Origin of the sequence: Streptomyces sp. NPDC079167, from assembly GCF_040686735.1 — a bacterium.
Lineage (GTDB): Bacteria > Actinomycetota > Actinomycetes > Streptomycetales > Streptomycetaceae > Streptomyces.
Genome location: NZ_JBFBLO010000016.1, coordinates 55,962 through 113,632, shown reverse-complemented (window position 1 = coordinate 113,632; position 57,671 = coordinate 55,962). Strand labels below are relative to the sequence as shown.

Here is a 57,671-nt window from a genome sequence, read left to right as displayed (position 1 = left end):
CATGCTGTCGATCTCAGGGACGGCCGGGGCGTTGAAATCGACCGGCAGCGCCGAACCGACGGTCTCCTCCAGGGACTTGCCCGTGGAGCCCTTCTCCGGGGCGACCTGCAGCACCGCGAAGTCGTACGGAGCTCCCTGGCCGCCGGTCGCGGCGCCCTGGTTGATCCACTGGTCGGAGGTCTGCGCCCACTGGCCCCACCACACGCCGTACGGAGCGATCTCCTCCTTCGACGCGTTCTGCAGCTCGGCCGTCGACATGCCGCTGTCGTTGTACGAGGGAACGAAGGCGATGTTGCGGTACCAGCCGCCGTTCTTGCCCGCGTGCACGCAATGCCCGGCCGTCCAGACCATGTTGGACTTGCCCGGGTGGGCCGGGTCCTGGACCACGGTCGCGGAGCAGACCATCGAACCCTCGGGGCCGTCGAACAGGAGCTTGCCGGACTCGGGCGCGCTCCCGTGGTACGGCGTCTGCAGGTTCGCGGCCTCGACCGGCGCGGGGGTCGGGTCCGTCACGCCCTCGTCGCCGGAGATGTCGTTGTCGACGGGGTTCTCCGGGGCCTTGTCCGCGTCCCGCATCCGCTCCGGGTCCCAGAGGTCCTCGATGACGGGGTTGACGTAATCCTTGGCCTCACGCAGCCACTTGTCCCTGTCCCAGTTCTTCCACTCGCCGCCCCGCCACTTGTCGAGGTCGATCCCGTGCTCCTTGAGCCGGTCCTTGAGGTCGTCCGGGATGACGACCTTTCCGTCGGAGGACTGGCCGGTGGAACTGCTCGGCTCGCTGATCGCGCCGTCCTCCTCCGGCCCGCAGGCCGTGGCGGAGAGCGTCAGGAGCGCGGCGAGGGCGGCTGCGGCGAACACCCGGGGGGTGCGGCGGGCGCTCCCCCCGCGGTGTGCGGTATCGGTCGGGCGCATGGGTCGCATCTGGTGATCCCCCTGGGACTTCGTCACTGACTTCGGTACCGCACTGCGGACTTGGCGTGCGCGGCAGGGCCGTGAGGCCACATCGCGCACCCTCGGAGCGGCGGCTCCGTCCCGAGTGCGGCCCCTACTATGCCGGTGCCGTTGGGGACGGCGCGCGGCAGGGCCACGGTTCCGCCCGCGCAGGGTTCTTCCGATTCACCCGTGATCTCCCGCCTTCCGCGTCGTTGGTACGTACGGGGGACACCCGGACAGCGTTCATCCGCGCAGTCCGCCCCCGGGGACCGTACCGATGCGCAACGCAACTGTTACCGCAGGAGGACCGAACAGCCGTGGCCGTGACCGAACCAGCTCCGGTGGTGCTCTCCCCTGCGCACGAAGGGATTCTGCGGCGTCAGGCACTACGTGAATCTGCGGCCCGCACCTACGCGCGGTCCCTGCCGATCGTGCCGGTACGCGCGCGGGGCATGACGATCGAGGGCGCGGACGGACGGCGCTATCTCGACTGTCTGTCCGGGGCGGGCACACTGGCCCTCGGGCACAACCACCCGGTGGTGCTCGAGGCCATCAGAAAGGTCATCGACTCCGGCGCACCACTGCATGTGCTCGATCTCGCCACCCCCGTCAAGGACGCCTTCACGACCGAGCTGTTCGCCACCCTGCCCCGTGAACTGGCCGACAACGCCCGGATCCAGTTCTGCGGTCCGGCCGGGACGGACGCCGTCGAGGCGGCCTTCAAGCTGGCCAGGGCGGCGAGCGGGCGCAGTGAACTCCTCGCCTTCACCGGCGCGTACCACGGAATGACCGCCGGTGCCCTGGCCGCCTCGGGCGGGGCCACGGACGTCCGGGTGACGCGGCTGCCCTTCCCGCAGGACTACCGCTGCCCCTTCGGAACCGGCGGGGAGCGGGGCGCGGACATCGCCGCGCGCTGGACGGAACACCTCCTGGACGACCCCAAGGGCGGGGTGCCCGCTCCGGCCGCCATGATCGTGGAGCCCGTGCAGGGCGAGGGCGGGGTGAACCCGGCCCCGGACGGCTGGATGCGCCGGATGCGGGAGATCACGCAGGAGCGTTCCATCGCCCTGATCGCGGACGAGGTGCAGACGGGAGTCGGCAGGACCGGCACCTTCTGGGCGGTCGAGCACAGCGGTATCGTGCCCGACGTGATGGTGCTCTCGAAAGCCATCGGCGGCTCGCTGCCCCTCGCGGTGATCGTCTACCGCTCCGAGCTCGACCTCTGGCAGCCGGGCGCCCACGCCGGCACCTTCCGGGGTAATCAGCTGGCCATGGCGGCCGGCTCCGCGACCCTCGCGTACGTACGGGAGAACCGGCTCGCCGAGCGCGCGGGGACACTCGGCGCGCGCATGCTCGCCCGGCTCCAGGCGCTCGGCGCGGACCATCCGAGCATCGGTGACGTCCGTGGCCGCGGTCTGATGATCGGCATCGAACTCGTCGACCCCGAGGCCGAGCCGCTCACCGTCACCGCCGAGAGCGGCTCCGCGCCACCGCCCGATCCGGCCCTCGCCGCAGTGGTGCAGCAGGAATGCCTGCGCCGCGGCCTCATCGTCGAACTCGGCGGACGTCACAGCGCCGTGGTCCGACTGCTCCCTCCCCTGACTCTCACCGACGAACAGGCGACGGCGGTCGTCGACCGCCTCGCCGACGCACTGAGTGCGGCCGAGCGCTCTCCGTACCGCCGGGCCGCTACCGGGCCGACCCGCTGATCCCGGACCCCTCACAAGGAAGACCGCCGTGAACCCCACCCCTGCGCCCGAGGCCGACGGCCCCCTCACCAGCCAGCAGCGAGGACATGACCTGCCGGAGGGCCCCCTCGCCGTCGAGTCGACGACCGTGCCCCGCCAGAAGGCCGGCCCGCACGGCACCCCGCGAGCCGGGTCGGACGCCCACGCCGGCGCCGTCCCGGCGGACCTCCCCGGCGGCACGGTGCGGGACCCGCTCGACCATCCGGACCCGCTCCGGGCCGCGGACTCGGCCGGTACGGAGAATCTGCTGCGCTGCTGGGCCAGGGAGAACGACCTGCCCCGGCCCCGGGGGAACACCCTGCGCGTGCCGCTCCCCGCGAGCGGCACCGCCCTGCTCGTCCCGGTCACCCACTGGTCCGCGACCGGCTGGCACCGCTTCGGGACGCCGTCGTTGGAGAACGCCCCCGACGGCGCCCCGGGCGTCGAAGCCGTCACCGTGGCCGCACTGCTCAGCAGGGAGAGCGAGCGGAACGCCGGCGTCGACCTGGTGGCCAGGGTGGCCGACTCCGTACGGCACACGGCGGTCTTCATCGCCGACCGGCGCCGGGCGCCCACCGCGCCGCCCGAGGCCGACCTCTTCCTCGCCGCCGAGCAGTCCCTCGTCCTCGGCCACCCCCTGCACCCCACGCCCAAGAGCCGCGAAGGGCTCTCCGAGTCGGAGACGCTGCTCTACTCACCCGAGCTGCGCGGCTCCTTCCCGCTCCACTGGATGGCTGTGGACCGTTCCGTGCTGGCCACTGAGTCGGCGTGGACGAAGGCCGGCAGGCCGGTCCCGGCGGAGGCGCTCCTCGCACCGCACGCAGAAGGGCTGGACCTCCCCGAAGGAACCACGGCCCTCCCGCTCCACCCCTGGCAGGCCGCCGAGGTCCTGCGCCGTCCCGAGGTCGTCGCCCTGCGCGAGAAGGGCCTCCTGCACGACCTCGGTCCGCACGGCGAACGCTGGCACCCCACCTCGTCCGTCCGCACCGTGCACCGCCCGGGCTCCGACCTCATGCTGAAGCTGTCCCTGGGCGTACGCATCACCAACTCCCGCCGGGAGAACCTCCGTAAGGAGCTCCACCGAGGAGCCGAGGTGCACCGGCTGCTGCGCACCGGCCTCGCGGACCGGTGGCAGGAGGCGCACCCGGGCTTCGACATCGTCCGGGACCCGGCCTGGCTCGCCGTCGACCAGCCGGACGGCAGCCCCGTCCCCGGCCTCGACGTGATGCTCCGCCACAATCCGTTCGGCCCCGCCGACGACGCCGTCTGCATCGCCGGACTCACCGCCCCCCGGCCGTGGCCCGGCCGTCCCGGGACGCACTCGCGGCTCGCCGACACGGTCCTCTCGCTGGCCGCGCGCACGGGCAGGACGACCGGGGCGGTGTGCGCCGAGTGGTTCCTGCGCTACCTCGACCGCGTGGTCCTCCCCGTCCTCTGGCTCGACGCCAACGCGGGCGTCGCCCTGGAGGCCCACCAGCAGAACACGCTCGTACTCCTCGACCCGGACGGCTGGCCCGTCGGCGGCAGGTACCGCGACAACCAGGGCTACTACTTCCGGGAGTCCCACCGGGCCGCGCTCGAGCGCCGGCTCCCGGGCATCGGCGCCGTCAGCGACACCTTCGTCACCGACGACGTCACGGACGAACGGCTCGCCTACTACCTCGGCATCAACAACGTGTTCGGGCTGATCGGAGCCTTCGGCGCCCAGCGGCTCGCCGACGAACAGCTGCTCCTCGCGGCGTTCCGCCGCTTCCTCGAAGGCACCGTCGCGCTGGGCTCCTCCCTGCCCGCCTATCTCCTGGAGACCGGCCAGCTCCGCTGCAAGGCCAACCTGCTGACCCGGATGCACGGCCTCGACGAACTCGTCGGCCCGGTCGACACCCAGTCCGTGTACGTCACCATCACCAACCCGCTCACCGGCGGCAAGGCATGACGGTCTGAACCAGCGAGAGGAGAGCGTCACGGTGCACCGAGCCGATGCCCACACCGGGACCGGTGCCGTCCCGCCCGACGGCACCGGCACCGAGGACACCCTGGAGCTGCGGCTCACCGAGGAGCTCCTCGCCCTGCTCGGCGCCGGATCCGCGGCGGCCACCGCGAGGGCCGACGCCTCCGCTCTCGTGGGGGACCCCGGCGCGTGGAGCCCGGTCAGCACCCCCGCGGGGGTGTTCCGGCTCGTCGCAGTGGAACCCGGACGCGATCTGGCGGTGATCGCCCGCTGGATGAACGATCCCGCGGTCGCCGCCTTCTGGGAGCTCGCGGGACCGGAGGCGGTCACCGCCGCGCACCTCGGCCGGCAGCTCGAAGGGGACGGCCGCAGCGTCCCCTGCCTCGGCGTCCTCGCAGGTACCCCCATGAGCTACTGGGAGATCTACCGCGCGGATCTGGACCCGCTCGCCCGCCACTACCCGGCACGGCCCCACGACATGGGGATCCACCTCCTCATCGGCGGCGTGGGCAACCGAGGACGGGGCATCGGCACCGTACTGCTCAGGGCCGTCGCCGATCTCGTACTCGACAACCGGCCGCTCTGCGGACGTGTCGTCGCCGAGCCGGATCTGCGCAACACCCCGTCCGTGTCCGCCTTCCTGACCGCCGGCTTCCGCTTCTGCGCGGAAGTGGACCTTCCCGACAAGCGAGCCGCCCTGATGGTCCGCGACCGAGCCCACCGTGACCGCCTGTGAACAACTCGCCGCACCGCACAGCCTGCTCGAACCCCATCGGTCCCACCCGGAGGAGTCACCGTGCCGACATATCCTGCGAGCCACCATCCGGCGAAGCCTCATACGCCGCTCGACACTCCGGAACTCAACCGGACCGTCTGGGACCGGGTCGCGGCGAGGCTCCTCGCCAAGACGCTCGGTGAGTTCGCCTACGAGGAAGTCATCGAACCCGTCCCCAGGACGGATGACGGAGCGGGGCGGACCGGCGACTACACCCTGACGCTCGACGACGGCGCGACCCTGAGCTTCCACGCCCGGCGCGGTGTCTACGGCAGCTGGCGTGTCGACCCGGCGACGATCACCGAGCTCCCCGCCGGGGACACGGGGGCCGGCAGCACCGACGGCACACCCTTCCGGGACCCCCTGCGATTCCTCGCCCGAGGCCGCCGCCTCCTCGGCCTCGACGGCGCCACGCTCGGCCACCTCATCCGCGAGCTCACCGCCACCCTCACCGCCGACGCCCGCCTCGACCACACCGCGCTCACCGCGGCGCAGCTCGCCGAGCTCCCGTACGCCGAGCTCGAAGGCCACCAGACAGGACACCCCTGGCTCGTGGCGAACAAGGGCCGTCTCGGATTCTCCGCCACCGACGCCGCCCGCTTCACCCCGGAAGCCCGGTCCGCGACCGCGCTGCCCTGGATCGCCGTCAGCACCCGGATAGCGGGCTACCGGGGAGTGGGCCGTGTCGCCGCCCCCGGAGACCTCTACGACCAGGAACTGGACCCGGCTGTAAGGGAATCCTTCGCCGCGATCCTGCGCGGGCGGGGGCTCGACCCCACGGACTACCTGTTCCTCCCCGTGCATCCATGGCAGTGGGACGAATGGATCGTCCCCCTCTTCGCCCCCGCGATCGCGGACGCCGAGATCGTCCCCCTGCACACCGACGACGACCTCCGGCTGCCCCAGCAGTCCATCCGCACCTTCACCAATGTGCGGCGGCCCGACCGGCACACGGTCAAGCTGCCCCTGTCGATCCTCAACACCCTCGTCTGGCGGGGCCTGCCGACCGAACGCACGCTCGCCGCCCCGGCCGTCACCGCGTGGGTCCAGGGGCTGTGCGACGGTGACCCGTTCCTCCGGGACACCTGCGGCGTCATCCTGCTCGGCGAGGTCGCGTCGGTGGCGGTCGAGCACCCGCTCTACGACCACCTCCCCGAGTCTCCGTACCAGTTCAAGGAGATTCTCGGGGCGATCTGGCGGGAGCCCCTCCAGCCGCGGCTGGCGCCCGGCGAACGCGCCCGTACGCTCGCCTCGCTGCTGCACACGGACCCCGACGGCCGTTCCTTCACCGCCGAGCTCGTCGCCCGCTCGGGGCTGGCCCCGGCCGTCTGGCTGACCCGGCTCTTCACCGCGCTGCTGCCACCGCTGCTGCACTTCCTGTACCGCTACGGCACGGTCTTCTCCCCGCACGGCGAGAACGCCATCGTCGTCTTCGACGAGCACGACGTACCCGTGCGGCTCGCGATCAAGGACTTCGTCGACGACGTGAACGTCAGCGCCCGGCCGCTGCCGGAACACGACACGATGCCCGCGGACGTCCGGGAGATCCTGCTCACGGAGGAACCGTCCTTCCTCACCCAGTTCATCCACTCCGGGCTCTTCGTGGGCGTCTTCCGCTATCTGTCCCCACTGTGCGAGGAGCAGCTGAACGTCCCCGAGGGTGAATTCTGGTCACTCGTCCGTGCCGAGATCCTGAGGCACCACGCCCGGTTCCCCGGCCTCAAGGAGCGGTTCGAGATCTTCGACATGCTGACACCGACGATCGAGCGCCTGTGTCTCAACCGCAACCGTCTGCATCTGGACGGTTACCGCGACCGCCCGCAGCGCCCGCACGCCGCCGTCCACGGCTCCGTCCCCAACCCGCTCCACCCCTCAGCGTGAGTCCGGGAGCGACCGATGGTGTCAGTGGGGCGCCGTAGGGTGGACGCGCTATGACGAAGCCATCTCTCCCCGAGCTCCTCCACGCCGCCGTCACCGCCGTCGGCGGTACGGAGCGCCCCGGCCAGGTCTCCATGGCCGAGGCCGTCGCCGAGGCTGTCGACGACAACGCCCACCTGCTCGTCCAGGCCGGCACCGGCACGGGCAAGTCCCTCGGCTATCTGGTGCCGGCGCTGGCCCACGGCGAGCGGGTCGTGGTGGCCACGGCCACCCTGGCCCTCCAGCGCCAGCTGGTGGAGCGGGACCTTCCGCGTACGGTCGACGCGCTGCACCCGCTGCTGCGCCGCCGGCCGCAGTTCGCGATGCTCAAGGGCCGGTCGAACTACCTCTGTCTGCACCGCCTCCACGAGGGGGCGCCGCAGGACGAGGAGGAGGGGCTCTTCGACCAGTTCGAAGCGGCGGCGCCGTCGAGCAAGCTGGGCCAGGACCTGCTGCGTCTGCGGGACTGGTCGGACGAGACGGAGACCGGCGACCGGGACGACCTGACGCCGGGTGTCTCGGACCGGGCCTGGTCCCAGATCTCCGTCTCCTCGCGTGAGTGTCTCGGCGCCACCAAGTGCGCGTACGGGGCCGAGTGCTTCGCGGAGGCGGCCAGGGAGAGGGCCAAGCTCGCCGACGTCGTCGTCACGAACCACGCCCTGCTCGCGATCGACGCGATCGAAGGCGCGCCGGTGCTCCCCAAGCACGAGGTGCTCATCGTCGACGAGGCCCATGAGCTGGTCTCCCGGGTCACCGGGGTGGCCACCGGTGAGCTCACCCCCGGCCAGGTCAACAGGGCGGTGCGCCGTGCGGCGAAGCTGGTCAACGAGAAGGCGGCCGACGCCCTGCTGACCGCGTCCGAGGGGTTCGAGCGGGTCATGGAGCTGGCGCTCCCGGGGCGCCTCGAAGAGGTGCCCGAAGACCTCGGCTACGCGCTGATGGCCCTGCGCGACGCCGCCCGTGCGGTGATCTCCGCACTCGGAGGCACCCGCGACAAGAACGTCCAGGACGAGGACGCGGTGCGCAAGCAGGCGATGGCGTCGGTCGAGTCCATCCACAGTGTCGCGGAGCGCATCACCCAGGGCTCGGAGTACGACGTCGTCTGGTACGAGCGCCATGACCGCTTCGGGGCGTCGGTCCGGGTCGCCCCGTTGTCCGTGTCCGGGCTGCTGCGGGAGAAGCTGTTCGCCGATCGCTCGGTGGTGCTCACCTCGGCCACCCTCAAGCTCGGCGGCGATTTCAACGGGGTGGGGGCCTCGCTCGGTCTCGCGCCGGAGGGCACGGCGGGTGACGGCATCCCCCAGTGGAAGGGGCTCGACGTCGGCTCGCCCTTCGACTACCCGCGGCAGGGCATTCTGTACGTCGCCCGGCATCTGGCCACGCCCGGCCGGGAAGGCTCCCGCTCCGACATGCTCGACGAGCTCGCGGAGCTGGTGGAGGCGGCGGGCGGTCGCACCCTGGGCCTGTTCTCGTCCATGCGGGCGGCCCAGGCGGCTGCCGAGGAACTGCGGGGCAGGCAGGACAAGCCGATCCTGCTGCAGGGCGAGGAGACGCTCGGCGAGCTGATCAAGAATTTCGCGGCGGACCCCGAGACATGCCTGTTCGGGACGCTGTCCCTCTGGCAGGGCGTCGACGTCCCCGGCCCGAGCTGCCAGCTCGTGATCATGGACCGGATTCCGTTTCCCCGGCCGGACGACCCGCTGATGAGCGCCCGGCAGAAGGCGGTCGAGGAGGCGGGCGGCAACGGCTTCATGGCCGTGGCGGCGACCCACGCGGCGCTGCTGATGGCCCAGGGCGCGGGCCGGCTCGTCCGGGCCATGGGCGACAAGGGCGTGGTCGCGGTCCTGGACCCCCGGCTGGCCAACGCGCGGTACGGAAGCTATCTCCGCGCCTCGCTGCCCGACTTCTGGTACACCACGGACCGCAACCAGGCGCGGCGCTCGCTCGCGGCCATCGACGCGGCGGCCAAGACCGCTCAATGAGCACCGCGGAAGCGCCAGGGCCCCGGGATCGGCGCAGGGATCCCGGGGCCCGGTCCGAACCGGCGGAACTCACACCCGCCGCAGCACCGCCACGACCTTGCCCAGGATCGTCGCCTCGTCACCGGGGATCGGCTGGTAGGCGGAGTTGTGCGGGAGCAGCCATACATGGCCGTCCTCGCGCTTGAACCGTTTGACCGTGGCCTCGCCGTCCAGCATGGCTGCCACGATGTCGCCGTTCTCCGCGACCGGCTGGCGCCGGACCGTGACCCAGTCCCCGTCCATGATCGCCGCCTCGATCATCGAGTCACCGACGACCTTCAGCACGAAGAGCTCGCCGTCACCGACGAGCTGGCGGGGGAGCGGGAAGACGTCCTCGACGGACTCCTCGGCGAGGATCGGACCGCCGGCGGCGATCCGGCCGACCAGCGGCACGTACGACGCGGCGGGCTTGCCGGTGGTGTCGGTCGGCTGGGTACTGGGCTGGTCCGAGCCCCGGACCTCGTAGGCGCGCGGCCGGTGAGGGTCGCGGCGCAGGAAGCCCTTGCGCTCCAGAGCCATCAGCTGGTGGGCGACGGACGAGGTGCTGGACAGCCCCACCGCCTGGCCGATCTCACGCATCGACGGGGGATAGCCCCGCCGCTGCACGGAATCCCGGATCACCTCGATCACGCGCCGCTGCCGGTCCGTGAGCCCTGAGCTGTCCGCCCGGATGCCAGGAGGTCGGCCGGGCAAGGAGCGTGCGGGGCGTGTGGGCTCTGGCCCCTCCGCGTTCATGACTGAGTCATTCATGGCATGCACCGGCTCAAGTCGGCTCTGGGAGCGGTGGTCCTGGGCAGTGATGGTGGCACTGTCTGCGGTGGTGGTCACGTCGGCCCCTCTCGAATGGTCTCCCTAGTTAGGCAACGGTAGTAGCTTTCGAAAGGTTGCGCCAAACACACGTTCGAGTGAAAAACAAATAAAGGGCTGTCGCGCGCTTGCCGAGAGGTGTATGAGCTGAATGCGACGTACCGGAATCGAGCGCGGTTCCGGGGGTCCACGCTAGCGTTCCGCCGGTCTCTTTCCGTGCGCGGGGGTGCGTCCCCGGCGTGCCGTGGTGTGCCCTTCGTGGCCCCCCTGGGGCTGCCCGCCGGGCAGCACCCGCAGTCCGGACGCGCGTGCGTTTCCCGTACCCTCGTGCGGGGTCGTAGGCTGCCACCCGGCCCCCGGGGGAGCGCGACACGCGCGAGGGTGAAAGTGGAGCGAAACCCTAGATGTAGTGGTCGCCTTGCTTGCATCGCCCATAAGTAGTGGTCCCCGGTCCGTCAGGGCCGAGTTCATCGCCTATGCTGGTGACCGTCCTCAGGGGCCCTGAACAGGGCACGGAGGGCTATTCAGTCGTGCTGTGAGGGAGGGTTCGGAGACATGCACTGCCCCTTCTGCAGGCACCCCGACAGTCGGGTCGTGGACAGTCGCACGACGGACGACGGGACGTCGATCCGACGGCGCCGTCAGTGCCCCGACTGCTCCCGTCGCTTCACGACGGTGGAGACCTGTTCGCTGATGGTGGTCAAGCGCAGCGGCGTGACCGAGCCCTTCAGTCGCACCAAGGTCATCTCGGGGGTCCGCAAGGCATGCCAGGGACGGCCCGTCACCGAGGACGCACTGGCGAAGCTCGGACAACGGGTCGAGGAAGCCGTGCGGGCCACGGGGAGCGCCGAGCTGACGACGCACGACGTGGGTCTGGCCATACTCGGCCCCTTGCAGGAGCTCGACCTCGTCGCGTACCTGCGTTTCGCATCGGTGTACCGGGCGTTCAACTCCCTCGAAGACTTCGAGACCGCGATCGCGGAGCTCCGTGAGGAGCGGCCCCGCGCAGAGCAATGCGGGAGCGGCGGGACCGTGGAGGTCCCCGCGCCCGCCGCAGTCGCCGCTGATTGATCCACCGAGCCGGCCCCAGGGGCGGCGGAGCCGGCGACAGGCGGCACCAGACCTGTTCCGAGACGTTCTGCGTGACGTCCGGAGCATCAGACACACACTGTGCCCTGGGAAGAACTGGGCACTTCAGGGCGTTTTTGCCCACATATGGGAGGCGGCATGACAGAGACGGCGAGCGGCCCGGCACGAGGTTCCCGAACCAAGGGAGCCAAGTCGACTGCGACCAAGCAGGGCCTGCGCATCGAGCGCATCCACACGACTCCCGGCGTGCATCCGTACGACGAGGTCGCGTGGGAGCGCCGTGACGTCGTCATGACCAACTGGCGCGACGGCTCGATCAACTTCGAGCAGCGTGGCGTCGAGTTCCCCGACTTCTGGTCGGTGAACGCGGTCAACATCGTCACCAGCAAGTATTTCCGGGGAGCTGTCGGCACGCCGCAGCGCGAGACCGGTCTGCGACAGCTCATCGACCGGATCGTGAAGACGTACCGGAAGGCCGGCGAGGACTACAACTACTTCGCTTCCCCCGCCGACGCCGAGATCTTCGAGCACGAGCTGGCGTACGCCCTCCTGCACCAGATCTTCAGCTTCAACTCGCCGGTCTGGTTCAACGTCGGGACGCCCCAGCCGCAGCAGGTCTCGGCCTGCTTCATCCTGGCCGTCGACGACTCCATGGAGTCGATCCTCGACTGGTACAAGGAAGAGGGGATGATCTTCAAGGGCGGCTCCGGCGCCGGCCTGAACCTGTCCCGCATCCGCTCCTCCAAGGAGCTGCTCTCCTCCGGCGGCAACGCCTCCGGCCCGGTCTCCTTCATGCGGGGCGCCGACGCCTCCGCGGGAACCATCAAGTCGGGTGGCGCCACGCGCCGCGCGGCCAAGATGGTCATCCTCGATGTCGACCACCCGGACATCGAGAACTTCATCGAGACCAAGGTGAAGGAGGAGGAGAAGATCCGCGCCCTGCGCGACGCGGGCTTCGACATGGACCTGGGCGGCGACGACATCACGTCCGTCCAGTACCAGAACGCCAACAACTCGGTCCGCGTGAACGACGAGTTCATGAAGGCCGTCGAGGCCGGCGGGAAGTTCGGTCTGCGGGCGCGCATGACCGGTGACGTCATCGAAGAGGTCGAGGCCAAGTCCCTCTTCCGCAAGATGGCGGAGGCCGCCTGGGCCTGCGCGGACCCCGGCATCCAGTACGACGACACGATCAACCACTGGCACACCTGCCCGGAGTCCGGCCGCATCAACGGCTCGAACCCCTGCAGCGAGTACATGCACCTGGACAACACCTCGTGCAACCTGGCCTCGCTGAACCTGATGAAGTTCCTCAAGGACGACGGCGAGGGCCACCAGTCCTTCCAGGCCGAGCGCTTCGCCAAGGTCGTCGAGCTGGTCATCACCGCGATGGACATCTCGATCTGCTTCGCGGACTTCCCGACCCAGAAGATCGGCGAGAACACCCGCGCCTACCGCCAGCTGGGCATCGGCTACGCCAACCTGGGCGCCCTGCTGATGGCCACCGGGCACGCGTACGACAGCGACGGCGGCCGTGCGCTCGCCGGCGCGATCACCTCGCTGATGACCGGTACGTCCTACCGGCGCTCCGCCGAGCTCGCCGCGGTCGTCGGCCCGTACGACGGCTACGCCCGCAACGCCGAGCCGCACCAGCGCGTCATGAAGCAGCACTCGGACGCCAACGCCGTGGCCGTCCACGTCGACGACCTGGACTCGCCGGTCTGGGCCGCCGCCACGGAGGCATGGCAGGACGTGCTCCGCCTCGGCGCGAAGAACGGCTTCCGCAACGCCCAGGCGTCGGTCATCGCCCCGACCGGCACCATCGGTCTCGCGATGTCCTGCGACACCACCGGCCTCGAGCCCGACCTCGCCCTGGTCAAGTTCAAGAAGCTCGTCGGCGGCGGCTCGATGCAGATCGTCAACGGCACGGTCCCGCAGGCCCTGCGCCGTCTCGGCTACCAGCCGGAGCAGATCGAGGCGATCGTCGCCCACATCGCCGACAACGGCAACGTGATCGACGCCCCCGGCCTGAAGACCGAGCACTACGAGGTCTTCGACTGCGCCATGGGTGAGCGCTCCATCTCGGCCATGGGTCACGTCCGGATGATGGCGGCCATCCAGCCGTGGATCTCCGGCGCGCTCTCCAAGACGGTGAACCTGCCGGAGACGGCCACCGTCGAGGACGTCGAGGAGGTCTACTTCGAGGCGTGGAAGATGGGCGTCAAGGCGCTCGCGATCTACCGCGACAACTGCAAGGTCGGCCAGCCCCTCTCCACCAAGAAGTGGGAGGAGAAGAAGGACGAGGTGACCGCGAAGACCGAGGACACCATCCGTGCCGCGGTCGAGAAGGTCGTCGAGTACCGTCCGGTCCGCAAGCGTCTGCCCAAGGGCCGTCCCGGCATCACCACCTCCTTCACGGTGGGCGGCGCCGAGGGCTACATGACCGCGAACTCCTACCCGGACGACGGTCTCGGTGAGGTCTTCCTGAAGATGTCCAAGCAGGGTTCCACCCTCGCGGGCATGATGGACGCCTTCTCGATCGCGGTCTCGGTCGGTCTGCAGTACGGCGTACCGCTGGAGACCTACGTCTCCAAGTTCACCAACATGCGTTTCGAGCCGGCCGGTATGACGGACGACCCGGACGTGCGGATGGCGCAGTCGATCGTCGACTACATCTTCCGCCGCCTGGCGCTCGACTTCCTGCCCTTCGAGACGCGCTCCGCGCTCGGCATCCACTCGGCCGAGGAGCGTCAGCGTCACCTCGACACCGGTTCGTACGAGCCCGCTTTCGGGGACGACGACCTCGGCTCCGAGAGCCTGGCCCAGTCCGCTCCCGCGCACGTGGAGCCGCTGAAGGCCGTCGCGTCCCCGGAGGAGAGCGCCGCGGAGAAGCCGGCTCCCAAGACCGCGCACACCTCGGCCGAACTGGTCGAGATGCAGCTCGGCATCAGCGCGGACGCGCCGCTGTGCTTCTCGTGCGGCACGAAGATGCAGCGCGCCGGGTCCTGCTACATCTGCGAGGGCTGCGGATCGACCAGCGGCTGCAGCTGAGAACGAGCGGAGCCGTACCGGACGGAATGTCCGGTACGGCCCGCCCGGGCAGCTGACCAGCAGCTCACGAAGGGGACCGGCCGGTGGCCGGTCCCCTTCGGGCTGCCGGTCAGCCGGCCGTGGCGAGCGGAACCCCGTCACGCTCCCGGGCGGCTCCCCATCTCCGCGGCGAACGCGTCGGGGTCGCCGTCGAACCCGCGCACCGAGCCGTGGAAACCCCAGGCCCCGGACGTGTCCCGGACGAATTCCGCGACGACCGCGGCGGTGGCCGCCGGCACTGCGGCGAAGTCGTCCTCCGCGAGGCTGGTGTAGCCCTCGCGGATCTGTACGGCCGTGTGCTCTATCTGACCGAAGGTCTTGTGGCCGTCACGCTGCTGGATGGCCACGCCGACCACCACCCTGGAGTACGCGTCCGACAGCCGGTCCAGTTCGAGGGTCATGACCTCGTCGAAGCCGAAGCCCTGTCCCGTCCGGCTGTCCCGGTTCAGCGTGATCGTCCCGTCCGGTGACCTGCTGTCGAAGTGCACGAGATAGACGGGACTGCCGTAGGGCGCTTCCGTCCCGTAGGTGGCCGCGATGATGTCGAGGTCGTTGGCGGGCTCACCGACGTCGCTGGGGTCCCATTTGACCCTCACCTCGACCTTCTCGATGTCCTTGTTGGGAGTGCTCATCGGACGTGCCTCCTCGCTGCTGGACCGACGGACCGCTTGCCTCCTCAGATCATGTCCGTAACTGTCCGTGGATCCAACCGCGTTGGAAACGGACGTCGTTTTCGGGCCATCGTGTGGCCGGAGTTGTGTGTCGCGGGATGCCGGCGGGCCCCGGCCGCCCGGAGCGTGACCCGCGCCACGCCGGGCGCCGTACGATGGCGCGGTGCTGGTCAAGTGGATTCGCTGCACCGTGGTGGACCGCCGCGGTTTCGAGCGGGGGCAGCGGAAGTGGGCGGCGCTGCTCGGTGAGCCGGGATTCCGGAGTCAGAGCGGCGGGTGGAGCCGAGGGCAGCCCGAAGTCGCCCACGTATTCGCGTTCTGGGAGAACCGGGTCTTCTACGACTCCTTCATGGCCCGCGGACACGACCGGCTGGCCGCCGCACAGTCCGGCATGTACAAGGACATGCAGGTCAAGCTCTTCGAGTACCGCTTCGACGTGAAGACCGGATTCGAGCCGGACTTCACCGACGCGGATGTGGTCAGGGTCGCGCACAGCCAGGTGCGCGAGGACCGCGTCGACCACTTCGCGCTCATGCAGCAGCGGGTGTGGAACCCGGCCATGGCGGGCTCTCCCGGGATGCTGCGCGGAGTCTTCGGCCAGGCCCCGGGGCATGAGTTCCTGGTGCTGTCCATGTGGCAGTCCAGCGCCGAACGCGGCAAGTACCGGCCGGAGGGCGCCGCCCGCCTCTCGGCACGGGCGGAGACCGAGCGGGATGTCGAGTCACTGACGGGCGACGTGGTGCAGCTCGAACCGTCGTGGACGGTCTGACCCGGGCCTGGCCCGTACGCTCGAACCGTCGCGGACGGTCTGACCCGGGCCCGTACGCTCGAACCGTCGTGAACGGTCTGCTCCGGCCCCGTGCGGCCGTTTCCTTGGTCACATACGCCCGATGGAGCCCGTACAACTGCTCGATCGGGCCGGACGGCATCTAGGGTTCGGTACATGGCACGACCGAAACGCATCGTTCTCGTCCGGCACGGTGAGTCCGAGGGCAATGCCGACGACACGGTCTACGAACGTGAGCCCGACCACGCGCTCAGGCTCACGGCGAACGGGCTGCGTCAGGCGGAGGAGACGGGTTCCCGGCTACGTGAGACGTTCGGCGACGAGCGTGTCAGCGTCTACATCTCGCCCTACCGGCGCACCCACGAGACGTTCAGGGCCTTCGCCCTCGAACCGGAGCACGTCCGTGTAAGGGAGGAGCCCCGGCTGCGCGAGCAGGACTGGGGGAACTGGCAGGACCGTGAAGACGTCAGGCTGCAGAAGGCCTACCGGGACGCGTACGGGCACTTCTTCTACCGCTTCGCGCAGGGCGAGTCCGGTGCCGACGTCTACGACCGGGTCGACGCGTTCCTGGAGAGCCTCCACCGCAGCTTCGAGGACCCCGGCCACCCGCCGAACGTTCTGCTGGTCACCCATGGGCTGACCATGAGGCTCTTCTGCATGCGCTGGTTCCACTGGTCGGTGGCGGAATTCGAGTCGCTGTCCAACCCCGGGAACGGTGAATCCAGGACCCTGCTGCTGGGTGAGGACGGCCGCTATACGCTCGACCGGCCCTTTCGGCGGTGGCGCACCCCTGAGCCCTACGGCCGCACCGGATAGAGTGGCGGAGCGATGACCGCTGACTCCGCTTCCGACCGTTTCGAACGCGCTCTGGCCAGCCTGCGTGGACTGTCCGTGGGAGACGCCCTCGGCTCCCAGTTCTTCGTCCCGGCCCATTACCCCCTGCTCAAGAACCGCGGCCTGCCTCCCGGCGACTGGCAGTGGACCGACGACACCGAGATGGCCTGCTCCGTGCTCGCCGTGCTGGCCGCGCACGAGCGCGTCGACCAGGACGAACTCGCCCACTCCTTCGCCCGGCACCACGACTTCGACCGGGGTTACGGGCCCGCGGTGAACCGGCTGCTCAGGCTGGTTCGGGAAGGCGGCGCCTGGCGCGAGCTGGCATCGGCGCTCTTCCAGGGCCAGGGCTCCTGGGGGAACGGTTCGGCGATGCGCATCGCCCCGCTGGGCGCCTGGTACGCGGACGATCCGGAGCAGGCCATCCATCAGGCCGAGATCTCCTCGTACACCACCCATCAGCACCGCGAGGCCGTCGTGGGGGCGATGGCCGTCGCCGCGGCCGCCGCCCTCGTCGCCGCGCCGGGAGGGCCGCCGACGCCGGAGGACCTGATCGACGGCGTCGTCGGCCTCATCCCGCGCAGCGCTGTCGGGGCCGGGCTGCGCAGGGCGCGCGACATGCTCGACTACAGGGACGCCGGGACGGTCGCGGCGGTGCTCGGCAACGGCCGCCGTACGAGTGCGCACGACACCGTGCCCTTCGCCCTCTGGTCGGCCGCGCGGCACCTGGGTGACTTCGAACAGGCCTTCTGGGTGACGGCACAGGCGGGCGGCGACGTGGACACCACCTGCGCCATCGTCGGCGGGATCGTCGCCGCGGAGCCTGTCGGTGCCCCTCCGGCCGGCTGGCTGGCACGGACGGAAGAGCTGCCCGACTGGATGCCGTCCGCGCCGGCGCGCCGCTGACCGTCCGCGGAGTCCGCTTCCAGCGGGTGTGCGGCGACCTCGGTGACCCCTTCACGCCCGTGGCATGGCACTTTTACTGTCACGGTCCTGCCACAGCAGCGGCCCCGGCCGGCCGAACGGTCCAGGCGCGACTTACTCTTTCGGCCATGCCGCCCTCATTGATCTTGGTGGGTGTGCGCCTAGAGACGCCGGGGCCGACGCGCCGCGATGTGGCCGCGCGAGCGGACCCCGGTGGGGGAGGGGTCCCATGTCCGATCAGTCGTCCGACGCGTCCAGCCGGCCCGAGACGTCACCGGAGCCCGGCGACGCGGAGCAATCCGCGGCACGCCCCGTGACCGGGGCGGGGGGCGAGGTGCCCCGCACCGCACCCGGCAGTCCCGGCCGGGCGAAGGCGGCGGGCAAGCCCGCGAGCGCTTCCGCCCAGGTGCCGCCGCAGCAGGCCGGCCCCGATGTGCCGGAAGTGCCCTCCTATCTTCGGCCGCCGCCTCCGGGGGACGTCTGGCGGCGCCCTGGGAGGCATCAGCCGGTCGGCGTGCTGTCCCGGCTGATGCCTCCCTCTCCGCCCGCGATCGGGCCCGCCACGCTCTGGGCGGTCCTCGCCACGGCCCTGCTCAGCGCCCTGCTGCTCGGTGACGGCCTCGGGCCCAATCTGCTCATCGTGGCCGTGCCCGCAGCCCTGGGGGCGTTCTTCGCCGCACGCTCGGCGGGGCGCAGGCTGCGCCCCTGGACCGCGGTGTGGGCGGTGGGCGGCCTGGCGCTCCTGGTGATTCCGGCGCTCCGGGAAGCGGGGTGGCCGGTCTTCCTCGCAGTGGTGTCGGCGCTCGCCCTCGGCTCCCTCGTCCTGCACGGAAGCCGCAGCTGGCCGGGTGTGCTGCTCGGCTCGCTGGGGCTGTTCCCCGCCGTGGCGGCCGGTATGCGCTGGGGGTGGCGCGGGGTGCGTGACCGCGCGGACGACTCCCGGGGGCGTGTGCGCACCGTGGTGCGCAGCACTGCGGTGGCGGTGGTCCTGCTCATCGTGTTCGGCGCGCTCTTCGCCTCCGCGGACGCCGCCTTCGCCGACCTCCTGGGCAGCCTCACCCCCGACGTGACCGTCGGCGACAGCCCCTGGCGGCTGTTCCTCTTCGCGCTCGGCCTCGTCGGAGCACTCGCCGCCGCGTACAGCGCCGCCGCGCCGGTGCGCTGGGACGGGATCACCGTACGGCCGGGCAAAGCCAGGAACAGGGCGGAGTGGGCGCTTCCCCTGATCGTGCTCAACCTGCTCTTCGCCGCGTTCATCACGCTCCAGCTCGTCGTCCTGCTCGGCGGGTACGACAAGGTGCTCGACGAGACCGGTCTGCTGCCCGCCGAGTACGCCCGCCAGGGCTTCTGGCAGCTCCTCTGGGCCACGGTGCTGACCCTGCTCGTCATCGCCCTCGCCCTGCGCTGGGCCCCGCGCGGCGGGCCGCGCGACCGGGTCCTGGTCCGGAGCGTCCTCGGGGCGCTGTGCGTGCTGACCCTCGTTGTCGTGGCCTCGGCGCTGCGCCGCATGGACCTCTACGTGGACGCCTTCGGGCTGACCCGGCTGCGGATCTCCGTCGCCGCTGTGGAGCTCTGGCTCGGAGTGGTGCTGATCCTCATCCTCGCGGCCGGAGTCTTCGGCGCCAGGCTGCTGCCGCGCGCGGTCGCCGTGAGCGCGGCCGTCGGCGTGCTCGCCTTCGGGCTGCTCTCGCCCGACGGACTGATCGCCGAACAGAACGTCGAGCGGTACGGCAGCGACAGGACGATCGACCTCGAGTACCTCAAGGGGCTCTCCGCCGACGCCGTACCGGCCCTGGACGGGCTGCCTGAGCCTCTGAGGTCCTGTGTGCTGGAGAAGTACCGGAGTGATCTCGCCCTCCTGGACACTCCGTGGTACTCCTCCAGCTGGGGAGAGGTCAGGGCCCGGGACATCCTGGAGGAACACCCCGTACAGGACCGTGGGACCGACTGCCGCGGCCTCGGAACGGAGACGGACGGGCGGGACGCAGACGAGGATGACTCCTACGACCCGTACTGAGGTGGGCCACCCCGAACGTCTGGTCACCGCCGGGGCGTTCGGGGGCACACCCGTGCCAGGGCGAGGTCGGTGACGCTTCGGCGTACGGCTCGCAGCGCGGCCCGCAGTGCTCACCGCGGGTGTTTCCGGACACGGCCGGACACGTGCCGACGTGCTGCACGGTGCCCCGGGGTGTTCTTGCCGTGCCCATCGGCGTAACCTGGCAGGCGCCATGCCGTACGAACCACCCACGCACACCGTCGAGCGCTCACTGCGCGCTACCTCCGGTGCCAGGACCGTCGCCGGTGTCGACGAGGTCGGACGCGGAGCGTGGGCCGGCCCCGTCACCGTGTGCGCGGCCGTCACCGGTCTCCGTAGAGCCCCTGAGGGACTCACCGACTCCAAGCTGATCAGTCCCAGGCGCCGGGCCGAACTCGCCCCGTTGCTCGAGAAGTGGGTCACGGCCTACGGGCTGGGGCATGCGTCACCACTGGAGATCGACGACCTCGGCATGACCGCGGCGCTCCGTCTCGCGGCCGTCAGGGCGCTCGACGCTCTGCCCGTGCGGCCGGACGCCGTGATCCTCGACGGCAAGCACGACTACCTCGGAACGCCCTGGAACGTCCGTACCGTGATCAAGGGCGACCAGTCCTGCATCGCCGTGGCCGCGGCCTCGGTGATCGCCAAGGTCCACCGGGACACGATGATGGCCGAACTGGGCGCGGACACCGGGGAGTACGCAGACTTCGCCTTCGGCGCGAACGCCGGTTATCCGTCACCGGTGCACCGGGCCGCGCTGGAGGAGCGGGGGCCTACGCCTCACCATCGCCTCAGCTGGGCCTACCTCGACGCGCTGCCCAGGTGGCAGCACCTGAAGAAGGTCCGATTCTCCGCCGAGGCGGCGGCACTGGAAAGCGGGGGCCAGCTCGGCTTCGACTTCTGATCGCACAGGCGCACCCCACCGCCGACGTGTTCGCGTCGGCTGCGAAAGACAACCATTCATGCCTCTCATCCCCGAGGAGCCTCAGATTCCCGAGAGCGCCCAGGGTCCCCGCGTCACTCCGGCCGCCGGCCGCACCGCGCCGACCCCCCGTCCCGTACCCGGCCCGCGTTCCGCGGCCACACCGCGTCCCGGAAGCCCGGGCCGCGGCCCCGCGAGGCCCGCGCCCCCGGCGCAGCGCCCGCAGCCCGCATCCGTCACTCCCGCTGCTCCGGCCCCTGCCCGTGCCGGGCAGAAGCTGCCCGAAGAACGCCCGGCAGCACAGTTCCAGCTGATCCCCGCCCCGGCCGGCGGTGCGATCGACGCCGCCGACGAGGCAGTCGACCTGCTGCTCGACTCCGGGCGGGCACCTGGTGACATCCTGGTGCTCACCACGGGCGAACAGCACCCCTGGGCCGCTCACGAACTCTCCTTCGGGGAGGCCGCTTACTGGGCGCAGCACGACGCGGGTGACGACGTCTTCTTCGCCGGCACGGCCGACGCCGGCCGGTCCGCCGGCCGTCCCGTCGTCGTTGTCGCGGTCAACAGCGACCTCGACGACGCGGCTGCCCGTGCACTGTCCGGCGTGCGAGAGCGCGCCGGCGTTCTGCTGATCGTGTGCGGAGACCCGCAGCAGATCAACTCGGCGCTCGGCGCGGGAGTCTGAGCCGTAGGCCGTAGGCCGGTAGGTCCGTAGGCCCCCAGGTACGTGGGCCCTGCCGTCCGTGAGGACGGCAGGGCCCACGTACCGTTTCAACGGGCGGCGCCTCGCCGCAGTGCCTCGGCTGCGCCGCCCCCGGTGCGGAGCGGACCCGGGTCGTGGCCGGCCGAGGTGTCCGCCAGGGCCGACGGCGTGGAGAGCATCGTCGGCCTGCGGCCGCCCCGGCCCTCACCGAGGACCTGCCAGCCTTCCCGGGTCAGAGTGATGTAGGCCCCGCAACGGAGACCGTGCAGCGTGCAGGCGTCCCGAAGCCCCCACATCCACGCCCCGTCCTCCTCCGTCCAACGCTCGTCGCCCTCGCGGCAGTAGAGCAGTACGGCGGTACGCACGGGGGTGCGGCGGCGCAGATCGTGCGGGATCACCCGGCGCAGGTGTGCCAGCAGGGCGTTGCGGAACTCCCAGCCGTCCGTCGCCACGGTGGACCGCCGGGCGAACGAGGCGCTGGCCGTGAGCCGTTCCTCATGGTCGAGGACCGCGACGACCGCGGTGGCCGGAGTCGGCCTGTGCCGGGCGTGGAGGCCGCTGACGACCTCCCGCGGACTGCGCAGCAGAGGTATGCCCGCCGCGGCCCACTCGGCCGGTTCGAGCATCCTGGCGACGTGGTTGACGGAGCCTGCGGACGCCGACAGTGAAGTGGCTGCGGACGGAGCGAATCCGAAGGTCACGGTCCTCCCTTCGCTACGCGCCCACGGTGCGGGCAGGGTCGAGTGAGGGCGCGCCGCGGCACAGCCCTTCCGGGCCCGCGAAGAGACCGTGCGGGGAGCGACTCCAATTCTTCCTGTCGCACCGGCAGGCGGCAACGAGCAATTGGCGCGGCTGACTGGTATCTGACGGAATGACACGGATATCCCTGCCCGCTCGGCGACGGACGAAGCCAATTGTCAGGCCTGGACTGCGAGGACCAGCGGAAACACCCCCTCCGCTCCCGCACGCCGGAGCAGCCGTGCCGCGACGGCGAGTGTCCATCCGGTGTCGGAGAGATCATCCACGAGCAGGACGGGGCCCCCCGCGGACGCGAGTGACTCCGCCAGTGCGGGCTCCACCACCAGGGCCTCGTGCAGCGCCCTCACCCGTTGCGCGCTGTTGGTCTGGGAGATGCGCAGGTCCTCGCTGCCAGGGGCGTAGGCGACCGTGCCCAGCAGGGGCATCCGACCGACCTCGGCGATACGGCTGCCGAGCGAGTGGACCAGCCGGGGCCTGCGGCGTGAGGCGACCGTGACGACTCCGACCGGCCGGGGTGCCGCGTCCGGGGCCCCGGAGGCCCAGCCGCCGGGGCCCTTCGCCCAGTCGGTGATCACGGTGACGACCGCGCTCGACACGTCGTCGGGCACCGGGGCGTCCTGGGCCTGGGCCGCGAGCAGTGGGCGGAGCCTGTTGCCCCAGCCGATGTCCGAGAGCCGGCCGAGCGCGCGGCCGGGCAGGGCCAGTTCGCCGGCCGGGATGCGGCCCTTGAGATCGATGCCCACCGCGGAGAGCCCCGTGGGCCACATCTTGCGTGGCTCCACCTCCACACCCGGCCTGCCGAGCTCGCCGCGCGCCGCGTCGAGCGCGGCCGTGGAGACCTTGTCGTCGAACCGTGCGCCCGCGCAGTTGTCACAGCGTCCGCATGGCGCGGCCTCCTCGTCGTCGAGCTGGCGCCGGAGGAACTCCATGCGGCATCCGGTCCCCGACGCGTAGTCGCGCATCGCCTGCTGTTCGGCCGCCCGCTGCCGCGCGACCCAGGCGTAGCGCTCGGCGTCGTACACCCACGGTTCGCCCGTGGAGATCCAGCCGCCCTTCACCCGCTTCACCGCACCGTCGACGTCCAGCACCTTGAGCATCGTCTCGAGGCGGGTGCGTCGCAGGTCGACCAGAGGTTCCATGGCGGGCAGCGACAGGGGCCGGCCGGCCTGGGCGAGGACGTCGAGAGTCCGGCGGACCTGTTCCTCCGGCGGGAAGGCGACCGAGGCGAAGTACTGCCAGATGGCCTCGTCCTCCTTGCCCGGGAGCAGCAGGACCTCGGCGTGCTCGACTCCACGGCCCGCGCGCCCGACCTGCTGGTAGTAGGCGATGGGCGAGGACGGGGACCCCACGTGCACGACGAAGCCGAGGTCGGGTTTGTCGAACCCCATGCCGAGCGCGGACGTGGCCACCAGGGCCTTGACCCGGTTGGCCAGGAGATCGTCCTCGGCCTGCTGCCGGTCGGCGTTCTCCGTCCGGCCGGTGTACGACACGACCGTGTGTCCGCACTGGCGGAGGTAGGCCGTGATCTCCTCGGCGGCCGCGACCGTGAGCGTGTAGATGATGCCCGAGCCCGGCAGTTCTCCGAGGTGGTCGCCCAGCCAGGCCAGACGGTGCGCGGCGTTGGGCAGTTGGAGCACCCCGAGGCTGAGGCTCTCCCGGTCCAGGGGCCCCCGCAGCACCAACGCGTCCGTGCCCGCCCCCGTGCCGAGCTGCTCCGCGACGTCCGCGGTCACGCGTGCGTTGGCGGTGGCCGTCGTGGCGAGCACCGGAACGCCCGCCGGGAGATCGGCGAGCATGGTCCGCAGCCTTCGGTAGTCCGGCCGGAAGTCATGGCCCCAGTCGGAGATGCAGTGCGCCTCGTCGACCACCAGCAACCCCGTGGCCGCGGCTAGGCGCGGCAGCACCTGGTCCCGGAAATCGGGATTGTTGAGCCGCTCGGGACTGACCAGCAGCACGTCCACCTCGCCCGCCGCCACCTCGGCCTGGACGGTGTCCCACTCCTCGGTGTTGGAGGAGTTGATCGTGCGGGCGGTGATACCGGCCCGGGCCGCCGCCGCCACCTGGTTGCGCATGAGGGCGAGCAGGGGAGAAACGATCACCGTCGGCCCGCTGCCCTGGGCGCGCAGCAGCGAGGTCGCCACGAAATACACCGCGGACTTGCCCCACCCGGTCCGCTGGACGACCAGGGCCCTGCGCCGGTCGGCGACGAGGGCCTCGATGGCCCGCCACTGGTCCTCACGCAGCCGGGCGGTGCCGGTGGTGTCCCCGACCAGACGGGCGAGTACGGAATCGGCCGAGGCCCTGAGCGCTGCGCGGTCTGCGTTGGTCATGTCCCCATGCAACCCGATGCCTACGACAAACCGCGAACGGTGATCCATGCCTGTGGACAAAGTTATCCACAGGGGTCGCGGAAATCGGTGGCCCGCGGGACGGTCATGCCATGAACAAGCACGAGGAAACCACCGGACCGTCCGATGCCCAGCAGGTCACCCTGCGGGGCCCCGCCGAACTCGCCGACGCCCTTCCGTACCTGATGGGCTTCCATCCGAACGACAGTGTGGTCATGGTGGCCCTGCACGGTGGCCGGGGCCGCTTCGGCGGCCGGCTCAGGCTGGGCATCCCGCCGGAACCGGAGGAGTGGGCACCGGTCGCCGACCAGTTGGCGCGAAGCCTGATCGCGGGAAGCGAGAGGCACGAATCCCGCCCGGACGCGATCGTCGTCTTCCTCTGCCAGGATCCGGCGGAGGGCGAGACCGCCCCGCAGACCATGGAGCGGCTGAGGCCGCTCGCCCAGCGGCTGCGCACCGCCTGCGGGGCGCTCGACGTGCCCGTCCTCGAAGCGCTCTGCATCTCCGACGGCCGTTACTGGTCGTACTGCTGCCCCGACGACCGCTGCTGTCCGCCCGAGGGCAGCCCGCTGGCGCTCCCGGGCACCACGGTGATGGCGGCCGCAGCCGCTTACGCCGGTGTCCAGGTGCGTGGATCGCTTCGGGACATGGAGGCGCGGTTGGTGCCGTGGGACTCCGCGGCGGCGCAGGAGCAGGAGCGGGCCCTGGACTCGGCGGGTGCCGTCCTCGTCTCGCGCATCCTCGACGCCGACGGGCGCGGGGAGGTGGCGCGGGAGACACTCGCGCTCGCCCGGGACCTCATGGAACGCATGGGGAACGCACCGCCCTCCGGCTCGGCGTGGACGGACGGCGGTGACGACGTCCTGATCGCACCCGACGAGGCGGCGGCGGTGATCCTGGGCCTCCAGGACCGCGAGACCAGGGACCGGGCCGCCGAGTGGATGGAGGGCACCGAGGCCGAGACGGCGCTCCGGCTGTGGCGCGCTCTCGCCCGCCGGTGCGTCGGGCCGTACGTGGAACACGCCGCGGCGCCGCTCACGCTGGCCGGCTGGGTCTCGTGGTCCACCGGCGACGAGGCGGGCGCCAGGGTGGCACTGGGACTCGCTCTGCGGGCGGACCCCGACTACACCTTCGCCCAGCTGCTGCACCAGGCGTGCAATCAAGGACTGGATCCGGAGACGCTGCGCAGCTGTCTCCGCGGGGAGCGCACGCTGCGCGAGAGGGGAGGCGCCGCCGCCCCGCAGAAACGCGGCAGCGGGCACCGCCCGGAGCGACGGACCGGGGTCCGGGCCCCGCGCACCGCGGCCGCCAGGCGTGCACGGAGGACGACGGAACGGTCCGCACCGGGCGCCGTCGTCTCCCGTCCGGGCTCGTCCCTGAGCCGGGGCCGGGCCCGCGACACCGACCGACGGCTGGGTCAGCGCGGTGCCAGGAGCCGCGACTGACGGTTCTCCGCCCCGGGCGGACGTAAGTGCCGGCCGGGTCTTTCACGCGGGGGAGGCGACCGGGACCGGGCGTGCGAACCGGTGTGGCGAAGGGAGTGTTTATCGTCAGGAAGACGACTATGATTTCCGCATGCCGCCCTACGACCCGTCGACCTTCCCGCCCTTCGCAGTCACCGTCGACCTGGTTGTCCTCACGGTACGACGTCACGCCCTCTGCGCGTTGGTGGTGCGCCGTGGCGAATCGCCCTTCCAGGGGCGGTGGGCACTGCCCGGGGGATTCGTCAGGACCGATGAGGACCTCGGTGCTGCGGCAGCGCGTGAACTCGTCGAGGAGACCGGGCTCTGCGCGCACGATCCGTCCGCCCCCGCAGTCGGGAACGGTGCCCATCTCGAACAGCTCGCGACCTACGGGGACCCGGGGCGGGACCCCCGGATGAGAGTCGTCAGCGTCGCACACCTCGCGCTCGCGCCCGACCTCCCCGCTCCGCGCGCGGGCGGGGACGCGAACAGCGCGCGCTGGGCACCGGTGGAAGACCTGCTCGGGCCAGGGGGTGGCTTCGCCCGCGACGGCGAGAAGTCCGCGCCGCTGGCCTTTGATCACGCGAGGATCCTCGACGACGGGGTGGAGCGGGCCCGCTCGAAGATCGAGTACTCCTCGCTGGCCACGGCTTTCTGCCCGCCGGAGTTCACGGTGGGGGAGCTGCGCAGGGTGTACGAAGCGGTGTGGGGTGTGGTCCTCGACCCCCGGAACTTCCACCGCAAGGTCACGGGCACGCCCGGCTTCCTGGTGCCGTCCGGCGGGACGACCACACGGCAGGGGGGCAGGCCCGCACAGTTGTTCCGGGCGGGGGCGGCGACCGTACTCAACCCTCCGATGCTGAGGCCGGAAGTCTGAGGCGTACCCGCACCGGGGGCCCGCACTGCGGGTCCGGGCCGCGCGCACCGCGGGTCCGAGCCGCACGCGCCTGCGGAACGCCCATAGAAGCACCGATGCGCAAAAAGTCCGAAATGCCGCGTTATCTTGCTGAGGTAATCCACCCTGCCGCCGAGCGGTCTCACCCTCAGCGAGAGAAGCGATGCTCCAGGCCATCGGACTCACCAGCGCCCCCCACCGCGACCGTCCGCCCGTCGTGGACGACCTGACCTTCGAAGCCCCGCCCGGCAGCGTCACCGCGCTCCTCGGCGCTCCCGGCTCCGGCAAGACCACCGCCCTCCGGCTGATGCTCGAGCTCGAAGCGGGCAGAGGCGTCACCTACTTCAAGGGCCGGCCGCTGCATCGCATCGGTCATCCCGCCCGCGAGGTCGGGGTGCTGCTCGGGGACGTCCCGGGGCATCCCGCCCGCACCGCGCGTGGCCAGCTCCGCATGCTCTGTGCCGCGGCGGGAGTCCCCGCCTCCAGGGCGGACGAACTGCTCGAAGTGGTGGGCCTCGCAGGGCTGGGAGACCAGCGGATCGGTACCCTCTCGGCCGGCATGGACCGGCGGCTCGGCCTTGCCTCGGCGCTGCTCGGTGACCCTCATACGCTCGTGCTGGACGAGCCCACCGAGGGCCTTTCGCCGCGCGAGAGGAGCTGGCTCCACGGCCTGCTCCGCGCACACGCGGCCGAGGGCGGCACGGTCCTGCACACCACCGGCGATCCCAAGGAGGCCGCTCGTGCCGCCGACCGCGTGGTCACCATCGACGAGGGGCGCCTCGTCGCCGACCAGGCGGTCGCCGACTTCTCCCGCACCCGTCTGCGCCCCCGGGTCGCGGTGCGGACGCCGCACGCGGCCCGGCTGGCCGCGGTGATGAGCCGCGAAGCCCGTGCCGCCCAGCGCTCCGTCGAGGTGGTCGCCGAGGACGGCAGCCGGCTCTCGGTGTACGGCAGCAGCTGCGCGGAGGTCGGGGACACGGCGTACCGGCACGGCCTCCCCGTCCATCACCTCGCCGACGAGACCGGGGACGCGGGCCCGGTGGCCGTGCCGTCCGGGAGGCCGGGCGGTGCTCCGCCGAGGGTCGTCCTGCCGGGGCCCGCCTCGGCCGTGGCGATCTCGCGGCTGCCGCCTCCGATCCCCGTACGACCGGCCCGTGGCCCGCTCCGGCCTGTGCGGTACGAGCTGCGCCGCCTCTTCGGTGTCAGGACGACCGCCCTGATCATGGCGGCCGTTCTGGTCGTGTCGGCGGGCCTCTCCGTGCTGCTGGCCCGCTCAGGGAGGACTCCTCTGCCGGATCTGCTGGTGGCCTGGCCGGACCTGCTGCCGCTGCCGCCCGCCGCGTTCGCGGCCGGACTGCTGGGCGCCCTCTCCTTCGGCGACGAGTTCCGCTACCCGGCGCTCGCCGCCGGGCGGGGAACGGTCCCGCGCCGTCTCGGACTCCTGGTGGCGAAACTGGTGGTCTCGGCGGGCGTCGCGCTGCTGCTCGCTCTGCTCTCCGTACTGGCGGACGCCGAGGCCCTGCGCCTCGTCTACGGCGGCGACTTGGTGGCCGTACCGGCGAACGCTCCGCAGCTCGCAGCCAGTTGGGCGGGTCTGTCGGTCGGGTGTGCCTGGGCGGGCCTGCTGGGGGCCGGCGTGTTCCGGCTGACCGCTGCCGGAGTCGCCGCCGTGCTGGCTGTCCCCGTCCTCGTCGTGCCGCTGATGCAGAAGCTCCTCGCGGGACCGTCCGCGCGTTCGATCACAGGACTGCCGGGCCGGCTGCGTGAACTGGGATGGGCACAGTGGCCGTACGAGACGGACCGCTGGGCCATGGCCGCGGTGCGGGTCGTGGCTCAACCCGTGGGGCTGGCGCTTTCCCTGTCGTTGTCTGCCTTGATCTGCGCGTATGTGTTCACCAGCCTTCGAGGGAGAGCCCGTTGGTGATCGTTTGGCTCGGCCTCGACGGCCACCCACGGGCAACTCTCCTGAAAAGATGCGATTTCCACCGATAACGCGTCAATTGCGGGGCGGGTGCCGATCACCCTTTCGTGTGCTTTTCAGCAAAGACCTCAAGGGGCGGGTGAGCCGCGCCGACAAAGGATGCGTGAGTACCCTTGCGCACACCATGATGACCGCCGCCCGCTCCGCCGACTCCGGCCTCGCCGGCCCGGGCGAACTCGACCGTTACCCGTACACGGAGGCGCCGGCCGGCGAGCGCGCCGCCCTCCGTTCCTGGGGTGGTGCCGAATCCGAACTGGGGCGGGCGAGCCGACGCGGCGCGGCCAGTCGCGGCCGTGGACTTCACGGCCAACTGGTCCAGCAGCTCGGTCAGATGATCGTTTCCGGTGACCTCGGTGCCGACCGGCCGCTCGTTCCGGAGGAGATCGGCCAGCGATTCGAGGTATCCCGCACCGTTGTGAGGGAGTCCCTGCGCGTTCTCGAGGCCAAGGGCCTCGTGAGTGCCCGGCCCAACGTGGGCACACGGGTCCGCCCGGTCAGCGACTGGAACCTGCTGGACCCCGACATCATCGAATGGCGCGCCTTCGGCCCGCAGCGTGATGACCAGCGCCGCGAGCTGGAGGACCTCCGCTGGACCATCGAGCCGCTGGCCGCCCGGCTGGCCGCCGGTCACGGGCGCGAGGACATTCAGCAGCGCCTCGGCGACATGATCGAGATCATGGGGCACGCGATGGGGCAGGGCGACACCATCACGTTCTCCAGGGCGGACGCGGAGTTCCACGCCCTGCTGATCCAGGCGGCGGGCAACCGCATGCTCGAACACCTCTCCGGAATCGTGTCGGCCGCCCTGCACGTCTCGGGCGGCCCCGTCACCGGCTGTGACCGGCCGGCCGAGGCGTCCCTCGGCCACCACGCGCGGATCGTGGAAGCGCTCGCGTCGGGCGACTCCGCCGGCGCCGAGACCGCCATGCGACAGCTGCTGGTCGGCCACACCGATGGCGAGCGAGTGGTTCCCGCGCCTCGCGAGCACTGAACTCCGCCGGGCCGGGGTATGCGGACCGTGTGTGGCCGGGGCCTGGCGGTCCGGGGCAGGTTCATACGGAGATGTGACCTCTGGGTCTGTTTGTCGCGAATGAGGTGTGACTGGGGCCACGCGAATTGGGCGTAACACTCCTCGGAACAGTGCGATGACTTAAGAGGTGACCGCCGCGGAAGGAATACAGCAGCCACGCAGTGCGCTGTGCAGTTCTGAGGCCAAACCCGCGCCGTCGGCGACATCCCCAGCCGGCGGTCGTCGGTTCCAGCCCTCTCCAGGGCCGGGCCGGAAGCCGTTTCCATCGTTCCGAGAGGTTGTTCGTGTCGGCCAGCACATCCCGTACGCTCCCGCCGGAGATCGCCGAGTCCGAGTCTGTGATGGCGCTCATCGAGCGGGGAAAGGCTGATGGGCAGATCGCCGGCGATGACGTGCGTCGGGCCTTCGAGGCTGACCAGATTCCGCCAACCCAGTGGAAGAATGTTCTGCGCAGCCTCAACCAGATCCTCGAGGAAGAGGGTGTGACGCTGATGGTCAGTGCCGCGGAGTCGCCTAAGCGCGCCCGCAAGAGCGTCGCAGCGAAGAGCCCGGTCAAGCGCACCGCCACCAAGACTGTCGCGGCCAAGACAGCCGTGACGCGGACCGTCGCGGCATCTGCCGCCCCGGCGGCCCAGAGCGCGGACGTGGCGGCCGACGACGCCGCCGTGGCCGCTCCTGCGAAGAAGACGGCAGCCAAGAAGACGGTTGCCAAGAAGACCGCCGCGAAGAAGACCGCGGTCAAGAAGACCGCCGCCAAGAAGTCCGGCAAGCAGGACGACGAGCTTCTCGACGGTGACGAGGCGGTCGAGGAAGTCAAGGCCGGCAAGGGTGAGGAAGAGGAGGGCGAGGGCGAGAACAAGGGCTTCGTCCTCTCCGACGACGACGAGGACGACGCGCCTGCGCAGCAGGTGGCCGTCGCCGGCGCCACGGCCGACCCGGTCAAGGACTACCTCAAGCAGATCGGCAAGGTCCCCCTCCTCAACGCCGAGCAGGAGGTCGAGCTCGCCAAGCGGATCGAGGCCGGCCTCTTCGCCGAGGACAAGCTCGCGAACTCCGACAAGCTCGCGCCGAAGCTCAAGCGCGAGCTGGAGATCATCGCCGAGGACGGCCGCCGCGCCAAGAACCACCTGCTGGAGGCCAACCTCCGGCTCGTGGTCTCGCTGGCCAAGCGCTACACGGGTCGCGGCATGCTCTTCCTGGACCTCATCCAGGAGGGCAACCTCGGTCTGATCCGCGCGGTCGAGAAGTTCGACTACACCAAGGGTTACAAGTTCTCCACGTACGCCACGTGGTGGATCCGCCAGGCGATCACCCGCGCCATGGCCGACCAGGCCCGCACCATCCGTATCCCGGTGCACATGGTCGAGGTCATCAACAAGCTCGCGCGGGTGCAGCGCCAGATGCTCCAGGACCTGGGCCGTGAGCCCACCCCGGAGGAGCTGGCCAAGGAGCTCGACATGACCCCCGAAAAGGTCATCGAGGTCCAGAAGTACGGTCGCGAGCCGATCTCCCTCCACACCCCGCTGGGTGAGGACGGGGACAGCGAGTTCGGAGACCTGATCGAGGACTCCGAGGCGGTCGTGCCGGCGGACGCGGTGAGCTTCACGCTGCTCCAGGAGCAGCTGCACTCCGTGCTCGACACGCTCTCCGAGCGTGAGGCGGGCGTCGTCTCGATGCGCTTCGGTCTCACCGACGGCCAGCCGAAGACGCTGGACGAGATCGGCAAGGTCTACGGAGTGACGCGTGAGCGCATCCGCCAGATCGAGTCCAAGACGATGTCGAAGCTGCGCCACCCCTCGCGCTCGCAGGTTCTGCGCGACTACCTCGACTAGATCTCGGACAGACATGGGCCGGGCCCGGAACCTCCAGAGGTTCCGGGCCCGACGCATGTGCGCATGCGGTCGGCGCCGGGGCGGATGACGCTGAGTGGGCACTGTTCACCTCGGCGTCAGGAGTCTCCATGCCCCGCCTTCTCGTCCGTGTCCTTCCCGCCGCGTTCGCTCTTGCGGTCGCGGCGGCGCTCATACCCCTCGGCCCCCCGGCGCCCGCCGCGGCGGACAGCGTCATCGTGGGCGGGAAGCCGGTGGCCGTCGCGGACAGCCCGTGGGCCGTGGCCCTGTCGAGCCGTGACCGGTTCGGAGGAACCCGCGCGGGCCAGTTCTGCGGGGGAGTGGCGGTCGCACCCACCAAGGTGCTGACGGCGGCACACTGCCTCAGGGAGGACGTACTGGGCGCCGCCGTCGCCGAGGTCCGGGACCTGCGGGTCATCGCCGGACGTGACGAGCTGAGCGGGCCGGGCGGTCAGGAGATCCCCGTGCGAACGACATGGGTGAATCCGGGGTACGACCCGCACACGAATGCCGAGGACCTGGCGGTCCTCACTCTGGACCGGACGCTGCCCCAGGGGAGCGTCATACCGATGGCCGGGTCCGGGAACGCGGCGTACGAGCCGGGCACCGAGGCGGCCGTGTACGGCTGGGGGGACACCACCGGGTACGGCGCCTACGCGTCAGGGCTGCGCGCGGCCACGGTGCGGGTACTGGCGGACACCGACTGCGCCCGGGCCTACCCCGGCGGCACACAGGGCGCGTACGACGCCTCGTCGATGCTCTGCGCCGGTGACACCGCGGGCGGGCGGGACGCCTGCCAGGGGGACAGCGGAGGCCCGCTGGTGGCCCGTGGGCGTCTCATCGGGCTGGTCTCGTGGGGCAGCGGCTGCGGGAGCCCCGGCAACCCCGGGGTGTACACCCGGATGTCCTCGGCGATCCGGTGGATGGCCGGGGGGAGCTGAGCGGCCGGGAGCGCCGCGGCGATCACCGCGCCCTCGCGTCGGAGCTATGAGAACGGGCGGCTTTCCCCGAGGGGAGGCCGCCCGTCGGCCGGTCCTGGACCGTGCCCATAGCTCGTCGTGGATGCGAGGTGTCAGTGTTGATCCTCGTCGGCGGCACTTGCCTGTACGGCAGTGAGCCGATCTGTCTCATCCTGTATTTCCGCGGCGATCTTCTTGAGTTCCGGCTCGAACTTGCGCCCGTGGTGGGCACAGAAGAGCAGTTCACCGCCGCTGATCAGGACGACGCGCAGATAGGCCTGGGCGCCGCAACGGTCACAGCGGTCTGCTGCGGTCAGCGGGCTCGCGGGGGTCAGAACAGTAGTCACGTCGCCTCTTCTCTAGCTCGACGAGCTGTCGTACCAGGGTCAACATCCAACCAGGCCGAAAACGTTCCCGCTCGTGGCATTTCTTCGAAACTTCTTCTCAGGATGGCTGTCTGTTGCCGGTTGGCGGCGAATGTGCCGTATTGCGGAGCGCTACGGTTTCGCGTTGCTTGTGTGGGCCGGTCCGCCGGCTGGCTTGCCGGTTGTTCATGAGGACGTGCCCGGAGCCTAAATGGTTCATGCCTCGAAGGGAACGTGATGTGCACGTCACCCTAACGAATGATCGAACGCCTATGCGAGGCTGGACTAGCATAAGGATTCCCCCTGGGTGGCGTTACAACCGCTCTACCAGGCCTCGGTAGGCTCTCAGCGGCCACCGAGGCCGAGCCCGATACCCACCGGGCCCCACATGAAATTCAGCGAGGAGCGAACCGCGTGACCGCCGATTCCGTGCCGTCCACTGCGCTGCTGACCGGAGCAGGCGGCTCAGACAGGGACAGCTCCAACTACACCGCGCGGCACCTTCTCGTCCTCGAGGGGCTCGAAGCGGTCCGCAAGCGCCCCGGGATGTACATCGGGTCCACGGACAGCCGCGGACTGATGCACTGCCTCTGGGAGATCATCGACAACTCGGTCGACGAGGCTCTCGGCGGTTACTGCGACTACATCGAGGTCATCCTCCACGACGACTCCTCCGTCGAGGTGCGCGACAACGGCCGGGGCATCCCGGTCGACGTGGAGCCCAAGACCGGGCTCTCCGGCATCGAGGTCGTCATGACCAAGCTGCACGCCGGCGGAAAGTTCGGCGGCGGTTCCTACGCGGCGTCCGGCGGCCTGCACGGCGTCGGCGCCTCGGTCGTGAACGCGCTCTCCGCACGACTGGACGTCGAGGTGGACCGCAACAGCGCCACCCACTCCATCAGCTTCCGGCGCGGTGTCCCCGGCATGTTCACCGAGCAGGGGCCGGACAGCCCCTTCGACCCGGCCAACGGCCTCCGCAAGGGCAAGCGCGTCCCCAAGACGCGTACGGGTACCCGGGTGAGGTACTGGGCGGACCGCCAGATCTTCCTCAAGGACGCGAAGCTCAGCCTGGAGACGCTGTACCAGCGGGCACGCCAGACCGCGTTCCTCGTGCCCGGCCTCACCATCGTCGTCCGCGACGAGCGCGGCATCGACGGCGAGGGCAAGACGGAGGAGACCTTCCGCTTCGACGGCGGGATCAGCGAGTTCTGCGAGTACCTGGCGCAGGACAAGGCCGTCTGCGACGTCCAGCGCCTCAGCGGTACGGGAACCTTCAAGGAGACCGTGCCTGTCCTGGACGACCGGGGACACATGACGGCGACCGAGGTCACCCGCGAGCTGGGTGTGGACATCGCCCTGCGCTGGGGCACCGGCTACGACACCAACCTCAAGTCCTTCGTCAACATCATCGCCACCCCCAAGGGCGGCACCCATGTCAGCGGCTTCGAGCGCTCACTCACGAAGACGGTGAACGAGGTCCTGCGTTCCGCCAAGGTGCTGCGGGTCGCCGAGGACGACATCGTCAAGGACGACGCCCTGGAGGGCCTGACCGCGGTCGTCACCGTACGGCTCGCGGAGCCGCAGTTCGAAGGGCAGACCAAGGAGGTGCTGGGCACCTCGGCCGCCAACCGGATCGTGGCCAACGTGGTCGCCAAGGAGCTCAAGGCGTTCCTGACGTCGACCAAGCGCGATGCCAAGGCTCAGGCCAGGGCGGTCCTGGACAAGGCGGTGGCCGCAGCGCGTACCCGCATCGCCGCCCGCCAGCACAAGGACGCGCAGCGCCGCAAGACCGCGCTCGAGTCCTCCTCGCTGCCCGCGAAGCTCGCGGACTGCCGGAGCGACGACGTGGAGCGCAGCGAGCTCTTCATCGTGGAGGGCGACTCGGCCCTCGGCACCGCGAAGCTGGCGCGGAACAGTGAGTTCCAGGCGCTGCTGCCGATCCGCGGGAAGATCCTCAACGTCCAGAAGTCGTCCGTCTCGGACATGCTCAAGAACGCCGAGTGCGGAGCCATCATCCAGGTCATAGGAGCAGGCTCCGGCCGCACCTTCGACATCGACGCGGCACGCTACGGCAAGGTCATCATGATGACGGACGCCGATGTCGACGGTTCGCACATCCGCACCCTGCTGCTCACGCTCTTCCAGCGCTACATGCGGCCGATGGTCGAAGCGGGGCGGGTCTTCGCGGCCGTGCCCCCGCTGCACCGGATCGAGCTCGTCCAGCCGAAGAAGGGCCAGGACAAGTACATCTACACCTACTCCGACAATGAGCTCCGGCAGACCCTGCTGGAGCTGCAGCGGAAGAACGTGCGGTTCAAGGACTCGATCCAGCGGTACAAGGGCCTCGGCGAGATGGACGCGGACCAGCTCGCGGAGACCACGATGGACCCGCGCCACCGCACCCTGCGCAGGATCAACATCGGTGACCTGGAATCCTCCGAGCAGGTCTTCGACCTGCTGATGGGCAACGAGGTCGCCCCCCGCAAGGAGTTCATCACCAGCTCCGCCGCGACCCTGGACCGCTCGCGCATCGACGTCTGAGGCCCTCCGCCCGTGGGCGGAGGGCTTCCTCCACCCACGGGCGGCCTCTGATCCGATCCTCTCGGAACTCGCACCCACTCGGCACTTCCGTCACCTGAAATGGTGAAGCACAGCGAATGAAGTGCCCGGGATCTTCCCGGTCTGCCCATTCTTGGCTACGCGGCCGAAAAGGCTCGTGGACAAGGGAGTTGTCGGTGGAGAAGGAAGCAGGGCCGGACGCCGCAGCGATGCGGCTCGACGACCCGTGGTACGAGGCGCCGGGCACGGCGTGGGGCGAGCCGGACGGTATGGGCGCGGCCGCGCCCGACGGGCGGTCCCGGCCGGAGGAGCGGGGGCCGGGCGCGGCGGAGATCTACCTGGAGGTGCAGAACAGCCCCGCCTTCCGCGAAGTGCGCCGTCGCTACCGGCGGTTCGTGGTCCCCGCCGCGGTCGCCTTCCTGCTCTGGTACCTGGCCTATGTCATCGCGGCCACCACCGCCCACGACCTCATGGCGCGTCCCGTCGCCGGCGCGCTCAACGTGGCCATGGTCGCCGGACTCGGACAGTTCCTCACCACGTTCCTGCTCACCTGGGCGTACGCCCGTCACGCGCGGCTGCACCGCGACCGTGCCGCTCTGGAACTGCGGTGGGACACCCAGGAGATGACAAGAGGGATCGGCCGGTGAGGGGGGACCACCAGACGCTGGCGCTGCTGCTGTTCAGCGTGTTCATCGCCGTGACGCTCGGCATCACCACCTGGGTCAGCCGCAACAGACAGGGGTCCGCCGAGGAGTTCTACGCCGGCGGACGGCTGTTCTCCCCCATGGAGAACGGATTCGCCATCGCCGGTGACTACATGTCCGCGGCATCCTTCCTCGGCATCTCGGGGCTGATCGCCCTGTTCGGCTACGACGGCATGCTCTACTCCGTCGGATTCCTCGTCGCCTGGCTCGTCGTTCTGCTCCTCGTCGCCGAACTCGTACGCAACTGCGGGCGGTTCACGCTCGCCGACGTGGTCGCCGCCCGGATGGCGGAGCGCCCGGTGCGCACGGCTCTCGGCACCTCGTCGGTCACCGTCTCGGTGCTCTACCTGGTCGCCCAGATGGTGGGTGCGGGGAGCCTCGTCGCGCTGCTGCTCGGCGGCACGAGTGACACCGCCCGGTCATGGACGGTGGTCGGGGTCGGAGCGCTGATGGTGGTCTACGTGTCGCTCGGGGGCATGCGCGCCACGACCTGGATCCAGATCGTCAAGGCGGTCCTGCTGATGGCCGGCGCCGTCGCACTCACCGTGCTCGTCCTTCTCCGCTTCCACGGCGACCTCAACGCCCTGCTGACCTCCGCCGCCGAACGCAGCGGCCACGGACGGGACTTCCTCTCGCCCGGCCTGAGGTACGGCGGGAGCTGGACGGCGCGGCTCGACTTCATCAGCCTCGGGCTGGCGCTCGTCCTCGGCACAGCCGGGCTGCCGCACATCCTGTCGCGCTTCTACACCGTCCCCACGGCCCGTGCGGCCCGGCGCTCCGTCGTCTGGTCCATCGGGCTCATCGGCAGCTTCTACCTGATGACCGTCGTGCTCGGGTTCGGAGCCGCCGCGCTCGTCGGATCCGCGGACGTCCGGGCATCCAACGCCTCAGGGAACACGGCTGTCCCGCTCCTGGCGCTCGTCCTCGGAGGCGGTGAGGGCTCCACGGGCGGCACCGTGCTCTTCGCCGTCGTCGCCGCCATCGCCTTCGCCACGATCCTCGCCGTGGTCGCGGGGATCACCCTCGCCTCCTCCGCCTCCGTCGCCCACGACCTGTACGCCTCGTACCGCAGGCCGGGTACCGTGCAGCGCAGCGAGGTCGGCGTGGCCCGGGTGGCCGCCGCGGGCATCGGGGTGGTGGCCATCGGCCTCGGCCTGCTCGCCCAGAACCTGAACGTCGCGTTCCTGGTGGGGCTGGCCTTCGCGGTCGCCGCCTCGGCCAACCTCCCGGCTCTGCTCTACTCGCTGTTCTGGCGGAGTTTCACCACCCGGGGCGCGGTCTGGGCCGTGTACGGCGGACTTATCCCCGCCGTCCTGCTCGTCCTGCTCTCACCGGTCGTCTCGGGGAGTGCCACCTCGCTCTTCCCCGGCGTGGACTTCGCCCTGTTCCCCTTGGAGAACCCGGGACTCGTATCGATTCCCGCGGGCTTCCTGGCCGGCTGGGCCGGCACGGTCACCTCTCCCGAACCGCCGGACCCGGCCAAGCACGCCGAGACGGAGGTACGGTCGCTGACCGGGGCAGGAGCGGCTTAGCCGCGCCGCGCCCGTCAGGAACCGGTTGCCCAGACGTACCGGTGTTCGGGGCGGCCGGTCTCGCCGTACCTGAGGGAGAGCCGGACGCGGCCCGTGCGTTCGAGCAGCTTCAGATAGCGCTGGGCAGTCTGCCGGCTCATCCCGGCGCTCTCCGCGATCTCCTGGGCGGAGAGCGGCCCGTCGGCGCCCCGCAGGGCCCGCCGGACCAGTTCCGCGGTCGTCGCCGAGTGGCCCTTGGGGAGATCGGACCCACCCGTGGCCCACAGGGCCCCGAACAGCCGGTCCACCTCCGTCTGCTCGGCCTCGCCACCGCTCTCGAAGGTGCGGCGCAGCGCCGCGTAAGCCTCCAGTCTGGTCCGGAGTCCGGCGTACGCGAACGGCTTCACCAGGTACTGGAGGGCGCCGTGGCGCATAGCCGCCTGGACGGTCGCCACGTCGCGGGCGGCCGTCACCATGATCACGTCGGTGTGATGACCGAGGGCGCGCAGCTCACGCACCACGGCCAGACCGTTGCGGTCCGGCAGATAGTGGTCGAGCAGGATCAGGTCGACGGGAACCTCGCCGATTCGCGCGAGGGCCTCTGCCGCGGAATGGGCCATCGCGGCCACCCGGAATCCGGGCACCTTGGCGACATAGGCCGCGTTGATCCGGGCGACCCGTACGTCGTCGTCCACGACCAGTACCTCGATCACGGGGTGCCTCCTGACGTCGGCGGCCGTAGGGGGGCCGACGGGCCGCCCGCGGTGGGGGAGCCGGGGCGGTCCGGGGCGCCGGGCGCCGGAACGCCGAGCCGTTCCGGGCCGCCCAGAGCCTCCGGGAGGACGACGGTGAAGACGGCCCCGCCCTCGGGGGCGCTCGACACGGACACGCTGCCGCCCTGCCGCTCGGCGAGCCGCCGCACGAGCGGCAGTCCCAGGCCCCGCTTGCCGTGGGCCGGGAGTTCCTTGGTCGACCAGCCCTCCGTGAAGATGGCTTCGTGATCACCGGCAGGCACCCCGGGGCCGCTGTCGCGCACCCGCAGTTCCACCGTACGGCCCTCGGCCCGCAGCCCGACCTCGATCCGTGCGTCGGGCGTCCCCGCGGCCGCGTCGAGCGCGTTGTCCACCAGATTGCCGAGGACCGTGACGAGTCCGCGTGGGTCCACCAGCCGGTCCGGCAGGAGGGTGCCCGCCGCCATGCGCAGAGCGACACCGCGCTCGGCGGCCACGGTCGCCTTGCCGACCAGGAGCGAGGCCAGCAGCGGGTCGTGGACCTTCTCCGTGACCTGCTCGGCCGTCGCCCGGTGGACGCCGACGACTTCCGTGACGAACTCGACCGCTTCTTCGTGCATCTCCAGTTCCAGCAGCCCCAGGAGCGTGTGCAGCCGGTTGGCGTGCTCGTGGTCCTGGGCGCGGAGGGCGTCGATCAGACCATGGGTGGAGTCGAGTTCACGGCCGAGGTACTCCAGTTCCGTACGGTCGCGCAGTGTGGCAACGGCCCCGCCGTCGTCGGTCGGCATCCGGTTGGCGAGGAGGACGCGGTTGCCGCGGACCGTCACCAGGTCGTCGCCGACCACCCGCCCGGCCAGCACGTCGGTGGTGCGGCCCTCGCCCAGTGCCTCGTCGAGCTGCTTGCCCGAGGCCTCGGGGCCGAGCCCGAGCAGTCGCTGGGCCTCGTCGTTCAGGAGTCTGATGCGCCCCGTGCGGTCGAGCGCGACGACACCCTCACGGATGCTGTGGAGCATGGCCTCGCGCTCGGTCAGCAGCGCCGAGATGTCGGAGAACGCCAGGTCATGAGTCTGCCGCTGGAGACGCCGGGAGATCAGATAGGCGGCCAGGGCTCCCACGGCCAGCGCCCCGCCCGCGTAGGCGAGCAGTCCGGGGATCGTGGCGAGGAGCCGGGCGCGGACACTGTCGTAGGCGATGCCCACCGAGACGGCACCGACGATCCGGTCCGATCCGTCGAGCAGTGGCACCTTGCCCCGCGCCGACCGTCCGAGTGTGCCGCTGTCGATCTCCATCACGGACCTGCCGGCGAGCGCCGCACCGGGGTCGGTGGAGACGACCTCGCCGATGCGGGAGGAGTCCGTGTGCGACCAGCGCACCCCATGCTTGTCCATGACCACGACGTACTCCGCACCGGTCGCACGCCTGATCCGCTCCGTCGCGGCCTGGACAGCGCCGTCCGGGCGCGGTTCGGTGGTGAGCAGCGACGCCGAGATCTGCGGCTGCGCCGCCGTGGACTGGGCGATCGCCAGGGCGCGGCGCATCGCCTGGTCGTCGAGCTGGGCGCTGAGCGGTGCCAGGAAGAGGCCTGTGACGAGGACCGTGACGCCGGTGATGATGGCCAGCTGCATCAGCAGGACCTGTGAGAAGACCCGCCGCGGCCAGCCGAACCGGCGCGGTCCCCGTGGGGTGGTCCGTGGGGCGCTCATCGTACGAACGGTAAGGGGCAATCCGCGCTCACCGAAATTCCGCCCGCCGGTCGCCTGCCGATTTCCCCGCCGACCACTCCTCGACGGCCGGTCGGGCGGGGCTCTTGACGTCACGCTCTCCACCCGTGAGCGTTCTACGGGTATACACCGTGACGTAATATTCTTGCGATTTTTGCGCTAATCTTGCGTTCATGACACGACGACTTGCTCAGGTTGCCCAGAAAGTAGGAGTCAGCGAGGCCACGGTCAGCCGTGTGCTGAACGGCAAGCCGGGTGTCTCCGACGCCACACGCCAAGCCGTTCTCTCCGCCCTGGACGTACTCGGCTACGAGCGCCCGACCCAGCTCCGGGGTGAGCGCGCAAGGCTCGTGGGGCTGGTTCTGCCCGAGCTGCAGAACCCCATCTTCCCGGCCTTCGCCGAAGTGGTGGGCGGCGCGCTCGCCCAGCAGGGACTGACCCCGGTGCTCTGCACGCAGACCAAGGGCGGGGTCTCCGAGGCCGACTACGTGGAGCTCCTCCTGCAGCAGCAGGTGTCCGGGGTCGTGTTCGCCGGCGGTCTGTACGCCCAGGCCGACGCCCCCCACGACCACTACAAGGTGCTCGCCGACCGCAAGATCCCGGTGGTCCTGATCAACGCCGCGATCGCGCATCTCGGGTTCCCCGCGGTCTCCTGCGACGACTCGGTGGCCGTCGAGCAGGCCTGGCGTCATCTCGTCTCGCTCGGCCACGAACGGATCGGTTTCGTCCTCGGCCCGGCCGACCACATGCCCTCGCAGCGCAAGCTCGCCGCCGCCCGTGCCCTGGCCGCCCGGTCGGGGGTCACCGTGCCGGACGAGTGCGTGTCCCGGGCCATGTTCTCGATCGAGGGCGGCCAGGCCGCCGCGACGCGGCTGCTCGACCTGGGCGTCACGGGCATCATCTGTGCCAGTGACCCGCTCGCCCTGGGCGCGGTGCGCGCGGCGCGCCGCCGCGGACTGTCGGTGCCGGGCCAGGTCTCCGTCGTCGGCTACGACGACTCCGCGTTCATGAACTGCACCGAGCCGCCGCTGACCACGGTCCGCCAGCCGATCGAGGCCATGGGCAGGGCCGCGGTCGAGCTCCTCTCCGTGCAGATCGGGGGGCACGCGGTGCCGTCGGACGAGCTCCTCTTCGAGCCGGAGCTCGTCGTCCGCGGGTCCACGGCCCGCCCGCCCCGGCCGTAGGTCCGGTGAGAATTTCCGCCGGTTGTAGCTAATTTGCAGGACCGCCCCCCTCCGGCGAGGCCGTCTTCGGGGCAGGCAGCGGCTGAGGCGCACGTGGGCCGGTGTACTGCCCGCTGGGACGCATGCGCAACGGGCGTTCCGTGTACTCCTCCATCGCGTGGGCGATCCAGCCCGCGGTGCGGGCGACGGCGAACACGGTCTCACCTGTCTCGGCGGGCATGCCGTACGCGACCGAGAGGGCGGCCAGGGCCAGGTCGACGTTGGCGTGCAGAGGTGTGTGGCGGGCGGTGGTCGCGGCCACGTCACGGGCCGCCGCCACCGCCGGTGCCGCCTGCGGAATCCCGTCCAGCAGCGAGAAGAGTTCGACCGCCCGCGGATCCTCGCCCTTGTACAGGCGGTGGCCGAGCCCGGGCACACGTCGGCCGGCCCGCAGATGGTCCGCGACGACCGGGGCCGCGCCGCCCCGGTCCACGACCTCGGCCAGCATCCGGTGCGCCGGCCCGCTCGCCGCGCCGTGCAGGGGGCCCTCCAGGACGCCGAGTCCCGCGGAGACCACGGCGTACGGGTTCGCGTGGGTCGAGGCGGCGACCCGTACCGCCAGGGTCGAGGCCGCGAGATCGTGATCGGCCAGCAGGGCGAGCGCGGTGTCGAGGACGGCCAGTGCGGACGCGTCCGCCGGCCGTCCGGAGAGTTTCGGCCACAGCCGGGCGGCCAGAGAGCCGTCGGGCTCGGCCCCGTCGTCGGACCCGCTCCCGCCGGCGGCTCCGCTCCCGGCTGCCGGCAGCGCACCGACCAGGGTGGGGATCAGGTTGCGGGCGCTGTTGAGAACCCCGTCGGGTGAGAGGTCGAACCGCAGAGGGTCGGCGGACGCGGCTGCGGCGACAGCGGCGCGGAGCCGGTCAGTCGCACTGCTGTGCCGCGGCATCGAGGCGGCCGTCCGCCGGGCCGCCGCGAGGGATTCGCGCGCCGCCGCGAAGCGGATGCCGGGACGGAGCTCGCCGGTCCAGATCCACTCGGCGACCTCCTCGTAGCCGTGATGACGCGCGAGCTCGGTCGCGTCGACGCCGCGGAAGAAGTAACGGTCCGGCTCGATGAGCGTGATGCCGGTGCGGAAGACCAGATCGCCCACGCCGGAGAGAGGGGGCTCCCTGCGCCCGGTGCGCCGGGCCAGGGCGTCGACCTCGGTGGCGTCGAACGTACTGCCGCGTTCGCCGGGAGCCCGCCTGCTGGTCAGCTGCCCCCGGCTCACGTAGGCGTACACGGTCTCGGGTTTCACCCCGAGATGTTCGGCCGCCTCCCGGGTGGTGAGCCTGCGGGGTCCTTCGGATCCCGCGCCCTGCGTACCGGTGGTGTGGGCCGAGTCATGCGTCATGGCGCCCACCGTATCCATGTCCATGCATGCCGGATCACCTTCGACGCCACCTCATATTGATTCAATCAATATTGACAACTCTTTAGTCAACCATGGAAGGTCGAATCAATGTACAGCTCATCGGTGGAGGAGAGACCTGCCATGCCTGCCTCACATACGGAAACCGTCCCGCCCGACGTGCCCCGCGGCCTCGCCGGCGTGATCGTCACAGAGACCGCGCTCGGGGACGTGCGCGGGCGCGAGGGGTTCTACCACTACCGGCAGTACTCGGCGGTCGAGCTCGCGCAGAGCCGCAGCTTCGAGGACGTCTGGTACCTGATGTTCTACGGCGACCTGCCCGGCCGGACCGAGAGCGCCGCCTTCGCGGCCCGCACAGCCGCTCTGCGCCGGCTGCCCGCGGAGGTGCGGGACGCGCTCCCCGCCGTCGCCCGGGCCGGCGCGCTCTCCGGCCCGCTCGCCGGTCTTCGCACGGCGCTCTCGCTGCTCGGCGCCTCGGCCGGCTTCCGTCCGGTGTACGACACCGGGGCCGGCCGCCGCCGGGAGGACGCCCTCGCCGTGTGCGCGGCCGTCCCCACCGTGCTCGCCTCCCTGCACCGCCTCGGCCAGGGCCTGGAGCCGGTCGAACCGCGTGACGACCTCCCGTTCGCCGCGAACTACCTGTACATGCTCACCGGCGAGGAGCCGGACGCCGTACGGACGTCGGCCGTCGAGCGGTACCTCGTCTCCACCGTCGACCACGGTTTCAACGCGTCCACGTTCACCGCCCGGGTGATCGCCTCCACCGGCGCCGATGTCGCCGCCTGCCTCGTCGGAGCCGTCGGCGCGCTCTCCGGCCCGCTGCACGGGGGCGCGCCCAGCCGGGCGCTGGACACCCTGGACGCCATCGGGACCCCGGACCGGATCGACGGCTGGATCCGCGGCCGGGTCCTCGCCGGGGAACGGATCATGGGATTCGGGCACCCCGTCTACCGCACCGAGGACCCCCGCTCACGGATGCTCCGCTCGGTCGCGCAGAGCTTCGGGGGCCCGCTCGTCGACTTCGCCGTCGAGGTAGAACGTCAGGTGGAGGCGATCCTCGCCGAGCTCAAGCCGGGACGCGAGCTGCACACGAACGTGGAGTTCTACGCCGGTGTCGTCATGGAGCTCTGCGGGCTGCCGCGAGAGATGTTCACGCCCACCTTCTGTGCCGCGCGCATGGTCGGCTGGAGCGCCAATATCCTGGAGCAGGCGGAGGACTCGAAGATCATCCGCCCGGCGGCCCGCTACGCCGGGCCCCAGCCTCCGCAGCCCGTACCGGCACTCTGACCTCCGAACGACCCGAGGAAGGCCCCGTTGACCCCGCCCCACGCCCCGCAGATCCCGGTCGTCGTCCTGGCGGGGTTCCTCGGATCCGGCAAGACGACACTGCTCAACCATCTGCTCCGCAACAGGGCGGGCAACAGGATCGGCGTCATCGTCAACGACTTCGGGGCCATCGAGATCGACGCCATGACCGTCGCGGGGCAGGTCGGCTCGACGGTCTCGCTGGGCAACGGCTGTCTGTGCTGCGCGGTCGACGCGAGCGAGCTCGACACCTATCTGGAGAAACTGACCGGGCCCGCCGCGCGCCTGGACGTGATCGTCATCGAGGCCAGCGGTCTCGCCGAGCCCCAGGAACTCGTACGGATGCTGCTGGCCAGCGACAATCCCCACATCAGGTACGGGGGACTGGTCGAGGTCGTCGACGCGGCCGAATTCCCCGCCACACGGGAGCGCCACCCCGAGATCGACCGCCACCTCGCGGCCGCCGACCTGATCGTCCTGAACAAGACCGACCGGGTCACGGACGCGGAGCTGGCGGCGGTGCGGGAGGCGGCCGGGACGGCGGGCGCCGGGGCGGCGGTCGTCCGCGCCGCGTACGGCAGGATCGACCCGGAGCTCCTCTTCGATCCCGTTCTCCGGCCGGACGAGGACGACTCGTTCCGCCAGCTGACGTTCGAGGACCTCCTCCCCGAGGCCGACCGCACGCACGAGGAGCACCTGCACACGGCGTACGAGAGCGTCTCCTTCACCGCCGACGTGCCGCTCAGCCCCCGCCGCTTCATGGCGTTCCTCGACTCCAGGCCGGCGGGCCTCTACCGGATCAAGGGATTCGCCGACTTCGGTGCGGGCGACCCCGGCAACCGGTACTCCCTGCACGCCGTCGGGAGGTTTCTGCGCTTCGTGCCGGAGCGCTGGGCCCGTGACGAACCGCGAAGGACCCAGCTGGTGCTGATCGGCTCCGGTATCGACGCCGAGGCCCTGCACAAGGAGCTCGAGGCCTGCCGGGACGCGTGGCAGGACGCCACCGAGGAGCTGGAGCGCAGCATGTGGGGCGTACTGCGGTACGTACGGCAGCCGGACGACGAGGGCTGAGCCCCCGCCGCCCGGCCGGGTGTCCTACAGAGGTCCGGCGATCACCGCGACCGGACTCGTCAGCGGTGTGCCCGAACCGTCACGGCGCGGATCCGGATCCGGGAGCTCGGCCGGCGCGCCGTTCTTCTGGGCCGCCCGTGCGGGGGTCCCGCCCGCCCAGGCGAACACCAGGACGTCCTCCCCCTTGAGGAAGCGCTGGCAGCGCACCCCGCCGGTGGCCCTCCCCTTGCGGGGGTACTGGTCGAACGGGGTGAGCTTCCAGGTCCGCTCGGAGTCGTCCAGCGTGCCGTGCGATCCGGCGACCGTGAACACCGCCGCGTCCGCGGAGGGATCCACCGCCGCGAACGAGAGAACGGTGGCGCCCGCGGCGAGCTTCACACCCGCCATGCCGCCCGCCGGGCGTCCCTGCGGACGCACCGACGCGGCCGGATAGCGCAGCAGCTGGGCGTCCGACGTGATGAAGACCAGGTCCTCCTCACCCGTACGCAACTGCTTGGCGCCGACGACCCGGTCACCGTCCTTCAGCGAGATGACCTCCAACTCGTCCTTGTTGGCGGGGTAGTCGGGCACCACACGCTTCACCACGCCCTGCAGGGTGCCGATGGCCAGACCCTGCGCCTCCTCGTCGAGGGTGGTGAGGCAGATCAGCTCCTCGTCCGGCTCCAGTGTCAGGAACTCCGAGATCTGGGCACCGCCCGACAGGTTCGGCGCCGCATGGGTGTCCGGCAGCTGCGGAAGATCGATCACCGAGAGCCGGAGCAGCCGTCCGCCGGACGTCACCGCCCCCACCTCCCCGCGCGCCGTCGCGGGCACGGCGGAGACGATCGCGTCGTGCTTCGTGCGCATGGCGTCCTCGGCCTGGGGGACGGGCTCCGCGTTGGCCGTGCGGGCCAGGAGGCCGGTCGAGGAGAGGAGCACCTGGCACGGGTCGTCGGCGACCTCCAGCGGCACCGAGGCGACCTGCGAACCCGCCGACTCCAGCAGCACGGTGCGCCGGTCGGTGCCGAACTTCTTCGCCACCGCGGCCAGTTCGGCGGAGACCAGCTTGCGCAGCTCGGCGTCCGACTCCAGGATCGCGGTGAGCTGTGCGATCTCCTCGGTGAGCTTGTCGCGCTCGCTCTCCAGCTCGATCCTGTCGAAGCGCGTGAGCCTGCGCAGCGGGGTGTCCAGGATGTACTGGGTCTGGATCTCGCTCAGCGAGAAGCGCTCCATCAGGCGCTCCTTCGCCTGCGCCGAGTTGTCGCTGTCCCGGATGAGCCGGATGACCTCGTCGATGTCGAGCAGCGCCACGAGGAGGCCCTCGACCAGGTGCAGCCGGTTGCGCCGCTTCGTCCTGCGGAACTCGCTGCGCCGGCGCACCACGTCGAAGCGATGGTCGAGATAGACCTCGAGGAGCTCCTTGAGCCCCAGGGTGAGCGGCTGGCCGTCGACCAGCGCCACGTTGTTGATGCCGAAGGACTCCTCCATCGGCGTCAGCTTGTAGAGCTGCTCCAGCACGGCCTCCGGCACGAAGCCGTTCTTGACCTCGATCACCAGACGCAGACCGTGCGCACGGTCGGTGAGGTCCTTGACGTCCGCGATGCCCTGGAGCTTCTTCGAGCCGACGAGGTCCTTGATCTTGGCGATCACCTTCTCCGGACCGACGGTGAAGGGCAGTTCGGTGACGACGAGACCCTTGCGACGGGCCGTGACGCTCTCTATGGCGACCGTGGCACGGATCTTGAACGTGCCGCGTCCCGCGGCGTAGGCGTCCTTGATGCCGCCGAGGCCGACGATCCTGCCGCCGGTGGGCAGGTCGGGACCCGGGATGAAACGCATCAGCGTCTCGAGGTCCGTGCCCGGGTGCCGGATGAGGTGGCGGGCGGCGGCGATGACCTCGCCGAGGTTGTGCGGGGGCATGTTGGTCGCCATGCCGACCGCGATCCCGGAAGCGCCGTTGACCAGGAGGTTCGGGTACGCGGCCGGGAGGACGACCGGCTCCTGCTCCTGGCCGTCGTAGTTCGACTGGTAGTCGACGGTGTCCTCGTCGATCGACTCCGTCATCAGCGACGTGGCGTCGGCCATCCGGCACTCGGTGTACCGCATGGCGGCCGGCGGGTCGTCGTTGCCCAGGGAACCGAAGTTGCCGTGCCCGTCGACGAGGGGCAGGCGCATCGAGAACGGCTGTGCCATGCGCACCAGTGCGTCGTAGATCGACGCGTCACCGTGCGGGTGCAGTTTGCCCATCACTTCGCCGACGACGCGTGCGCACTTCACGTAGCCGCGGTCGGGGCGGAGCCCCATCTCGTTCATCTGGGACACGATGCGGCGGTGTACGGGCTTCATGCCGTCGCGGGCGTCGGGCAGAGCCCTGGAGTAGATCACCGAGTACGCGTACTCGAGGAAGGAGCCCTGCATTTCGTCGACGACGTCGATGTCGAGGATCTTCTCCTCGAAGTCGTCCGGCGGCGGGGTTTTCGTGCTGCGGCGGGCCATCGCGGCTGCGACTCCTTCACAGATTCTGTCGGGCAACCTCAGGTTCTGACGCCGACCATTGTGGCCCGCCGTACTGACAACACCGACCTCGACCCGTCCGAAGCGGTCCTCAGGGCCTCCGCGAAGCCCCGGATCACGGCCGGATCCACGACGACATTCACGACGACATCCACCCGGCGGGAACTTCGCCGGGTGCCCGTGCGCTTGGTCTTAGAGTGGCAGGTCCGGCAGGAAATCCTGTACCGATCGAAGGGACGTACATGCCCATGGGTCACACGGCCACAGCCCAGGCCGGTTCCGGCGGCTTGACGGCGACCGAGCACCGTCTGGCCAACGGCCTGCGCGTGGTGCTCTCCGAGGACCATCTGACCCCCGTCGCCGCGGTCTGCCTCTGGTACGACGTCGGCTCCCGCCACGAGGTCAAGGGGCGTACGGGGCTGGCTCACCTCTTCGAGCACCTGATGTTCCAGGGCTCGGGCCAGGTCAAGGGGAACGGGCACTTCGAGCTCGTGCAGGGGGCCGGTGGTTCCCTGAACGGCACGACCAGCTTCGAGCGCACCAACTACTTCGAGACGATGCCCACACACCAGCTGGAGCTGGCCCTGTGGCTCGAGGCCGACCGGATGGGCTCACTGCTCGCCGCGCTCGACGAGGAGTCCATGGAGAACCAGCGGGACGTCGTGAAGAACGAGCGCCGGCAGCGCTACGACAACGTCCCGTACGGCACGGCCTTCGAGAAGCTCACCGCTCTCGCCTACCCGGCCGGCCACCCGTACCACCACACGCCGATCGGCTCGATGGCCGACCTGGACGCGGCGACGCTGGAGGACGCGCAGGCGTTCTTCCGTACGTACTACGCGCCGAACAACGCGGTGCTCTCCGTGGTGGGGGACATCGACCCGGAGCAGACGCTCGCCTGGATCGAGAAGTACTTCGGTTCCATCCCCTCGCACGACGGCAAGCAGCCCCCGCGCGACGGCACGCTGCCCGGCATCATCGGCGAGCAGCTTCGCGAAGTGGTCCATGAGGAGGTCCCCGCGCGTGCGTTGATGGCCGCCTACCGGCTGCCGCACGACGGCACCCGCGAGTGCGACGCCGCGGACCTGGCCCTGACGGTGCTCGGCGGCGGCGAGTCGTCCCGCCTGCACAACCGGCTGGTGCGCCGTGACCGCACGGCGGTCGCCGCCGGGTTCGGGCTGCTCAGGCTGGCCGGCGCGCCGTCGCTCGGCTGGCTGGACGTCAAGACGTCCGGTGGCGTCGAGGTGCCGCAGATCGAGGCGGCCGTCGACGAGGAGCTGGCCCGCTTCGCGGAGGAGGGCCCCACGCCGGAGGAGATGGAGCGCGCCCAGGCGCAACTGGAGCGCGAGTGGCTCGACCGTCTCGGCACGGTAGCCGGCCGCGCGGACGAACTGTGCCGGTACGCCGTCCTGTTCGGCGACCCGCAGCTCGCCCTGACCGCGGTGGGCCGTGTGCTCGACGTGACGGCCGACGAGGTCAAGGCAGCCGCCCGGGCGCACCTGCGCCCCGACAACCGTGCGGTCCTGGTCTACGAGCCGGTCGAACCGGCCGACGAGACCGAGGGCACCGACGCGCCCGAGGGGGCCGACAAGTGACCGACGCCGCCGTGACTGGAGTAGCGATGGAGTACCACCCGCAGCCGACCGCCGGCGAGGCCAGGCCCTGGGCCTTCCCCGCGCCCGAGCGCGGTGCCCTGCCCAACGGGCTGACCGTGCTGCGCTGCCACCGGCCCGGCCAGCAGGTCGTCGCCGTGGAGATCTTCCTCGACGCCCCGCTGGACGCCGAGCCAGAGGGCCTGGACGGTGTGGCCACGATCATGGCGCGCGCGCTGTCCGAGGGCACGGACAAGCACTCCGCCGAGGAGTTCGCCGCCGAGCTGGAGCGGTGCGGCGCCACGCTGGACGCCCACGCGGACCACCCGGGTGTCCGCGTCTCCCTGGAGGTACCGGTCTCCCGGCTGACCAAGGCCCTCGGACTGGTGGCGGAGGCTCTGCGGGCCCCGGCCTTCGCGGAGGGCGAGATCGAGCGTCTGGTGGGCAACCGCCTCGACGAGATCCCGCACGAGCAGGCCAACCCGGCCCGGCGCGCGGCCAAGCAGCTCTCCAAGGAGCTCTTCCCCGCCACCGCGCGGATGTCGCGTCCTCGGCAGGGCACCGAGGAGACGGTCCGGCGGATCGACGCCGCCGCCGTACGCGCCTTCTACGACGCCCATGTCCGCCCGTCCACGGCGACGGCGGTCGTCGTCGGTGACCTCACCGACGTGGACCTGGACGCGCTGCTCTCCGAGACCGTCGGTGACTGGTCGGGCGATGCCGGCCAGGCCCGGCCCGTGCCCCCGATCACCGCGGACGACACCGGCCGTGTGGTCATCGTGGACCGTCCCGGAGCCGTGCAGACGCAACTGCTGATCGGCCGGATCGGCGCCGACCGGCACGACAGCGTGTGGCCCGCCCAGGTCCTCGGCACGTACTGCCTGGGAGGCACTCTGACCTCCCGGCTGGACCGTGTGCTGCGCGAGGAGAAGGGCTACACCTACGGCGTCCGTGCCTTCGGGCAGGTGCTGCGCTCGACGGCGCCGGGTTCCTCGTCCGGTGCGGCGGGCGCCGCGATGCTCGCCATCAGCGGCTCCGTCGACACCGAGTCCACCGGCCCCGCGCTGGACGACCTCTGGAAGGTCCTGCGCACCCTGGCGGCCGAGGGGCTCACCGACGCCGAGCGGGAGACCGCCGTGCAGAACCTCGTGGGCGTCGCCCCGCTCAAGTACGAGACGGCGGCCTCCGTCGCGGGCACCCTGGCCGACCAGGTGGAGCAGCACCTCCCGGACGACTACCAGGCGAAGCTGTACGCACGCCTGGCCGACACCGGCACGGTCGAGGCGACCGCCGCCGTGGTCAACGCGTTCCCGGTCGACCGGCTGGTCACCGTCCTGGTCGGGGACGCCGCTCAGATCAAGGAGCCCGTGGAGGCGCTCGGTATCGGTGAGGTGTCGGTCGTCAGCGGCTGACAGAACCGGACATGACGGACCCCGGCGGGTGTACTCCCGCCGGGGTTCTGTCATTTGTCCGGATTGCCAATAAAGTCGCGCTTTGCCCTGTGGGATGTGCGACAAAAGGCCCTTTCCGTTTGGCGGGGGAAAGGCTCCCGATCTAGCGTCGGCGCGGCTGTCCGCCGGACGATTGCCGCGCCCGCGGCGCCGGACAGCCATCGCCGAGTCCCCGTCAGGCGCGAGCCTGGGGAGCCGGGGACCCATGAAGTCCCTGGGGTGAATCGGATCCCTGCACCTCGTCGGAGGCTCAGGGGCCCGTAGGAGACCTTCCTGCTCCGAACCCGTCAGCTAACCCGGTAGGCGAGAAGGAAGGAAAGGACCAGCCCCTCCATGGCGTTCATCCGTGCCACCGGGAAGCACCGTGCCCCGAGCCGCCTGACGCGCAAGAGCGCCAAGGTCGCCGGCGTCGCCGCCCTGGCCACCACCGGCGTACTCGGTGCCACGGCCTCCCCGGCCCTCGCCGCGGACTCCGAGGTCACCGCGGGCAGCACCGGCCTGACCCAGACGGTCGCCCTCGACACCACCCTCGCCGCCCAGATCGAGGCTCAGGCGAAGGCACAGAAGCACCAGGCCGACGTCGCGGCGAAGGCCGCGGCCGAAGCGAAGGCCAAGGCGAAGGCGAAGGCCGAGGCCAAGCGCAAGGCGGAGGCCCGCGCCGAGGAGGCCCGCAAGGAGAAGGCGCGCGCCGCCCGCGCCGCCGAACGCGCCCGGCTCAACGCCTTCCACCTCCCCGTCGCCGGTTCCCACGTCACCACCGGCTACAAGTCCGGTGGCGCGCTCTGGTCCTCCGGCTCCCACTCCGGCGTGGACTTCCAGGCCGCGTCCGGCAGCTCGGTCGTCGCGGTCGGCGCCGGTACGGTCGTCGAGGCCGGCTGGGGCGGCGCCTACGGCAACAACATCGTGCTCAGGATGAAGGACGGCACGTACACCCAGTACGGCCACCTCTCCTCGATCGGCGTCTCCGTCGGCCAGAGCGTCGGCTCCGGCGAGCAGATCGGCCTCTCCGGGTCGACCGGCAACTCCACCGGGCCGCACCTGCACTTCGAGGCCCGGACCACCCCCGAGTACGGCTCGGACATGGACCCCGTCGCCTACCTCCGCGCCCACGGGGTCCAGGTCTGACCCCACGCGCACCGCGATCTGCGTCGAAGGCCCCGGCACCCGCCGGGGCCTTCGACGTGTTCCGGGGGCCGGACGCGTGCCGAAGCCCCCGCGGAAGTGCTCCCAGGCCAAAAGGTATCCATGGATTCCACCCTGCCATCGGAAATTCCGGCCGGTTGCAATAGAGTCACAGAACAGGCGTCGATCGGCCGCGTTTCGCGGGGATTAAGGCGGAGGTTCGGACATGCGCATTCCCGCGCATTCGGTATGCACGGCAATCCGTGACGACATCGTCTCCGGTGTCTTCGCACGCGGCAGCCGCCTCACCGAAGAGGTGCTCGCGCGTCGCTACGGCGTCTCCCGCGTCCCCGTACGCGAGGCGCTGCGCACCCTGGAGTCCGAAGGCTTCGTCGTCACCCGCCGGCACGCGGGCGCCTGTGTCGCCGAGCCCACCGAGCAGGAGGCGGCCGACCTCCTGGAGATGCGGATGCTCCTGGAGCCCCTCGGCGCCGCGCGCGCCGCACAGCGCCGCACCGAGGCACATCTCAAGGTGCTCCGCGGCCTGGTCAGACTGGGTCAGGAACGGGTGCGCCGGGGCGAGGGGGAGGATCTGCGCTCCCTGGGGAGCTGGTTCCACGAGACGCTGGCGCAGGCCTCGGGGAGCCCCGCGCTGATCGCTCTGCTCACCCAGCTACGGCACAAGATCGCCTGGATGTACGCGGTCGAGCAGCCGGTCCGCCCCGCGGACTCCTGGGCCGAGCACGGTGCTCTGGTCGACGCCGTGGCCCGCCGCGACCCGGAGCGGGCCAGGGCGCTCGCCGCCCAGCACGCCGAGCGGGCGACAGCGGCCCACCGGCTGCGGCGTGCGCCGGGGCACACGCCCGGCCAGGCGCGGGTGAGGACTTCGCAACACCCCGTAAACATCGCGGGCGTCCGTCATTAACAATTGCGCCGTATACAAAGAGGGTAATTGTCGGACGGCTTTCTTTCTGCTGCCCTGACCCGTGCTTTCCGGTGTGCTTACGCTATTTTCCCGGAACGCTGCCGCCCGGGCCGGGAAACAGAAAAGCCGCAGCTCCCGGTCGGGGGTGCCGCGGCTTTCCGCAGAGAGAATTCCGGTTCGAAGCGGCCGGAATCAGACGGTCTCCGGGAGCTCCTCGAGCCCTTCGGCGACCAGCTTGGCCAGACGGTCCAGAGCGGCCTCGGCGTTGTCCGCCTCGGACGCGAGCACGATCTCCTCGCCGCCCTGGGCGCCCAGGCCGAGCACCGCGAGCATGGAGGCGGCGTTCACCGGGTTGCCGTCGGCCTTGGAGATCGTCACGGGGACGCCGGAGGCCGTGGCGGCACGGACGAAGATGGAAGCGGGGCGGGCGTGCAGGCCCTCGGCCCAACCGACGTTGACGCGGCGCTCAGCCATGGTTCTGCCCTTCACGTAACAATGGGTTGTCTAGACCAGTCTCGCACAGCGGTGCGCACCCCTGTGCCCGGCGTCGCCGCCGACCGTTCGCCGCCCGCCGGCTCCCTCAGCGTGCCCTTGCCACGATCCCGGCGCGACCGGTGTCCCGGGCCGTAGGCTTTGCCCATGGAGCCCACTCCGGAGCAGAGTCCGCATCACGCGTACCCCGACCACTGGGAGGCGGACGTGGTGCTCCGTGACGGTGGCACCGCGCGGATCAGGCCCATCACCACGGACGACGCCGAGCGGCTGGTCAGCTTCTACGAGCAGGTGTCCGACGAATCGAAGTACTACCGCTTCTTCGCCCCGTACCCGCGTCTCTCCGCCCGTGACGTCCACCGCTTCACCCATCACGACTACGTCGACCGGGTGGGGCTGGCCGTCACGATCGGCGGCGAGTTCATCGCCACCGTCCGCTTCGACCGGATCAACGAGCAGGGCCGGCCCGCCTCCGCCCCCGCCGACGAGGCGGAGGTCGCCTTCCTCGTGCAGGACGCCCACCAGGGCCGCGGCGTGGCGTCCGCCCTCCTCGAACACATCGCGGCGGTGGCCAGGGAGCGGGGGATCCGCCGGTTCGCCGCGGAGGTGCTCCCCGCCAACAACAAGATGATCAAGGTGTTCCGGGACGCGGGCTTCACCCAGCAGCGCAGCTTCGAGGACGGCTCGGTCCACCTCACCCTCGATCTGGAGCCCACGGCCGAGTCCCTCGCCGTCCAGCGCGCCCGTGAGCAGCGGGCCGAGGCACGCTCCGTGCAGCGCCTGCTGGCCCCCGGTTCCGTCGCGGTCATCGGCGTCGGCCGCACGCCCGGCGGTGTGGGCCGGACCGTGCTGCGCAACCTCCTGGGCTCGGGCTTCACCGGGCGCGCGTACGCCGTGAACACCTCCTTCACCGCCGAGACGGGAACGGTCGACGGGGTGCCCGCGCACCGCTCGGTGGGCGGGATCGGCGAGCAGGTGGATCTCGCGGTCGTCGCCGTTCCGGCCGGCCGGGTGCCCGAGGTCGTGGCCGACTGCGGCGAGAACGGCGTCCAGGGTCTCGTCGTCATCTCCGCCGGTTACGCCGAGCGGGGCGCCGAAGGCCGGGAGCGGCAGCGGGAACTGGTGCGGCAGGCGCGGTCCTACGGCATGCGGATCATCGGCCCGAACGCCTTCGGCATCATCAACACCTCCGGCGCGGTCCGCCTCAACGCCTCCCTCGCCCCCGAGTCGCCCGAGGCCGGGCGCATCGGGCTCTTCACCCAGTCCGGCGCCATCGGCATCGCCGTCCTGTCCGGCCTCCACCGCAGGGGCGCCGGGCTGTCGGCCTTCATCTCCGCGGGCAACCGTGCCGATGTCTCCGGCAACGACTTCCTCCAGTACTGGTACGAGGACCAGGACACCGATGTCGCCCTGCTGTACCTCGAATCCCTGGGCAACCCGCGCAAGTTCACCCGGCTCGCCCGCCGGACCGCCGCCGCGAAGCCGGTGGTCGTCGTGAAGGGTGCCCGGCACAGCGGATCCAATCCGCCGGGCCACGCCGTCCCCGTCAGCCGTATCCCCGACGCGACGGTCTCGGCGCTGATGCGCCAGGCGGGCGTCATCCGCGTCGACACCGTGACGGAGATGGTCGACGTCGGCCTCCTCCTCGCCGGCCAGCCCCTCCCGGACGGTCCCCGCGTGGCGATCCTGGGCAACTCGGAGTCGCTCGGCCTCCTCACCTACGACGCCTGCATGGCGGAAGGGCTCCGCCCGCGCCCGCCCCGCGACCTCACCACGACGGCGAGCCCGCAGGACTTCCGTGACGCGCTGGCCGAGGCGCTCGCCGACCGGACGTGCGACGCCGTGATCGTGACCGCGATCCCCTGGGTGGGGGAGAACGGCGAGGCGGAGACCGGCGACGGCGAAGTCCTGGCGGCCGCCCTGCGCGAGGCGGCGGCCGACGGTCCCGCCAAGCCCGTGTCCGTGGTGCACGTGGAGATGGGCGGCCTGGCACAGGCCCTCGCCGCCGCCACGAGCACGGCCGCGCCGCGCGGAACGGGCCGGCCGGCCGGCCCCGCGGCAGCCCCGGTCCCGCCCGCCCCCGCTCCCCGGACGGACGAGGCGGGCCCCCCGGCACCCGCTGCGGACGGCCCGTCCGCCGGGCGGATCCCCGCCTACCCCGCAGCGGAGCGAGCCGTCCGCGCGCTCGCCGAGGCGGTGAAGTACGCCCAGTGGCGGCGTCAGGCGGCCGCCCCCGGCAGGGTGCCCGAATTCCTGGACGACACCATCGACGAGCACGGGACCGCCGCGCTGATCGAGAAGCTGCTCGGCCCGGACCCCGACCCGCGCGGCCGGCCGCTGACCCATGACGAGGCCCGTGAGCTGCTCGCCCGCTACGGCGTCACCGTGCGGCCGGCGCTCCCCGCCCCCGACCCGGAGGCGGCTGTCGCCGCCGCCGGGAAGATCGGCTACCCGGTGGCCCTCAAGACCACCGCCCCCCATCTCCGGCATCGAGCCGACCTCGGCGGTGTCCGGCTCGATCTCGCCGGCGAGCACGCGCTGCGCCGGGCGTACGACGAACTGACCGACCTGCTGGGCACGCCCGCCGAGCTGCGCCCTGTCGTCCAGGCCATGGCCCCCAGGGGTGTCGACACCGTCGTCAGGGCGTCCATCGACGCCGCCGCCGGTGCCGTTCTCTCCTTCGGCCTGGCCGGTGCGCCCTCCGAGCTGCTGGGCGACACGGCCCACCGCCTCGTCCCCGCCACCGACCGTGACGCGGCCGAGCTGATCCGCTCCATCAAGGCTGCTCCGGTGCTGTTCGGCTGGCGCGGCTCCGCTCCGGCGGACACCGCGGCGCTCGAAGAGCTCCTCCTGCGGGTGTCCCGGCTGGTCGACGACCACCCCGAGGTGGTCTCGGTCGCCCTGGAACCCGTCGTCGTGGCCACGCACGGCCTGACGGTGCTCGGAGCGAGCGTCCGGCTCGCCCCGCCACCCGCCCGCAGTGACCTCGGCCCCCGCCGGCTCCCCAGCTACTGAACGCCCACGGACCCGCGCACGGCGTCCCCGGCAGTCACCGGCCCCCCGTAGGATGGTTCCCATGGCAAAGACCGGTACGACGACCCAGGGGCTGCGCGCGGCGATCGAGCGCAGCGGCTACTACCCGGCCCTCGTGGCCGAGGCGGTGGAGGCCGCCGTCGGCGGGGAGCCGGTCGCTTCGTACCTGGTGCACCAGGAGACGACTTTCGACTCCAACGAGGTCCGGCGCCATGTCACGGTCCTCGTCCTCACGGACACGCGCTTCATCGTCAGCCACACCGACGAGCAGGCCGCCGACACCAGCTCCCCGACGCCCTACGCCACGACGTCCACCGAGTCGGTCAAGCTCGACCGGATCTCGTCCGTCGTGGTCAGCCGCGTCGTCGCCAACCCGGAGAAGTACGTGCCCGGCACGCTGCCCCGCGAGGTCGTCCTGACCATCGGCTGGGGTGCCGTCTCCCGCATCGACCTCGAGCCCGCGGCCTGCGGCGACCCCAACTGCGAGGCCGATCACGGCTACACGGGCAGCTCCACCGCCGACGACCTGAGCCTGCGTGTCAGCGAGGCCGGGGACGGCCCGGACACCGTGCGCCAGACCCTCGCCTTCGCCCAGTCCCTCTCCGAGGCCACGGCCGCGACACCGGCGACCCCCCGCTGATGGTCCAGCCCGCATGGCAGGACCCCGTCCTGCTCGCCCCCGAGAGCGCGCCCGTACCCGAATACGGGACCGGTTCGCTCGCGGACCTGCTGCCGACGCTGGTCGCGGGACAGGGCGTACCCGGCTTCGAGGCGAGGATTCCGGAGCTCACCCCCGCCGACCGCAACTGCGTCTTCCTGATCGACGGACTCGGCTGGGAGCAGATCAAGGCCCACCCGGACGAGGCCCCCTTCCTGCACTCGCTGCTCCCCACCTCCCGCGGCGGTACCGGCCGGCCGGTGACGTCGGGCTTCCCGTCCACCACGGCGACCTCGCTCGCCTCCGTCGGTACGGGCCTGCCCCCGGGCGAGCACGGCCTGCCCGGCTACACGGTGCGCAACCCGGCGACGGGCGCGCTCATGAACCAGCTCCGCTGGAAGCCGTGGACCGACCTCAAGGCCTGGCAGCCGCACCCGACCGTCTTCAAGCTCGCCGACGCCGCCGGAGTGCGCACGGCTCAGGTCTCCGCCCCCGACTTCGAGCAGACGCCCCTGACCAAGGTCGCGCTCAGTGGCGGTTCCTTCCTCGGCCGGCTCACCGGCGAGGACCGGATGGACCTCGCGGCGGAGCGGCTCGCCGCAGGCGACAGGTCCCTCGTCTACACGTACTACAGCGAGGTCGACGGCCAGGGGCACCGCTTCGGCGTCGACTCCGACGCCTGGCGGGGCCAGCTGATGTACGTCGACGGGCTCGCCCGGCGCCTCGCCGAGCAGCTGCCGCCCCGCTCGGCGCTGTACATCACCGCCGACCACGGGATGATCGACATCCCGTTCGACGAGCACTCCCGGATCGACTTCGACGAGGACTGGGAACTGAGTGCCGGGGTCGCCCTGCTGGGCGGCGAGGGCCGTGCCCGCCATGTGTACGCGGTGCCCGGG

At 71.1% G+C, this 57,671-nt stretch carries 43 protein-coding genes and 1 riboswitch (2 of these 44 cut by a window edge); of the genes, 32 read left to right on the top strand and 11 right to left on the bottom strand.

The annotated features are described in order from the left end of the window. A protein-coding gene (locus AB0P41_RS28640; RefSeq protein WP_365934917.1) for a hypothetical protein crosses the window boundary here: on the bottom strand, positions 1 to 912 show its 5' portion. Its footprint begins 300 nt before the window's first position; the window shows 912 of its 1,212 coding nt (coding positions 1-912); its start codon is at positions 910 to 912; the stop codon falls past the left edge of the window. Between the two features lie 338 nt (positions 913 to 1,250). Between AB0P41_RS28640 and AB0P41_RS28635 the strand changes: the two genes are divergently transcribed. From AB0P41_RS28635 to AB0P41_RS28615, 5 genes are read left to right on the top strand one after another with little or no spacing between them, the layout of a single operon-like run. Continuing rightward, a complete protein-coding gene (locus AB0P41_RS28635) occupies positions 1,251 to 2,642 on the top strand; it encodes a diaminobutyrate--2-oxoglutarate transaminase family protein (RefSeq protein WP_365934915.1) in 1,392 nt (463 codons plus the stop codon). Positions 2,643 to 2,670: 28 nt separating this feature from the next. Then, a complete protein-coding gene (locus AB0P41_RS28630; RefSeq protein WP_365934913.1) occupies positions 2,671 to 4,593 on the top strand; it encodes an IucA/IucC family protein in 1,923 nt (640 codons plus the stop codon). A 31-nt stretch (positions 4,594 to 4,624) separates the two neighbouring features. Continuing rightward, positions 4,625 to 5,344, top strand: coding sequence for a GNAT family N-acetyltransferase (locus AB0P41_RS28625; RefSeq protein WP_365934912.1), 720 nt, complete (start codon positions 4,625 to 4,627; stop codon positions 5,342 to 5,344). 60 nt (positions 5,345 to 5,404) lie between these two features. After that, positions 5,405 to 7,264, top strand: a complete 1,860-nt coding sequence (locus AB0P41_RS28620; protein WP_356710192.1) for an IucA/IucC family siderophore biosynthesis protein — start codon at positions 5,405 to 5,407, stop codon at positions 7,262 to 7,264. A 50-nt stretch (positions 7,265 to 7,314) separates the two neighbouring features. Further along, positions 7,315 to 9,282: an ATP-dependent DNA helicase gene (locus AB0P41_RS28615; protein ID WP_356710194.1), complete on the top strand. Its 1,968-nt coding sequence runs from the start codon at positions 7,315 to 7,317 to the stop codon at positions 9,280 to 9,282. Positions 9,283 to 9,351: 69 nt separating this feature from the next. On the opposite strand, the gene lexA is transcribed toward AB0P41_RS28615, so the two are convergent. Further along, positions 9,352 to 10,149: a transcriptional repressor LexA gene (lexA, locus tag AB0P41_RS28610; RefSeq protein ID WP_104789571.1), complete on the bottom strand. Its 798-nt coding sequence runs from the start codon at positions 10,147 to 10,149 to the stop codon at positions 9,352 to 9,354. 534 nt (positions 10,150 to 10,683) lie between these two features. On the opposite strand from lexA, the gene nrdR reads away from it, so the two are divergent. Further along, complete coding sequence (gene nrdR, locus AB0P41_RS28605; protein WP_356710197.1) at positions 10,684 to 11,199, top strand: transcriptional regulator NrdR; 516 nt, start codon at positions 10,684 to 10,686, stop codon at positions 11,197 to 11,199. A 156-nt stretch (positions 11,200 to 11,355) separates the two neighbouring features. Then, positions 11,356 to 14,265: a vitamin B12-dependent ribonucleotide reductase gene (locus tag AB0P41_RS28600; protein WP_365934909.1), complete on the top strand. Its 2,910-nt coding sequence runs from the start codon at positions 11,356 to 11,358 to the stop codon at positions 14,263 to 14,265. A gap of 137 nt (positions 14,266 to 14,402) precedes the next feature. On the opposite strand, the gene AB0P41_RS28595 is transcribed toward AB0P41_RS28600, so the two are convergent. Then, positions 14,403 to 14,936, bottom strand: a complete 534-nt coding sequence (locus AB0P41_RS28595) for a TerD family protein (RefSeq protein WP_356710201.1) — start codon at positions 14,934 to 14,936, stop codon at positions 14,403 to 14,405. Positions 14,937 to 15,138: 202 nt separating this feature from the next. Between AB0P41_RS28595 and AB0P41_RS28590 the strand changes: the two genes are divergently transcribed. From AB0P41_RS28590 to AB0P41_RS28565, 6 genes are all read left to right on the top strand, one after another. Beyond that, positions 15,139 to 15,744 carry a YdbC family protein gene (locus AB0P41_RS28590; RefSeq protein ID WP_365934907.1) on the top strand — a complete coding sequence of 202 codons (606 nt, stop codon included), beginning with the start codon at positions 15,139 to 15,141 and terminating at the stop codon, positions 15,742 to 15,744. A 174-nt stretch (positions 15,745 to 15,918) separates the two neighbouring features. Beyond that, entirely contained in the window at positions 15,919 to 16,578 is a 660-nt protein-coding gene (locus AB0P41_RS28585; RefSeq protein ID WP_356710205.1) for a histidine phosphatase family protein, read from the top strand. Positions 16,579 to 16,590: 12 nt separating this feature from the next. Continuing rightward, positions 16,591 to 17,502 (top strand): ADP-ribosylglycohydrolase family protein, encoded by a 912-nt coding sequence (locus AB0P41_RS28580; protein WP_365934905.1) that lies wholly within the window; start codon positions 16,591 to 16,593, stop codon positions 17,500 to 17,502. Positions 17,503 to 17,749: 247 nt separating this feature from the next. Further along, positions 17,750 to 19,537, top strand: a complete 1,788-nt coding sequence (locus AB0P41_RS28575) for a DUF4153 domain-containing protein (RefSeq protein ID WP_356710209.1) — start codon at positions 17,750 to 17,752, stop codon at positions 19,535 to 19,537. Positions 19,538 to 19,748: 211 nt separating this feature from the next. Further along, positions 19,749 to 20,459, top strand: a complete 711-nt coding sequence (locus AB0P41_RS28570; protein WP_365934903.1) for a ribonuclease HII — start codon at positions 19,749 to 19,751, stop codon at positions 20,457 to 20,459. 58 nt (positions 20,460 to 20,517) lie between these two features. Beyond that, positions 20,518 to 21,162: a hypothetical protein gene (locus tag AB0P41_RS28565; protein WP_356710213.1), complete on the top strand. Its 645-nt coding sequence runs from the start codon at positions 20,518 to 20,520 to the stop codon at positions 21,160 to 21,162. An 86-nt stretch (positions 21,163 to 21,248) separates the two neighbouring features. Here AB0P41_RS28565 and AB0P41_RS28560 read toward each other — a convergent pair whose 3' ends face one another. Next, the gene (locus tag AB0P41_RS28560; protein WP_356710215.1) at positions 21,249 to 21,881 is read right to left on the bottom strand and encodes a hypothetical protein; all 633 of its coding nucleotides are present in this window, start codon (positions 21,879 to 21,881) and stop codon (positions 21,249 to 21,251) included. Between the two features lie 216 nt (positions 21,882 to 22,097). After that, a complete protein-coding gene (locus tag AB0P41_RS28555) occupies positions 22,098 to 24,269 on the bottom strand; it encodes a RecQ family ATP-dependent DNA helicase (RefSeq protein WP_365934901.1) in 2,172 nt (723 codons plus the stop codon). 110 nt (positions 24,270 to 24,379) lie between these two features. On the opposite strand from AB0P41_RS28555, the gene AB0P41_RS28550 reads away from it, so the two are divergent. The 6 genes from AB0P41_RS28550 to AB0P41_RS28525 all read left to right on the top strand — a co-directional run bounded on the left by AB0P41_RS28550 (position 24,380) and on the right by AB0P41_RS28525 (position 32,447). Beyond that, the gene (locus AB0P41_RS28550) at positions 24,380 to 25,732 is read left to right on the top strand and encodes a DUF4192 domain-containing protein (protein WP_365934899.1); all 1,353 of its coding nucleotides are present in this window, start codon (positions 24,380 to 24,382) and stop codon (positions 25,730 to 25,732) included. A gap of 130 nt (positions 25,733 to 25,862) precedes the next feature. After that, positions 25,863 to 26,627, top strand: a complete 765-nt coding sequence (locus AB0P41_RS28545; protein WP_356710221.1) for an NUDIX domain-containing protein — start codon at positions 25,863 to 25,865, stop codon at positions 26,625 to 26,627. A gap of 181 nt (positions 26,628 to 26,808) precedes the next feature. Beyond that, a complete protein-coding gene (locus AB0P41_RS28540) occupies positions 26,809 to 28,569 on the top strand; it encodes an ATP-binding cassette domain-containing protein (protein ID WP_365934897.1) in 1,761 nt (586 codons plus the stop codon). A 181-nt stretch (positions 28,570 to 28,750) separates the two neighbouring features. After that, complete coding sequence (locus AB0P41_RS28535) at positions 28,751 to 29,617, top strand: FadR/GntR family transcriptional regulator (RefSeq protein ID WP_356710640.1); 867 nt, start codon at positions 28,751 to 28,753, stop codon at positions 29,615 to 29,617. Positions 29,618 to 29,940: 323 nt separating this feature from the next. Then, positions 29,941 to 31,488, top strand: coding sequence for an RNA polymerase sigma factor (locus AB0P41_RS28530; RefSeq protein ID WP_129265893.1), 1,548 nt, complete (start codon positions 29,941 to 29,943; stop codon positions 31,486 to 31,488). Between the two features lie 128 nt (positions 31,489 to 31,616). Further along, positions 31,617 to 32,447, top strand: coding sequence for a serine protease (locus AB0P41_RS28525; RefSeq protein ID WP_365934896.1), 831 nt, complete (start codon positions 31,617 to 31,619; stop codon positions 32,445 to 32,447). A gap of 131 nt (positions 32,448 to 32,578) precedes the next feature. Here AB0P41_RS28525 and AB0P41_RS28520 read toward each other — a convergent pair whose 3' ends face one another. Continuing rightward, positions 32,579 to 32,812 carry a hypothetical protein gene (locus tag AB0P41_RS28520; RefSeq protein WP_104789587.1) on the bottom strand — a complete coding sequence of 78 codons (234 nt, stop codon included), beginning with the start codon at positions 32,810 to 32,812 and terminating at the stop codon, positions 32,579 to 32,581. Positions 32,813 to 33,244: 432 nt separating this feature from the next. On the opposite strand from AB0P41_RS28520, the gene AB0P41_RS28515 reads away from it, so the two are divergent. The 3 genes from AB0P41_RS28515 (at position 33,245) to AB0P41_RS28505 (ending at position 37,625) form a co-directional block, all read left to right on the top strand. Further along, positions 33,245 to 35,371 carry a DNA topoisomerase IV subunit B gene (locus AB0P41_RS28515; protein WP_356710227.1) on the top strand — a complete coding sequence of 709 codons (2,127 nt, stop codon included), beginning with the start codon at positions 33,245 to 33,247 and terminating at the stop codon, positions 35,369 to 35,371. Positions 35,372 to 35,565: 194 nt separating this feature from the next. Then, positions 35,566 to 36,036: a DUF485 domain-containing protein gene (locus AB0P41_RS28510; protein WP_365934895.1), complete on the top strand. Its 471-nt coding sequence runs from the start codon at positions 35,566 to 35,568 to the stop codon at positions 36,034 to 36,036. Next, on the top strand, positions 36,033 to 37,625 hold the full coding sequence (locus AB0P41_RS28505) for a cation acetate symporter (protein WP_365934893.1): 1,593 nt from the start codon (positions 36,033 to 36,035) through the stop codon (positions 37,623 to 37,625). Before AB0P41_RS28510 ends, AB0P41_RS28505 begins: the two co-directional genes overlap by 4 nt. 14 nt (positions 37,626 to 37,639) lie before the next feature. Here AB0P41_RS28505 and AB0P41_RS28500 read toward each other — a convergent pair whose 3' ends face one another. Both AB0P41_RS28500 and AB0P41_RS28495 read right to left on the bottom strand, forming a co-directional pair. Continuing rightward, positions 37,640 to 38,317, bottom strand: a complete 678-nt coding sequence (locus AB0P41_RS28500) for a response regulator (RefSeq protein ID WP_365934891.1) — start codon at positions 38,315 to 38,317, stop codon at positions 37,640 to 37,642. Further along, positions 38,314 to 40,038, bottom strand: a complete 1,725-nt coding sequence (locus AB0P41_RS28495) for a sensor histidine kinase (protein WP_365934889.1) — start codon at positions 40,036 to 40,038, stop codon at positions 38,314 to 38,316. The genes AB0P41_RS28500 and AB0P41_RS28495 overlap by 4 nt, the downstream gene beginning before the upstream one ends. Before the next feature lie 191 nt (positions 40,039 to 40,229). On the opposite strand from AB0P41_RS28495, the gene AB0P41_RS28490 reads away from it, so the two are divergent. Continuing rightward, positions 40,230 to 41,240 carry a LacI family DNA-binding transcriptional regulator gene (locus AB0P41_RS28490; protein ID WP_356710238.1) on the top strand — a complete coding sequence of 337 codons (1,011 nt, stop codon included), beginning with the start codon at positions 40,230 to 40,232 and terminating at the stop codon, positions 41,238 to 41,240. A gap of 28 nt (positions 41,241 to 41,268) precedes the next feature. On the opposite strand, the gene AB0P41_RS28485 is transcribed toward AB0P41_RS28490, so the two are convergent. Then, on the bottom strand, positions 41,269 to 42,612 hold the full coding sequence (locus AB0P41_RS28485) for a citrate synthase family protein (RefSeq protein WP_365934887.1): 1,344 nt from the start codon (positions 42,610 to 42,612) through the stop codon (positions 41,269 to 41,271). A 141-nt stretch (positions 42,613 to 42,753) separates the two neighbouring features. On the opposite strand from AB0P41_RS28485, the gene AB0P41_RS28480 reads away from it, so the two are divergent. Together AB0P41_RS28480 and AB0P41_RS28475 are read left to right on the top strand one after the other, a co-directional pair. Further along, on the top strand, positions 42,754 to 43,917 hold the full coding sequence (locus AB0P41_RS28480; RefSeq protein WP_365934885.1) for a citrate synthase/methylcitrate synthase: 1,164 nt from the start codon (positions 42,754 to 42,756) through the stop codon (positions 43,915 to 43,917). Between the two features lie 27 nt (positions 43,918 to 43,944). After that, positions 43,945 to 45,006, top strand: coding sequence for a GTP-binding protein (locus AB0P41_RS28475; RefSeq protein ID WP_365934883.1), 1,062 nt, complete (start codon positions 43,945 to 43,947; stop codon positions 45,004 to 45,006). Positions 45,007 to 45,030: 24 nt separating this feature from the next. On the opposite strand, the gene AB0P41_RS28470 is transcribed toward AB0P41_RS28475, so the two are convergent. Next, the gene (locus AB0P41_RS28470; protein WP_365934881.1) at positions 45,031 to 47,481 is read right to left on the bottom strand and encodes a DNA topoisomerase IV subunit A; all 2,451 of its coding nucleotides are present in this window, start codon (positions 47,479 to 47,481) and stop codon (positions 45,031 to 45,033) included. Positions 47,482 to 47,741: 260 nt separating this feature from the next. Between AB0P41_RS28470 and AB0P41_RS28465 the strand changes: the two genes are divergently transcribed. The 4 genes from AB0P41_RS28465 (at position 47,742) to AB0P41_RS28450 (ending at position 52,589) form a co-directional block, all read left to right on the top strand. Next, a complete protein-coding gene (locus AB0P41_RS28465; protein WP_356710250.1) occupies positions 47,742 to 49,094 on the top strand; it encodes a pitrilysin family protein in 1,353 nt (450 codons plus the stop codon). A gap of 26 nt (positions 49,095 to 49,120) precedes the next feature. After that, positions 49,121 to 50,503: a pitrilysin family protein gene (locus AB0P41_RS28460; RefSeq protein ID WP_356710642.1), complete on the top strand. Its 1,383-nt coding sequence runs from the start codon at positions 49,121 to 49,123 to the stop codon at positions 50,501 to 50,503. Positions 50,504 to 50,694: 191 nt separating this feature from the next. Continuing rightward, a riboswitch (cyclic di-AMP (ydaO/yuaA leader) is annotated at positions 50,695 to 50,863 on the top strand. A gap of 12 nt (positions 50,864 to 50,875) precedes the next feature. Continuing rightward, entirely contained in the window at positions 50,876 to 51,667 is a 792-nt protein-coding gene (locus AB0P41_RS28455; RefSeq protein WP_365934880.1) for a M23 family metallopeptidase, read from the top strand. A gap of 223 nt (positions 51,668 to 51,890) precedes the next feature. Continuing rightward, a complete protein-coding gene (locus AB0P41_RS28450) occupies positions 51,891 to 52,589 on the top strand; it encodes a GntR family transcriptional regulator (protein ID WP_356710254.1) in 699 nt (232 codons plus the stop codon). Positions 52,590 to 52,781: 192 nt separating this feature from the next. Here the strand turns inward: AB0P41_RS28450 and AB0P41_RS28445 are convergent, their stop codons facing one another. After that, the gene (locus tag AB0P41_RS28445; protein WP_356710256.1) at positions 52,782 to 53,063 is read right to left on the bottom strand and encodes an HPr family phosphocarrier protein; all 282 of its coding nucleotides are present in this window, start codon (positions 53,061 to 53,063) and stop codon (positions 52,782 to 52,784) included. 165 nt (positions 53,064 to 53,228) lie between these two features. Between AB0P41_RS28445 and AB0P41_RS28440 the strand changes: the two genes are divergently transcribed. The 3 genes from AB0P41_RS28440 to AB0P41_RS28430 form a co-directional block, all read left to right on the top strand. Further along, positions 53,229 to 56,096 (top strand): GNAT family N-acetyltransferase, encoded by a 2,868-nt coding sequence (locus tag AB0P41_RS28440; RefSeq protein WP_365934877.1) that lies wholly within the window; start codon positions 53,229 to 53,231, stop codon positions 56,094 to 56,096. Positions 56,097 to 56,157: 61 nt separating this feature from the next. Beyond that, entirely contained in the window at positions 56,158 to 56,754 is a 597-nt protein-coding gene (locus AB0P41_RS28435; protein ID WP_356710260.1) for a DUF5998 family protein, read from the top strand. Beyond that, positions 56,754 to 57,671: the 5' portion of a nucleotide pyrophosphatase/phosphodiesterase family protein gene (locus AB0P41_RS28430; protein WP_356710262.1), read on the top strand. 270 nt of this gene lie beyond the right edge of the window; only the first 918 of its 1,188 coding nucleotides appear in the window; its start codon is at positions 56,754 to 56,756; its stop codon lies off the right edge, out of view. Before AB0P41_RS28435 ends, AB0P41_RS28430 begins: the two co-directional genes overlap by 1 nt.

Bases quoted from the DNA above. Each gene is read 5' to 3' on its own strand.
- AB0P41_RS28470 (WP_365934881.1), bottom strand. From the start codon at position 47,481: ATGGCCCGCCGCAGCACGAAAACCCCGCCGCCGGACGACTTCGAGGAG.
- AB0P41_RS28565 (WP_356710213.1), top strand. From the start codon at position 20,518: ATGCCTCTCATCCCCGAGGAGCCTCAGATTCCCGAGAGCGCCCAGGGT.
- AB0P41_RS28525 (WP_365934896.1), top strand. From the start codon at position 31,617: ATGCCCCGCCTTCTCGTCCGTGTCCTTCCCGCCGCGTTCGCTCTTGCG.
- AB0P41_RS28490 (WP_356710238.1), top strand. From the start codon at position 40,230: ATGACACGACGACTTGCTCAGGTTGCCCAGAAAGTAGGAGTCAGCGAG.
- AB0P41_RS28450 (WP_356710254.1), top strand. From the start codon at position 51,891: ATGCGCATTCCCGCGCATTCGGTATGCACGGCAATCCGTGACGACATC.
- AB0P41_RS28580 (WP_365934905.1), top strand. From the start codon at position 16,591: ATGACCGCTGACTCCGCTTCCGACCGTTTCGAACGCGCTCTGGCCAGC.
- AB0P41_RS28615 (WP_356710194.1), top strand. From the start codon at position 7,315: ATGACGAAGCCATCTCTCCCCGAGCTCCTCCACGCCGCCGTCACCGCC.
- AB0P41_RS28600 (WP_365934909.1), top strand. From the start codon at position 11,356: ATGACAGAGACGGCGAGCGGCCCGGCACGAGGTTCCCGAACCAAGGGA.
- AB0P41_RS28455 (WP_365934880.1), top strand. From the start codon at position 50,876: ATGGCGTTCATCCGTGCCACCGGGAAGCACCGTGCCCCGAGCCGCCTG.
- nrdR (WP_356710197.1), top strand. From the start codon at position 10,684: ATGCACTGCCCCTTCTGCAGGCACCCCGACAGTCGGGTCGTGGACAGT.
- AB0P41_RS28495 (WP_365934889.1), bottom strand. From the start codon at position 40,038: ATGAGCGCCCCACGGACCACCCCACGGGGACCGCGCCGGTTCGGCTGG.
- AB0P41_RS28570 (WP_365934903.1), top strand. From the start codon at position 19,749: ATGCCGTACGAACCACCCACGCACACCGTCGAGCGCTCACTGCGCGCT.
- AB0P41_RS28575 (WP_356710209.1), top strand. From the start codon at position 17,750: ATGTCCGATCAGTCGTCCGACGCGTCCAGCCGGCCCGAGACGTCACCG.
- AB0P41_RS28545 (WP_356710221.1), top strand. From the start codon at position 25,863: ATGCCGCCCTACGACCCGTCGACCTTCCCGCCCTTCGCAGTCACCGTC.
- AB0P41_RS28445 (WP_356710256.1), bottom strand. From the start codon at position 53,063: ATGGCTGAGCGCCGCGTCAACGTCGGTTGGGCCGAGGGCCTGCACGCC.
- AB0P41_RS28585 (WP_356710205.1), top strand. From the start codon at position 15,919: ATGGCACGACCGAAACGCATCGTTCTCGTCCGGCACGGTGAGTCCGAG.
- AB0P41_RS28540 (WP_365934897.1), top strand. From the start codon at position 26,809: ATGCTCCAGGCCATCGGACTCACCAGCGCCCCCCACCGCGACCGTCCG.
- AB0P41_RS28440 (WP_365934877.1), top strand. From the start codon at position 53,229: ATGGAGCCCACTCCGGAGCAGAGTCCGCATCACGCGTACCCCGACCAC.
- AB0P41_RS28465 (WP_356710250.1), top strand. From the start codon at position 47,742: ATGCCCATGGGTCACACGGCCACAGCCCAGGCCGGTTCCGGCGGCTTG.
- AB0P41_RS28595 (WP_356710201.1), bottom strand. From the start codon at position 14,936: ATGAGCACTCCCAACAAGGACATCGAGAAGGTCGAGGTGAGGGTCAAA.
- AB0P41_RS28435 (WP_356710260.1), top strand. From the start codon at position 56,158: ATGGCAAAGACCGGTACGACGACCCAGGGGCTGCGCGCGGCGATCGAG.
- AB0P41_RS28535 (WP_356710640.1), top strand. From the start codon at position 28,751: ATGATGACCGCCGCCCGCTCCGCCGACTCCGGCCTCGCCGGCCCGGGC.
- AB0P41_RS28550 (WP_365934899.1), top strand. From the start codon at position 24,380: ATGAACAAGCACGAGGAAACCACCGGACCGTCCGATGCCCAGCAGGTC.
- AB0P41_RS28485 (WP_365934887.1), bottom strand. From the start codon at position 42,612: ATGACGCATGACTCGGCCCACACCACCGGTACGCAGGGCGCGGGATCC.
- AB0P41_RS28555 (WP_365934901.1), bottom strand. From the start codon at position 24,269: ATGACCAACGCAGACCGCGCAGCGCTCAGGGCCTCGGCCGATTCCGTA.
- AB0P41_RS28480 (WP_365934885.1), top strand. From the start codon at position 42,754: ATGCCTGCCTCACATACGGAAACCGTCCCGCCCGACGTGCCCCGCGGC.
- AB0P41_RS28460 (WP_356710642.1), top strand. From the start codon at position 49,121: ATGGAGTACCACCCGCAGCCGACCGCCGGCGAGGCCAGGCCCTGGGCC.